Here is a 56,170-nt window from a genome sequence, read left to right on the forward strand (position 1 = left end):
ATCGCCACGCTGAAGGCCTGGGATTATCGCACCGGCGCGGCTTCCACTGCCACCAGCCTGGCCGTGTTCTGGGGCGACGAGATGGTGAAGCGCTTCGGCAAGTTCGCCCGCGATGATGAAGAGGCGGTGGTGCCCTATATCGCCAGCGACAAGGTGGCGAACAGCGATCGGCTGGCGGCGCTGGATGCCGCGGTGGCGCGGCTGGCCGGTGATTTCGGCGGCTGGGATGTGCCCTGGGGCCATATCAACCGCTTCCAGCGCCTCACCGCCAATATCGCCCAAAGCTATGACGACAAGTTGCCGTCGGTCGCCGTGCCGTTCGCCAGCGGCAACTGGGGCAGCCTCGCCAGCTTTGGCGCGCGCCAGCGTGAGGGCACGAAGCGCTGGTATGGCGATTATGGCAACAGTTTCGTTGCCGTGGTGCGTTTTGGCAAGGATGGGCCCGAAGCCCGCGCCGTCCACGCCGGCGGCCAGCGCGGCGATGCCGCCAGCCCGCATTTCCGCGACCAGGCCGAACGCTATGCGGCCCATGCCCTGCGCCCGGTCTATTTCACCGATGCCCAGTTGCAGGGCCATGTCGAACGCAGCTACCGCCCAGGGCAATAAGGTCGGGGCCTACTCCCCCATCAGCCCATGCCGTTTCAGGGCATGGCGCAACTGGTCGTAACTCAGGCCCAGGGCCGCCGCGGTGCGGCGCTGGTTGTGGCGGTTGCGCTCCAGCGCCGCCTCCAGCAGTTGCTTTTCATACGCCAGCACGGCCCCGCGCAGATCGCTCACCGGCTCCGCCGCCACGGGCGCTGGTGCTGCCGCGACGGGGGCCGCCACCGGCGTTGGCGCCACCGCCGCGCTGCCTGGCATCGGCTGCGGCCGCCACGGCGATTCGAACGGATCCACCACCAGCTGCCCCACCGGTCGCTCGGCGTCGCCCCAGCGGTACAGCGCCCGCTCCACCACATTCTTCAGCTCGCGCACATTGCCCGGCCAGTGCCAGCTCTGCAGTTGCTCCAGCACGCGCGGCGAAAAGCCGGGAAAGCGCGGCCAGCCCAGTTCGGCGGCCATGCGCCGGGCAAAATGGGTGGCCAGCAGCTCGATATCCTCCGCCCGCTCGCGCAACGGGGGCAGGGTGATCACCTCGAAACTCAGCCGGTCCAGCAGATCGGCCCGGAACCGCCCGCGCATCACCAGTGCCGGCAGATCCTCGTTGGTGGCGCCCACCAGCCGCACATCCACCTTCACCGTCTTGTTCGATCCCAGCCGCGACAGCTCGCCATATTCGACCACGCGCAGCAGCCGCTCCTGTGCCTGGGATGACAAGGTGCCGATCTCGTCCAGGAACAACGTGCCGCCATCGGCATCCTCGAACCGCCCGGCCCGCGCCCGCTGCGCCCCGGTGAAGGCGCCAGGCTCATAACCGAACAATTCGGCATCGATCAGATTTTCCGGCAACGCCGCGCAGTTCAGCGACACCAGCGGCTGCGACCAGCGTGGGCTGAGGCGGTGCAGACGGTCGGCGATCAACTCCTTGCCGGTGCCGCGCTCGCCAATCACCAGCACCGGCCGGTTCAGCGCAGCCGCTGCCGAAGCCTGCTCGACCGCGTCGAGGAAGCTGAAACTGGAACCGATCATCTGGGCGGGAGCAGCCATGCGATGAGTTGGGCATTTTTCCCAAGTTTTGGCAAGTCTTTCGCTTTGCCTTGCAAAAGCAAAAATCAAAACCAGCCTATTTCAATGGCTTAAGTCGCATCATGCACTTGGCACGCCCCATGCAATACATCTGGCATGAGCGGCACCCCCCGCCGCCCAGCAGATCGAAGGAGACCAAAGATGACCACCAACTTCACCCAGATCGGCCGCACTGTCACGGCCCTGTTTGCCGCCCTGCTGATCGGCACCACCTTCATCGCCGCCGCCACTGGCCCGGCCATGGTGACGCCGACCGCGAACAGCGATATCGTGGCGTGAGCCTCGATACGGTGGCTGGGAGCCTGGTTCCGATGATTCGCCCCCTCAACCCGGAACCAGCCCCAGCCACCCTTACCGCTGCCAAGTTCGAATTTCTGGAGATCAAGCCGATGGGCATTTTTTCGCGAACCCGCGACATCATCGCCGCCAACGTGACCGACCTTCTCGACCGGGCCGAAGACCCGGCCAAGATGATCCGCATGATCATCATGGAGATGGAAGAAACGCTGGTTGAGGTGCGCGCGTCCGCGGCCCGGACCATCGCTGATCAGAAGGAGATGAAGCGCGCCATCATCAAGGCCGAACAGGCCGTGCAGGATTGGCAGGACAAGGCCGAGCTCGCCCTGTCGAAGGGCCGCGAGGATCTCGCCAAGGCCGCGCTCGTCGAAAAGAACAAGGCCAAGTCCTTCATCGACACCACCCAGGCCGAGGTTGATCTGCTCAACGAAACGCTCGCCCTGAACGAGGCCGACATCGCCAAGCTGGAGAGCAAGCTGCGCGAAGCCCGCAGCCGCCAGAACGCGCTCCTGAACCGCATCGAAAGCGCCACCCAGCGCTCCAAGCTGCGCGACATGATCCGCGGCCCCCGCGTGGAGGAAGCCTTCAGCCGCTTCGAGGTGCTGGAACGCCGTGCCGACATGGCCGAAGGCCGCGCCGATGCGCTGGGCCTCGCCGGCCCCGGCGGCACCCGCAGCCTGGCCGATGAATTCGCCGCCCTCCAGGGCAATGATGAAGTGGATGCCGAGCTGGAAGCCATGAAGGCCCGCCTCGGCAAGTCGGAAGGTTGAGACGATGGAAGATGTGTTCGTTCCCGTTGCCATCGTCGGCATGCTGTTCATCGGCCTGCCCGGCCTGATCCTCCATTATGTCACCAAGTGGAAAAGCCAGACCGGCATCAGCCGCCAGGATGAAGCCCTGCTCGACGAACTCCACGAACTCGCCCGCCGGCTCGACCAGCGCATCGAAACCGTTGAACGCATTGTCGCCGCCGAAAACCCCAACTGGAAAGACAGCCGCATCGCTGATCTGTCCGAACAGCGCCGCCAGCTGCGCTGAACCCGGCCCAAAGGAGGCCAAGAGATGAGCCGCCAGTTTCTCGTCAACAAGTCCGAAGGCAAGGTGATGGGCGTCTGCGCCGGCATCGCCAACTACATGGGCTGGGATGTCAGCCTGGTGCGCATCGCCTTCGTCGCCGCCGCCGTGTTTGGCGTGGGTTCGCCGGTCATCCTCTATCTGCTGATCGGCCTGATCGCGCCCTCCACCTATTGAATCCAACCGCCGGCCTCGTCTCCGGCCAACAGGGATCACCACCATGTCTGAAAGCCGCACCCGCTTCTATCTCGACAAGCGTAACGGCAAGTTTCTGGGCGTCTGCGCTGGCATCGCCGATTTCTTCGGCTGGGATGTCACGCTGGTCCGCGCCGCGCTCGCCGTCGGCATTGTCATGGGTGGCGGCGCCCTCATCCCCGCCTATTTCGTGGTGGCCTGGATCGCCAACGCCAAGCCCAGCGCGCTGTATGACGAAGCCCCCGAACGGGTGGAATTCTGGCGCGATGTGCGCGTGGCCCCCAAGCGCACGCTGCGCGATGTGAACGCCCAGTTCCGTGATGCCGATCGCCGCCTGCGCGATCTGGAATATCACCTGACCAGCGAGAGCCGCCAGCTCGCCGACGAAATCGAAAAGCTGCGCTGAGGACAGCATGAGCGACACCCAGATCTTCATTTCCGTCCTGGTGGCGATCAGCACGGTCGGCTGGGTGGTCACCAGCTGGATCCGCGCCCGCCACGGCTATCCCCTCACCGATGACCTGGGCAAAACGGTCAACCGTCTGCCCGACGCGACGGCTGAAATGACAGCGTTGGTCAGTGAAAACGCCGCCTTGCAGGATCGCGTGATCCGCCTGGAACAACGGCTGCAGGTCCTGGAACGCATCGCCACCGACGCGCCGGTCCGCCTGACCGCCGAAATCGAACAGTTGCGCTGAGGGAGTCGACATCATGTGGAGTTACATGGTTCCGATCCTGGTCTTCATGATCCCGATCGCGGGCATCTTCGCCGGCGTTGCCAAGCGGTGGATCAAGCTGAAGGAGAAGCAGTTGGAGATCACCGCCCGCTTCACCGCCGAAAACGCCGCCCAATATGCCAACCGCATCGCACTGCTGGAAGAACGGGTGGCCGTGCTGAACCGCATTGTCACTGATCGCAACGAAGGCCTCGCCGTCCAGATCGAAGCGTTGCGCGATGAACCCAAGCAATTGAACTGAAAGCACGACCAATGGCTGTAAACCCGGAAAATCTGGCGATTATCGCCAATCAGATCGGGCCGCTGATCGCCACCGTCACCGTTGCTGGTGTCGTTGGCTGGGTGGTCACCACCTGGATGAAGATCAAGAACGGCTATCCGCTGGAAAACAGCTGGGGCAAACCGCTCTATCCCAACGGTGGCGGCGAAGCGATGGAACGCATCAAGCTCTTGTCCCAGGAAAACGCCCAGCTGCGGGCCGAACTGGGCAGCCTGAAAGACCGCATGGCCGTGCTGGAACGCATCGCCACCGATCAACCCAGCCGGCTGGCCGCCGAAATCGACGCGCTCGCTACCAAACAGCTCAACTGATGACCACCGGCCAGCCCCCGGCCGGTGATGGGAGGGACCGACGATGAATCCGTTCGAGATGGTGGTGATGATCGTGTTGATCGTCACCATTGGCCGGGTGCTGTCCGGCCGCATGGGCAACCGCCGGATCCGCCTGCGCGGTCTGGAAGAGGTGGCGCCGCCGGCCGATAGCCAGGAAAACCAGCGCCTGCAGGCCGAGGTTGCCCGCCTGAACGACCGCATCCGCGTGCTGGAACGCCTGGCCACCGATCCGGCCAAGCGCCTGGCCGACGAAATCGAATCCCTCAAAGACAAGTAAGCCAAGACAAGGAGACTGAAGATGCCCCCGTCAGTGCCTCCCGCTGAAAGCCTGATGATCCTGTCGACCGCATCCCTCATCGGGCTGGCCATGATCGGCAGCCTGGCCGCCTGGGCCTGGTCCGGCTGGCTGAAGCTGAAAACCCGCGAGATCGAAGCCCGCCCGGCCGCCAGCAACCCCGATCTGCCGGCCATCGGCCAGCGCATCGACCTGGCCGACCTGAAGGAACGCATCCGCAAGCTGGAAGCCATCGCCGCGGGTGTTGATATCTGACTTGACCGCAGCCCTTCCCAGCCCCCAAGGGCTGCGGTCATGGCCATCACCACTTTCGATGACGTCGAAGCCGAATTCGAAGCCTTCGACGATTGGGACGACAAATATCGCCTGATCATCGCGCTGGGCGCCGCCCTGCCGCCGATGGATCCGGCCCTGAAAACCGACGCCAACAAGGTGCGCGGCTGCGCATCCCAGGTCTGGCTGCACCCCACCCGCGCTGGCGATGTGCTGCATTTCGCGGCCGACAGTGATGCCGCGATCGTCAAGGGCCTCGTCGCCCTCGTGCTCATGCTCGCCGATGGCCAGCCGGCCAGCGCGATCGATGGCGCCAGCATCAAGGCCCGGCTTGATGGCCTCGGCCTGTCGAAACATCTGTCCTCCAACCGCACGCAGGGGCTGGCGTCGATGATCGCCCGCATCGATGCGCTGGCACGGGAAGGCGCATGACCAGCTTTGCCGATCAGGTGGGGGCGTTCATGGGGCCCTTCGTGGGCCGCGTGCCGCACAACAAGCAACTGGGCTTGCGCTTCATCCAGGCCGGCGACCGCTGGGTGGAGCTGCAGCTGCCGTTCAAGCCCGAATTCCTGGTTGATCCCGATCATGGCATCTGGGCATCCGGCCCGATCATCACCCTGATGGATACCTGTGTCGGCATGGCCTCCATGCTGGCCCGCGGCGCCTTCGAACCCCATGCCACGCTTGATCTCAGAACCGATTATGTCCGCAGCCCCAAGCCGCAGGCCACGGTGACGGCGCGCGGCGAATGTTATCGGATGACGCGCCAGATCGCCTTCGTGCGCGGCCTCGCCCATGATGGCGATCCGGCCGATCCCATCGCCCATGTCGCCGGCACCTTCATGTTTGCCGCGTCCAAACTGGCGGGAGGCTGGCAATGACCAACCCTGCGCTCGCTACCCTGCTGCGCCAGCCGTCGGGCCGGCTCGATCTCCTGCCCTATGCGGCCCTGCTTGATCTTTCGTTCGAACGGGTTGGCGGCGAACTTCAGCTGATCATGCCCTTTGCCGACACGCTGATCGGCTCGCCCGGCCGGCTGCACGGCGGCTCCATCTCCGGCCTGCTCGAACTCGCCGGCCTGCTCACCGTCATCGCCGCCCAGCCGGAAGGGGAGGCGCTGCCGCGCGTCCGCCCCGTCACCGTCACGGTGGATTTCATGCGCGAAGGTGCCCCGGTGGAAACCCGCGCCGCCGCCAGCATCGCCAAGCTCGGCCGCCGCGTCGTCAACGTCCATGCCAGCGCCTGGCAGGGTGACCGCGCCAAACCGATCACCGCAGCGCACATCAACTTCGTGCTGGACTGGCCGGATCGGTAAGCGCGGCTGCGTTTTGGTCCAAAAGCCCGTCGTCCGGGACAATGTGAAGTTGGGCCCATCAGGCCCTTGAAGAAAGGCAAGAGAGCCTCCGGCGGGCAGGGGCGAGGCCCCTGCACCCGTTCGTTTTCGGGTGCGCTGTTGGCAGGTGAGTCCGGTTACGCCCCCATTGAGGTCATTCTACTGTTGTGCATACTCCAAGATATTCAGATGAGTCGGGTGAGGTAGAAAGTTGGGATTCCAACCCTTCGGGTTTCGTTTCGAAATGTCGTCGAGCCTGCCCCCGGCGAAAGCGAAGGCGACAATTCGGTCCAAGAAGACAAATATATTTGACGCGCAGAACGGCGCGCGCGGCTGGATTGCAGGGCCATTCATCTGTCTTTGGTTTAGCGCTTTCGACCGCCATGGGCCGATGCTGTTCGGTCTGATTTCTGCCGACAACTCTGGAACGCGGGTGCGAGGCAGGGCGGGGTCAGACCTAAACGGAGTTCTGACGTTCACGTTGCTGATTCCGTTGATGGCTTGGGTTGTCTTCAAGGCGATCTCCGAAGGTCAGGCGACTGGTCGAGAACTTGTCGTCATCGGGCTGTTGTTCTTGGTCGGCGGTCCCTTAATCTATTGGTCGGCCCATAAGGAACGGAAGGACGCCGAACCGCTGGTTCGGTTCCTTCACAAAACGCTGGCCCAACCGGAGGCCCGCTCCAAACCGGCAACAGGTGCTCGCAACATTCAGCAGGGCTTGGGACTAATCGTGAACGGCACCTGCTTTGACGGCCCGGTTACGGCCGAAGCGATCCAAAACGCGTTCATGCGGGTAGGCAAAGGAGACTTCTTGATTATAGAGGCGGGGCCGAAAGATTACCTGCAAACCGCTCTCCAGGATGGCGGATACATTTTGGAGGTTCGAGGAGGCGGTCCCAGCAAGCATTATCAAGCCATCCGAAATGAACTTGCGATTGGCGATCACGGGAAGACGACCGGCACCCTTACTTACGATGAGGTACTGACCGCCATGGAACGATACGCCTTCGGTGATGCTCTTCCGAGCTTTCTGCGATTGGAGCCGATGAAGCTGGGCAAGTGAATGGCAGCTAACAACCCCAAATCCGCCATCAAGTGCTGCCCAAAAACCAACGGGTGCAGGGGCCTCGCCCCTGCCCGCCGGAGGCCGGCGTTTGCCTTACTTCCCAGGCTGTGCCAATGCCCGGGCCGCCGTGGCGGTTGAATCGCTGAACAGGCCGTCGATGCCGGTTGCCAGATAGGCGCGGATTTCGGCTTCGCCGTCGCCGATGGCCTTGGGGTCTTCGCCGCGCTTGAACTCGGTGGGCAGGAAGAAATTCTCCGGTCGGAAGGTCCAGGGATGCACCTCCAGCCCGGCAGCATGGGCATCGGCCACAAAGCCTGTCGGCGTGCCCAGCCGGCCGTCGGCCCCGCGCGGGATGATCAGCGCCTTCTCCGGCCCCACGCCAAAGGCATAGGCCGCCACCGCCTTCAGCCCGGCGGCCGTGGCCATCTCGGCATAATCATGGCCATCCCCGGATGTGCCGCTGGCGCCCATCAACTGGATCAGCCGCACCCCGGTCTGCCGCTTCAGCGCTTTCAGATTGTCCACCTCGAAACTCTGGATGAACACCGGCGCCGCCGCCGTCGTCCAGCCGGCCTTGGCCAGTTCGGCCAGCAGCACCGGCTCGATGGCCAGGCCCAGCCCCTTGAAATAGCTGGGATGCTTGGTTTCCGGGTAGATGCCGATGGTCCGCCCGGTTCGGGCCGATGCGGCCTTGGCCAGCGCGATGATCTCGGCCAGCGTCGGGATCGCATATTGCCCGTCAAAGGCGGCGTTGGCCGGGCGCAGTTGCGGCAGCCGTTCGCGGGCCCGCAGCGTCTTCAACTCGGCCAGGGTGAAATCCTCGGTGAACCAGCCCGTCATGGCCTGGCCGTCGATGGTCTTCGTCGTCTTGCGGCTGGCAAATTCCGGGTGGTCCGCCACATCGGTGGTGCCGCCAATCTCGTTCTCGTGCCGCGCCACCAGCTGATGGTCCTTTGTCGGCACCAGATCAGGCTCGATATAGTCGGCGCCCTGTTCGATGGCCCGTTCATAGGCTGCAAGCGTGTGTTCGGGCCGCTCCGCACTGGCGCCGCGATGCGCGATGATGATTGGCGGGGCCGGTGGCGGCGCCGGCGGTGGGGCAGGGGAAAGCGGAGCAGCAGCCATCAGCAGCACCATCAGGGGAAGGATCACAGCCATATTCTGTGTATAGGCCGGCAAGGTGACGGGAAGAAGGCGGTCAGCAGCGCAGGATCAACCGCTGCGCCGCCTTGTCCACCACCAGCGCGCTGCAGCCGGCGGCATCCAGCTGGCTGCGCGACAGGGTGAGGGTGCGCACCACCTGCCGCTTCTTGCCGGTGTCGGCGCTCACCACGATTTCGGCGGGATCATCGTTGGCATCCGGCGGCGCGGTCTGGCCATTGGCCAGCTGGGCGGTGCCATCGCGCCGGTCGTTCACCCGCACCGCCACCGCATCGAACCGGAACGGACCCAGCAGCAGCGGCTTGTCCAGCACCAGCCGCCGCACCGGCCGGCGCACGCCCAGGAAAATCTCTTCTTCCCAGGCCTCGCCCTCCAGCCGGCCGCCCAGCGCCGCCGCCAGATCGGCACCCACCGCCGCGCTGGCCAGCGGCAGGCGCAAATCCCCGCGCACATCGACGCTGAGGCCAAAGCCATAGCCCTGGCCTGACACCCCGCCATAACTGCCCGAATTGATGTCGCCAAACAGCGGCCAGGCAAAGTCGCGCGCGCCGCCATCAGGCTTCAGCGTCACTGTCACCCGCGCATGGGGCAGCGCCATCGGCCCGATGCTGCCATCCCGCGCGATGGGGCCGGCGCCTTCGAACCAGAAGATGCGCTGGCTGAACTGCGCCTCGGCCAGCGTCACCTTGGCCGGCGTGTTGCGCCCGGTCAGCACCCTGGTGCGGCCGATGCGGACTGTGGCCTTGCCCATCAGCCCGGCCGGCTTCAGCCCAAGCCGCGCCACCGTGTCCATGTTCAGCGTGATCCGATCGACATCGCCGGTCGCCAGCGCCAGCGTCACCGGCTGGCCATTGATGCTGGCGGCGATCGGCGCATCGGCGGGCAGGGTGATGGCGGCCGGTGGTGCAGCCGCCAGCAACAGCAGGGTGGCGGGCAGCAGGGCAATTCGCATTGGGCAGGCTCCGTATTGTTCCTGCAATACAGGCGGGATTAAATGCCGGCAACCGCTTGTTGCGTCGCGATGTTCACGGCAGTCTTGCGGCTGTGAGGATATTGCTGCCCCGCCTTCCCATTGCAGCCGCGGCCGTGGTGCTGGCGGCGGCGCCGCTGATCGGCCAGGCGCGGCCCGGGGTCACCGGCTTTTCGCCCAGCGGCACGGTCGCTGCGCCCGCACAGATTGTCGTGCGCTTTGCCACGCCGATGGTGGCCATGGGCGCTGCCGCCCCGGCACCGATCAGCGGCGATTGCGGCAAGGGCGGTCAGGGTCGCTGGCTTGATCCGCAGCGCTTCGTCATCGATCTGCCCACGCCCATCCCCGGCGGCCGCGCCTGCCAGTTCCGCCTTGCCGCCGGCCTGGCCGATCTCGCCGGCCGTCCCTTGCCGGCGGCGGGCCCGTTCCGCTTCACCACGCCCGGCCCGGCGATCCGCGCCGTGCTGCCCGATGGCGGTGACGTGGCGGAAGACCAGATTTTCCTGATCGCCACCGAAGCCCAGCCCACCGCCGCCAGCCTGAACGCCGGTGCCGCCTGCCTGATCGACGGGGTGGGCGAACGCGTGCCGCTGGACGTGCTGCCAAACGCCAGCCGCGATGCCATATTGAAATCCACGCGCGGGGATTGGAGCCTCAACTATTTCCTCGAACGCGCCGGCTGGCGGGCGGATTATGACGGCAACCGCGCCGCGCCGGCCCATCTGATCGCCGCGCGTTGCCGCCGGCCGCTGCCCCCCGGCGGCCAGCTGACCCTCAGTTGGCGTGGCAGCATCGCCGCCCCCAACGGCCTGAAGGCCGGCACCGATTGGCAACAGCGCTTCCGCGTGCGCCAGCCGTTCACCGCCACCATGGCCTGCACCCGCACCAATGCCGGTGCCGCCTGTTCGCCGCTCGATTCGATCCGGGTGGATTTCACCGCCCCGGTGCCGCGCAGCGCAGCGCTGGCCGCCCGCCTGCGCCTGCCCGATGGCCGCAGCATCGCCCCCGAACTGCCGGCTGACCGGGCGAACACCACCGGCGATATCCGCTTCAGGGGCCCATGGCCGGCCCGCTCCCGCCTCACCCTCAGCCTGCCGGCTGGCCTCAAGGATGATGCCGGCCGCAGCCTCGCCAACGCCGCCCGCTTCCCGCTCACCATCCCCACCGGCGATTTCCCGCCGCTGGCCAAATTCGCCGGCCGCTTCGGCATATTGGAGGCGCAGGAAGGCGGCATCCTGCCCGTCACGCTGCGCGGGGTGGAAAACCCGCTGCCGGCCGCCACCCTCACCTTGCCGGTTCGCAGCCTGCGGATCGATGATGATGCCCAGGTCGCCAAATGGCTGCGCCGGGTCGAACGCGCCGGCGAACGCCGCTTCCGCGACGAACCGCTGGCCGGCGGCGGCTATAACAGCGTTGAAACCACCGGCAGCCAGTCGCTGCTGGCCGATGAACGGGGCAGCAACCGCCTCACCATCACCCGGCCGCGTGACGGCGCCATGCAGGTGGTCGGCATCCCGCTGAAAACCCGCGGGCTCCACATTGTCGAACTCGCCTCCCCGGCGCTGGGCAATGCACTCACCGGGCCGGGCCAGACCTACCATGTCAGCACCGCCGCGCTGGTCACCAATATGGCCGTGCATTTCCAGTGGGGTGACGGTGCCTCGCTGGTGTGGGTCACCCGGCTGGCCGATGCCGCCCCCGTGCCGGGCGCCCGCATCAGCATCAGCAACAGCTGCACCGGCGAGCAGCTGTGGCAGGGCCGAACCGATGCCAGCGGCCGCGCCCTGGTGCCCGCCGGCGAATTGCCCAAACCCGCAACCTGGACCGCGTGCGACGCCGAAACCCCCACGCTGATGGCCAGCGCCCGCACCGCCGATGATTACAGCTTTGCCCTCACCAGCTGGGGCGACGGCATCCAGGCCTTTGATTTCAACCTGCCCCATGGCGGCTGGAACTGGCGCCCGCTGGCCCACGCCGTGTTCGATCGCACCCTGGCGCGCCCGGGTGAGCGCATCAATTTCAAGCTGTTCCGCCGCCTGCCCAATGATCGCGGCTTCACCCGGCCCAAGCCCGCCCCCTTCACCCTCACCGCCCGCCACTGGCAGAGCGACACCATCCTACCCGTCACCCTCGGCCCCGGTGCCGATCCCGCAGGCCAGATCATCCTGCCCGCCAGTGCGCCCACCGGTGATTGGGAACTGCGTCTCGCAACGCCGGATGGCGATGAAACCGGCGTCGGCAATTTCCAGGTGGAAGAATTCCGCCTGCCCACCCTGCGCGCCGCCATCTCCGGGCCCAAGGCGATGCCGGTCGCCCCCGCCAGCCTGCCGCTCGATCTGGCGCTCACCTATTTCTCCGGCGGCTCTGCGGCCGGCGCCCCCGTCACCCTGCGCACCCGCGTGGTGCCGCGCAGCGTCGAGGTGCCCGGCCTGGATGGCTTCACCTTCGATGCCGAAGCCATCACGCCCGGTCTTTCCCGGCTTGAGGAGGGCGAGGCTGCCGCCGCTCCAATCCGCGCCCGCGAAACCCCGCTCAACCTGGGCCGCACCGGCACTGCCCGTGTTGCAGCAGGCGGCTGGGCGCCGATCACCCGCCCGGCCACGCTGGTGGCCGAAATGGATTATCCCGATGCCAATGGCGAGATCGCCACCCGCATCGCCCGCCTGCCGCTGGAGCCCGCCGCCCTGCGCGTCGGCATCGCCCGCGACGGCTGGCTGATGAAGGCCGATGACGCCCGGCTCAAGCTCATCGTCCTCGGCCTCGACAACAAGCCGCTCGCCGGCCGCGCCATCCGCGTCCGCCTGTTTGCGCGTGAAATCATCTCCACCCGCAAACGCCTCGTCGGCGGCTTCTATGCCTATGACAATATGGTCGAAACCCGCGAGCTCAAGGCCGGCTGCACCGCCCGCAGCGATGCCCGCGGCCGCGCCATTTGCCAGCTGGATGCCGGCATGTCCGGCGAGATCATGGCGCTCGCCGAAGTACAGGATGATGCCGGCCGCACCGCCCGCGCCAGCCAGAGCCTGTGGCTGGCCGGTGATGATGAGTGGTGGTTCGGCGGCGACAATGGCGACCGCATGGACCTGGTGCCCGAGGTGCCCGAAGTGGCCGTCGGCGCCACCGCCCGGCTTGCCGTGCGCATGCCCTTCCGCGAGGCGACCGCGCTCGTCACCATCATGCGCAGCGGCGTCATCGAAAGCTTCGTCACCACCCTGTCGGGCAAGGAACCGGTGGTCGAGGTGAAGATCAAGGGCAACCACGCCCCCAATGTCTATGTCTCGGTGCTCGCCGTGCGCGGGCGCGTGGCGGGCTGGCGGCTGTGGCTGGCCGATCTCGCCCGGCGCTGGAATCTCCCCTGGCTCAGCCGCGATGGCGCCGCCCCCACCGCGCTCGTCGATCTCGCCCGCCCATCGTGGCGCATCGGCATGGCGCAACTCAAGGTCGGCCATGATGCCCACCGCCTCGCCGTCACCGTCACGCCCGACCGGCCCACCCACGCGGTGCGGGAGGCCGCCAGCGCCCGCATCCGCGTCACCCCGCCCAGGGGCACGGCCTTGCCCGCCGACGCCGAAGTGGCCTTCGCCGTGGTGGACGAAGCCCTGCTGGCGCTGAAATCCAACGACAGCTGGAACCTGCTCAATGCCATGATGGAACCCCGGCCGCTGGGCGTCGTCATGGCCAGCGCGCAGGGCCAGGTGGTGGGCAAGCGCCATTATGGCGCCAAGGCGGTGGCAGCCGGCGGCGGCGGCGGCGCCACGGCCGGCATGGCCCGGCGCGATTTCACGCCCGTCATCGCCTGGGCCGGCCGCGTGAAGCTCAACCCACGTGGCGAAGCGCTGGTGCCCTTCCGCCTGAACGACAGCCTGTCCGGCTTCCGCCTCGTCGCCATCGCCAGCGCCGGCCCCGGCCTGTTCGGCACCGGCAGCGCATCCTTGCGCACCACCCAGGATCTGCAGATCCTGCCCGGCATCCCGCCACTGGTGCGCCAGGGGGATGAATTTGTCGCCACCGCCACGCTGCGCAACACCAGCGCCGCCGCGATGACCGCGAATGTCACACTCACCAACGGCACCGTCAGCCTGCCAGCCCAGCGGGTTGCGCTGCCCGCAGGTGGTGCCGCCAGCCTGCGCTGGCCGCTGGTCGCCGGCCCGCCCGGCAGCCAGCGCATCGCCATCAGCGCCCGCGCCGGCACCGCCAGGGATGCCGTGACCATCGCCCAGACCATCGAGCCGGCCATCCCCGAACAGGTGGTCGCCGCCAGTCTGATCCGCCCCGGCCAGCCGCTGATGCTGCAGCTGCCGCCGGGGGCCCAGGCTGGCGCGCCGTCCGGGCATGTCGATGTCGCCCTGCTCCGCAGCCTGGCCAGCTTGCCCGGCGTGCGCGCCTATATGGCGGCCTATCCCCATGATTGCATCGAACAGCGCCTGTCGCGCGCCGTCGCGATGGGAGACCGCGCCCGCTGGGATGCCGAAGCGGCCGGCATCCTCACCTATGCCGACAGCACCGGCCTGCTGCGCTATTTCCCCACCACCAGCCTGCCCGGCAACGAAGACCTCACCGCCTATGTGCTGCGCCTGTCGCGGCTGGCTGGCTGGCCGCTGCCCGATGCCGCCCGCGCCCGCCTGATTTCCGGCCTCACCCCAATTGCCGATGGCCGCCGCCCCGTTGCCGATACCACAAGGCTGGCCGCGCTGGCCGCCCTGGCCGGGGAAAGGATGCCGGTGGCCCGCATGCTCGCCGGCCTCAACATTGCGCCCGATCGCTGGGGCCCGGCGGCCCTGATGGACTGGCTGGCGATCGCCCGGGCCAGCGGCAACGCCCGTGACACCGCCGCCACCTTCACCCGGTTGCGCGCCCGGCTCGATGATCGCGGCACCGTCATGCGCTTCGCCGGCGTCGCCGATGATTGGTCGCTGATGGCCGATCCCGATGCGGCACTCGCCCGGCTGCTGCTGATCGCCAGCGCCGATGCCAATTGGGCGGCCGATGCCCCGCGCCTCGCCCGCGCCCTCACCCAGGCGCAGCAGCGCGGCCATTGGCGCTCCACCCCGGCCAACGCGCTGGGCACGCTGGCGCTCCAGGGCTTTGCCGGCCGTTTCGAAGGCGGCGCGGTTTCCGGTATCAGCCGTATCGCCCTCGCCGATCAGGCCGCCAGCATCGCCTGGCCGGCCAGCGGCGATCCGGCGCCGGCGCGGCTGCGGCTGGCGGCCGGCCAACTGGCGATCACCCACCAGGGAGGCGGCACGCCATGGGCGCAGGTGACCATGGCTGCCACCGTGCCGCAAACCCGCAGCCTCGCTGCCGGCCTCACCCTCTCCCGCACGGTCCGGCCAGTGGCGCAGGCCGTGCCTGGCCGTTGGAGCCGCGGCGATGTCATCGCCGTGCGCCTCACCCTCAAGGCCGCCGCGCCCACGCCCTGGGTGGCGCTGATCGATCCGGTTCCGGCCGGGGCCACCATCCTCGGCAACGGGCTCGCCAATTTTTCAGAACTGCTCGATGCCGGCAGCGCGGGCAGCGGCACGGCGCCCGACTGGATTGACCGCCGCGCCGGCGCCGTCCAGGCCTATTGGCGGGCGCTCAGCGGCACGGCCAGCTTTGAATATCGCCTGCGGCTGGGCAGCGAAGGCCGCTTCACCCTGCCGCCGGCCCGGGCCGAGGCCATGTACGCCCCCGATATCCGCGCCGCCCTGCCCGCCACCCGCCTGACCGTCGCCGCCGGGAAATGAGGCGTCGCGCCAGACCCAATTGTGTTTTGCTGGAATCCCAAGCCCGCTCATGCCGAGCTTGTCGAGGCACCGACCGCACTTGGAGCGTGCCTCGACAAGCTCGGCATGAGCGGTTCAATCAAACAGCAGTCGAGTCTCACCGCAAATTCCCGTCATGCCCGCGCCCCTGAAACAGGCCCGCACCCTGCCGCTGCTGCTGCTCGCCCTGCTGGCCGTCTTGCTCTGGCGCACCCAGCCCGCACCGGTGCCGGCCTTCCGCAGCCTCGCCGGCCAGCCCGGCAGCATCGCCATCCTCACCGACCGGCAGGGCCGCGAACTGGCCCGCCGCCGCACCGATGCCGCCGCCGATCGTGGGGACTGGCTGCCGCTGGCCGCGATCAGCCCCGATCTGGTGCGCCGGCTGGTGGCCGCCGAAGATCGGCGCTTCTGGCAGCATCATGGCATCGATTGGCGCAGCGTTGGCGGCGCGGCGCTCGGCCGGCTGCGGGGGGAACGGCTGCGCGGGGCCTCCACCATCACCATGCAGGTCGCCGCCCTGATCGATCCCAGCCTTGCCCGCGCCGGCCAGCGCGACTGGCGCGCCAAGCTGCAACAGGCCCGCGCCGCCCGCGCCATTGAGGCGCAATGGACCAAGCGCCAGATCCTCGAAGCCTGGCTCAACCTCTTGCCGCTGCGCGGTGACATCATCGGCATTGGCGCCGCCGCTGCCCGTATGGCCGGTCGCCCGGCGGCAGCGCTGGCCCCAGACGACAATGCGGTGCTGGTGGCGCTGGCCCGCCGCCCGTCTGCCCCGCCCGCCGCCGTGCTGGCCCGCGCCTGCCGCGCCGCCCCCGATCTGGAGTGCAGTGCCATCGCCATGGCCGCCGCCCGGCTGTTGGGGCCGCGTCAGGCGGTGGCCAACCGCGACGCGGCCCCGCACCTGGCCAGCCGGCTGCTGGGGCCCTGCGTGCGCGGCAGGGTGGCCACCAGCCTTGATGCCGATGTGCAGGCCCTGGTGCAGGCCGCGCTTGATCGCCAGCTCAGCGCGCTGGCCAGCCGCAATGTTCGCGACGGCGCCGCGATCGTGGTGGAAAATGACAGCGGGCGCATCCTGGCCTGGGTGGGGGCCGCCGGCAGCGCCAGCCGGGCCGGGCAGGTGGATGGCGTCATCGCGCCCCGCCAGGCCGGATCGACGCTGAAGCCGCAGCTTTATGCGCTGGCCATCGAACGCCGGCTCCTCACCGCCGCCTCGCTGCTCAATGATGCGCCGGTTGATCTGGAAACCGCCACCGGGCTTTACATCCCGCAAAATTATGACCGCAGCTTTCGCGGCCCGGTGTCGGTGCGCAGCGCGCTCGGCAACAGCCTGAATGTGCCGGCGGTGCGCACGCTGCTGCTCACCGGGCTGGAACCCTTCCGCCAGCGCCTGTTTGATGTTGGCTATCGCGGCATCAACCGGCCGGGGGACCATTATGGCTATGCGCTGGCGTTGGGCTCGGCCGAAGTGACATTGCTGGAACAGGCCGCCGCCTATCGCAGCCTGGCGCTGGGCGGGCGCAGCGGCCCGCTCACGCTGAAACCGGATGAGCGGCCGGCGACGCGCCCGGTGATCGATCCCGGCGCGGCGGCCATCATCACCGCCCTGATGGCCGATCCCGCCGCCCGCGCCGCCAGCTTTGGCGAGGCTTCGGGCCTGTCCTTGCCCTTCGCCGCGGCGGTAAAAACCGGCACCTCAAAGGCCATGCGCGACAATTGGGCGGTGGGCTTCTCGCGGGCCTACACGGTGGCGGTGTGGGTCGGCAATTTCGAAGGCGATGCCATGATCGGCGTGTCGGGCACCAGTGGCGCCGCGCCGGCCTGGGCAGCGATCATGCTGGCGCTGCATGATGATGGGCGGGCGAGGCCGCCGCCGGGCTTTGCCCTGCCAGCCGGGGTGGAACGCCGGCCGGTGGCCTTCCTGCCGGCGGTGGAGCCACCCCGCACGGAATTGTTCCTGGCCGGCACCTGGCAGCCGGTCTTCGCGCTGGCCGAGACGGCTGAAATCGCCCCACGGCTGACCGCTCCCAGCGATGGCACCATCCTGGCGCTTGATCCCGATATTCCCGCCAGCCGCCAGCTGCTGGTGATCCGCAGCCAGGGCAGCCGCCCCGGTCTGTTCATCAGCGTCGATGGCCGCCGCCTGCCCGGCCTGCCCTCCCGCTGGCCCCCGGTGCCCGGCCGCCACGAGATCGCACTCAGCGACGGCCGCACCACCTATGACCGCGTGCGGGTGACGGTGCGCTGACCCCAACATCCTCCCCCTCTGGGGGAGGTGGCACGCGCAGCGTGACGGAGGGGGCGGCGAGGACCGCGCTGGCAAGCCCCCTCCGCCCTGCGGGCACCTCCCCCAAGGGGGGAGGATTTTACAGCCTCACGGATGCCAGTGGATATCGATGTCCATGTCCAGCTCGGCCAGCAGCCGGCCGATCGGCAGCTTGCTTGACGAACCCTGCTTCAGCGCCTGTTCCACCACCTTGCGCTTGGCCTTGCCCGACACGGTCAGCGTGACAGTGCGCGCCGAAACCAGGGTCGGCCCGGTCAGCGTCACGCGCGGCACCGGGGCATTTTCGGGCAGCGGATCGGGGCGCACGCCGATGGCACGGCGCGCCTTGGGGCCAGCAATGGCAGCTTCAAAATCCGGGCCTGGGAAGATGGAGGCGGTGTGGCCATCCTCCCCCACGCCCAGCCAGGCCACGTCCAGCGGCCAGTCGAGATCGGCGATGCGCTCATCGGCAGCGCGGCCGGCCGCCACGGGGTCGCTCTCGCCGGCGGTCAACGGCAGCACCCGGGCCTTTTTCGGCAGGAACAGCCGCGCCAGCATGCCGGCGTTGGACAATTTGTCGGTCACCGGCACCAGCCGGTCATCGGTGGGCAATATGGTGACATCGGCCCATTCCAGCTTGGTCTCGGCCAGCAGCTTCAGCGCCGGCAGCGGGGTGGAACCGCCGGGAAAGGCCACCAGCGCCCGGCCGCGTGCTTCCAGCGCCTGGCCGATGATATAGGCAATGTCGCCCGCCACCGCCTCGGCCATCTCCTCGGCGCTGTCATACTCCCACCACTCGGCATCAATCACGCATCATCTCCAACCGGCACGGTGTAGTTGAGGCCCAGCCGGCCACCGTCCGCATAAAGTGTCTCGCCGGTAATGTAACTGGCGTCATCGCTCAACAGAAAGGCGGCGATTGCGGCAATTTCCTCCGGCGCGCCGGCCCGGCCCAGCGGCGTGCGCGACAGGATCTGCCGCCGCGCCGCCTCGTCGGCCATCACGGCGTTTCGTGCCAGCTCGGTCAGGATCGTGCCCGGCCCGATGCCCACCACCCGGATGTTGTGCGGTGCCAGCGCCACCGCCGTGTTGCGCGTGAGCTGGTTCAACCCGCCCTTGGCGACATTATAGGCCAGCAGCGACGGAATGGTGAGCAGCGCGTTGACGCTCGACATGTTGATGATCACCCCGCCACCGGCGGCCATCAGGTGCGGCACCGCCAGCTGGGTGGCGTGAAAGGCGGCGGTGAGATTGGTGGCAATGACCCGGTCGAACTGTTCCGGCGTCTCGTCAAAAATGTCGCCACGCGGCGCGATGCCGGCATTGTTGACCAATCCGTCAAGGCCGCCGAACGCGGTCACCGCCGCGTCAACTGCGGCCACCAGATCGGCGCGCGCGGCCACGTCGCAGCGGATTGCGGCCACGGCGGGGCCCAGTTCGGCCACGATATCGGGCAAAATTTCGGCCACATCGGCCATCATCACCCGGGCGCCTTCGGCCACCAGCCGGCGGGTGATCGCCAGCCCCAGGCCGCGCGCAGCACCGGTGACAAGATAGCGGCGGTTGGCCAAGCGTTGCATGACGCCACCCTAGCCGACAGGGCCGCCGCGCCGCCAGCGCTATTCGGTCAATTCGTTCCAGGCGTCCTTGATCCGGTCGAAAAAGCTCTGGCTTTTCGGGGTGTTGCGGCCGCCTTCGGTTTGTTCGATGGCCCGGAACTCCTCCAGCAACTCGCGCTGGCGTGCCGTCAGCTTCACCGGGGTTTCCACCTCGACCTGGATGACCAGATCACCCGCACCTCCACCATTGAGGCTGGGCATGCCCTTGCCGCGCACTCGGAACTGCTTGGAGGTCTGGGTCCCGGCCGGAATCTTGATGACGGTCTTCTCCCCATCCAGGCTGGGGACATCAATCTCACCACCAAGCGCCGCCAGCGTGATCGACAGCGGCGCTTCGGCATAGAGGGTAGTGCCGTCCCGCTTGAAAACCGGGTGCGATTTCAAGTGGATGAAGATGTAGAGATCGCCCGCAGGGCCGCCCCTTGCGCCGGCCTCGCCTTCACCGGCAACGCGGATACGGGTGCCGTCATCGACGCCCTTGGGGATGTTGACGTTCAGATCCTTGCGCTTTTCCACCCGGCCAGCGCCACCGCAACTGTTGCAGGGATCAGCGATGATCTGGCCCTGGCCATGGCAGGCCGGGCAAGTGCGCTCCACCATGAACAGGCCCTGGCGCATGGCCACGCGCCCACTGCCGTTGCAGGTGGTGCAGGTGCGGGCCGATGTGCCGGGTTTGGCCCCGCTGCCACCGCAGGGGTCGCAGGCGGCCGCCACTTCAATGCTGATCGTCGCCTGGCGTCCGGCAAACGCCTCTTCCAACGACATTTCAAGATCATAGCGCAAATCGGAGCCACGCGCAGGTCCGCCGCGGCGCTGGCCACGGCCGCCACCGCCCATGAATTCGCCGAACACGCTTTCAAAAATGTCGGCGAACCCGCCGAAATCCTGCGCGCCACCGCCAAAGCCGCCGCCACCGCCGCCCTGCCGGAAAGCGGCATGGCCAAAGCGGTCATAGGCGGCCCGCTTCTGCGGGTCCTTCAGCACGTCATAGGCTTCGTTGATCGCCTTGAACTTCTGCTCCGCCGCCGCATCACCGGGATTGCGATCGGGATGGAATTTCATCGCCAGCCGGCGATAGGCGGATTTCAGCGCGGCCTCATCGGCCCCGCGCTCCACCTCCAGCAGTTCGTAATAATCGATCTCGGTCGCCATAGTTCGGCCGCCCCATATTCAACAGGCAAAGGCGCGCCGCATGCCAGCGGCGCGCCTTGCGCGACGGCTTACTTCTTGCTGTCGTCGACGTCGGTGAACTCGGCGTCCACCACATCATCGCTCTTGGGCGAATCAGCGGCCGACGGTTCGGCGGCAGCCTGTTCGGCCTGATAAATGGCCTCACCCAGCTTCATGGCAACCTGGCCCAGCGCCTGCACCTTGGCGTTGATGGCATCGGCGTCGCCCGAATCCAGCACCGCCTTCACGTCGGCGATGGCGGTTTCGATGCTGGCCTTCACCTCCGGCGTCACCTTGTCACCATGCTCGGCCAGCTGGCGCTCGGTCGAATGCACCAGGCTGTCGGCCTGGTTGCGGGCCTCGGCGGCGGCGCGGCGCTTCTTGTCTTCCTCGGCAAAGGCTTCGGCGTCCTTCACCATCTTTTCGATATCATCCTTCGACAGGCCACCCGACGGCTGGATGCGGATCTGCTGTTCCTTGCCGGTGCCCTTGTCCTTGGCGTTGACCGAAACCAGGCCGTTGGCATCGATATCAAACGTCACTTCGATCTGCGGCACGCCGCGCGGCGCCGGCGGGATGCCAACCAGATCAAACTGGCCCAGGATCTTGTTGTCGGCCGCCATCTCGCGCTCACCCTGGAACACCCGGATGGTCACCGCCGACTGATTGTCATCGGCCGTGGAGAACACTTGGCTCTTCTTGGTGGGGATGGTGGTGTTGCGGTCGATCATGCGGGTGAACACGCCGCCCAGCGTCTCGATGCCCAAGCTCAGCGGGGTCACGTCGAGCAGCAGCACATCCTTCACATCGCCCTGCAGCACGCCGGCCTGGATGGCGGCGCCCATGGCCACCACTTCGTCCGGGTTCACGCTGGTGTTCGGCTCCTTGCCAAACAGATCCTTCACGAACTGGCGCACGCGCGGCATGCGGGTCATGCCGCCGACCAGGATCACTTCCGACAGGTCGCCCGGCTTCACACCGGCTTCTTTCAGCGCATCCAGGCACGGCTGGCGGGTGCGTTCGATCAGATCGAGCACCAGCTTTTCCAGATCGGCGCGGGTGATGGTCTTGACGAGGTGCTTCGGCCCGTTGGCGTCGGCGGTGATGAAGGGCAGGTTCACTTCCGTCGCAGCCGAGGACGACAGTTCGATCTTGGCCTTTTCGGCGGCTTCCTTCAGGCGCTGCAGGGCCAGCTTGTCCTTGGTCAGGTCAATGCCTTCGGCCTTCTTGAAATCACCCGACAGGAACTCCACCAGCTTGGCATCGAAATCTTCACCGCCCAGGAAGGTGTCGCCGCTGGTCGACTTCACTTCGAACACGCCATCGCCCAGTTCTAGGATGGAAATGTCGAAGGTGCCGCCGCCAAGGTCATAGACGGCCACGGTCTTGGCATCATTCTTCTTGTCGAGACCATAGGCCAGCGCGGCAGCGGTCGGCTCGTTGATGATGCGCAGCACTTCCAGGCCGGCGATTTTGCCGGCATCCTTGGTGGCCTGGCGCTGGGCGTCGTTGAAATAGGCCGGAACGGTGATCACCGCCTGGGTCACGGTTTCGCCCAGATAGGCTTCGGCCGTTTCCTTCATCTTCTGCAGGATGAAGGCGGAAATCTGCGACGGGCTGTAATCCTGGCCGCCGGCATTGACCCAGGCATCGCCGTTGGGGCCGCGGGCAATGGCATAGGGCACCAGGCCGGCATCCTTGCTGGTCAACGGATCATCAAAGCGGCGGCCGATCAGGCGCTTCACGGCAAACACCGTGTTGGCCGGGTTGGTCACGGCCTGGCGCTTGGCCGGCTGGCCGACCAGACGTTCGCCATCCTTGGTGAAGGCGACCTGGCTGGGGGTGGTGCGTGCGCCTTCGGCGTTTTCGATTACGCGGGGCGCGCTGCCTTCCATCACGGCCACACAGCTGTTGGTGGTGCCAAGATCGATCCCGATAACCTTTGCCATGACGGCCCTGTTCCCTTGCCTCTGGATCCAGCCCCTGGCGCCCCATCAAGGCAGCGCGGCACGGCCGATCCTGGTTGTGATAACGGCCGGTGCCCCGGCCAAACGAGCTTGCACGGGCGATATAGGGAGGGATTCCCGGGCTGCAAGGGCGCGCCGGTTTCCTTGATGCACAGCGGGGCGATCCGCCCCTTGCGGTGACGGCCGCCCTGCGCCACCGTCTGGCCATGACGAACCCCGCCCCGCGCCGCATATTGGGCCCGTTCGCCGCGGCTTCCGTGGTGGTGGGCATGGTGGTGGGTGCCGGCATCTTCCGCTCTGCCAGCCTGGTTGCGGCAACATTGCACAATGATGTGCTGGTGCTGCTGGCCTGGGGGCTGGGCGGGGTGTTCGCACTGGCCGGCGCGCTCGTCTATGCCGAGTTGGCGAGCGCCTTTCCGCATCCGGGTGGCGATTATCGTTTCCTGAAGCTGGCCTATGGTCCGCTGGTGGCCTTTCTCTTTGCCTGGTCACGCTTTTCGGTGATTTTTTCGGCATCGGCTGCAATGCTGGCCTTTGTTGCGGCGGATTATGCGGCCGAACTTGTGCCGTTGTCTGCCAGTGCCCGTGGCGGGGTTGCAGCGCTGGCGGTGGTGGCGTTGACCGCGCTCAACCTCGCCGGGGTGAAGCGCTCCACCGGCGGCCAGCTTGTGCTGGTGGCGGGCGATGTCGTCGCCCTGCTCGCCCTGGGCGGCGCAGCGGCCAGCCTCATCGCCAGCGGCACCCCCGTGGTGGCAGCCACCGCGCAGCCGCAGCCCTTTGCCGCAGCCGCCCTCGGCCAGGCCATGGTGTTCGTCATGCTGGCCTTTGGCGGGTTCAACGATGCGGCCACACTTTCGGCCGAGGTGCGGCGGCCGCGGGACATGACCCTGGCGCTGGTCGGCGGCATGGGGTTGGTCACAGCCCTCTATCTGCTTGCCAATTGGGCCTATCTCGCCGGGTTGGGGGGCGAAGGCCTGGCCGCCAGCGCCGCACCGGCCGCCCAATTGATGGCGCGCGCCTTTGGGCCGGCCGGACAGCTGGTGATGGTGGTCTTCGTCGGCCTGGCGGCGTTGGCCATCGTCAATGCGCTGGTGATCGTGGGGGGGCGCACGCTTTATGCCGTGGCCAGCGAGGAGCCGGCGCTGGGCCGGCTGGCGGTGTGGGATGCAGCCGCGGGGGTGCCGCGAGGCGCCATCTGGGTGCAGTGCGCCCTGTCCCTGCTGCTGATCGCCTGGGGGTCTGTCTCCACCGGTTTTGCCCAGATGGTGGATTTCCTGTCGCCGGTGTTCTGGCTGTTCCTGTCTCTCACCGGCCCGGCGCTGATCATCCTGCGCCGTCGCTTGCCGGCGGCAGAACGGCCGTTCCAGGTGCCACTTTATCCGCTGGTGCCATTGGCCTTCACGGCCGGCTGTCTGTTCGTGCTGCAGTCCAGCCTGGCCTATGTGGGGTGGCGCGGCGCGGGCATCAGCTTTGGTGTGCTGGCCTTTGGGCTGATCGTTCGCCTTGCACTCAAAGCCCGGCCGCAACCGCCAGGTGATAGGTGAGGCCGGCCGCGACATAGGCGGCAGCGAACAGATAGGAGAACATGAAGATCGGCCAGCGCCAGCTGGCGGTTTCGCGCCGGGTGATGGCCAGGGTGGAAATGCACTGCGGGGCAAACACGAACCAGGCCAGGAACGCCAGCGCCGTGGGCAGCGGCCAGGCGGCGCGCAGCTGGGCGATCAGGCCGTCGGCATGCTCCTCATCCACGCCCTGCAGGGCATAGACCGTGCCGAGCGCCGACACCGCAACCTCGCGAGCCGCCATGCCCGGCACCAGCGCGATGGCGATTTCCTTGTTGAAGCCGATGGGCGCAAAAATGGGCTCCAAAGCCTCGCCGATCTTCCTGGCCAGGCTATATTCGATGGCCGGACGGTGGCCATCGGCGGGTGGCTGCGGCCAGCTGGCCAGACCCCACAAGACAATGGTGGATGCCAGGATGATGGTGCCGGCGCGCTGCAGGAAAGCGGTGGCACGGCCATAAAGGCCGAGCGCCATGTCGCGGCCGGCTGGCCATTGATATTTCGGCATTTCCATCAGGAAGGGCGGGGCAGCGCCCTTGGTAACGGTGCGGCGCAGGGCAAAGGCGGCCACCAGCGCCCCCAGGATGCCGGCCAGATACAGCGCGAACAGCACCAGACCTTGCAGACCAAATGGTCCGACATCGCGGGCAGGAATGAAGGCACCAATCACAACGGCATAGACCGGCAGACGGGCCGAACAGGTCATCAGCGGGGCAATCAGGATAGTGGTGAGCCGATCGCGCGGGGAATCAATCGTGCGGGTGGCCATGATACCGGGAATGGCGCAGGCGAAGCTGGACAGGAGCGGAATGAAGGCGCGCCCGTTGAGGCCAACCCGCGCCATCAGCCGGTCCATCAGGAAGGCGGCGCGAGTCATGTAACCCGATTGTTCGAGCGCGATGATGAAGGCGAACAGGATCAGAATCTGCGGCAGGAAGACCACCACGGCGCCGACACCTGCCAGCACGCCATCGTTGATCAACGACAGCAGCACACCATCGGGCAGGCGCTGGCCCAGATCCGCTTGCAGGGCGGCGATGCCGGCCTCGATCCAGCCCATCGGCGCTTCGGCCCAGCTGAACACCGCCTGGAACATGAAGAACAGGATGGCGGCGAGCAACAACGGCCCTGCCACGGGGTGCAGTGCCACCGCATCGATGCGCTGCGACCAACGGCGGGCCGTGCCGGTGCTGGTTTCCACCGCGGCGCAGATCTGGCGGGCCTGTTTCTGCAAGGCCTTGAAATCACTCGCAGCCGCCATGGGCAAAGCCGGCGGCGTATCGCCGATGTCGGCGGCCAGCGCGCTGCCCAACGTGTCCAGCCCGCGCTTGCGCACCGCAACGGTTTCCACCACCGGCAGGCCAATCAGGGCAGACAGGTGAGCGGCATCGATGACGATGCCATCGCGCGCCGCCAGATCGACCATGTTCAGGGCCACCACCAACGGCAGGCCCAGCGGCTTCAGTTCCAGCACGAAGCGCAGATGGTTCCTGAGGTTGGTGGCATCGATCACCGCGACGATGGCATCCAGCGGCTTTTCGCCGGCGATGCGGCCGAAAATGGCATCGCGGGTCACCGCTTCGTCGGGAGAGCGCGGCGTCAGGCTGTAGGTGCCGGGCAGGTCGATCAGATCGCAGACCCGGCCATCGGGCAGCGCCAGGCGGCCGGCCTTGCGCTCCACGGTGACGCCCGGATAGTTGCCGACCTTCTGGCGGCTGCCGGTCAAGGCATTGAACAGGCTGGTCTTGCCGGCGTTGGGATTGCCAACCAGGGCCACCACCGGCGTCCGCGACAGCAACACTGGGGCGTTCATGCCGCCACCTCGATCAGCGCGGCCATGTCACGCCGCAGCGCCACCACCATGTTGCCAACCCTGACGGCGATGGGATCACCGCCGAACGGTGCGCGATGAAGGATTTCCACATCCACGCCCTCGTCAAAGCCCAGCTCGCACAGGCGCTGGGCGGTTTCCGGCGCCAGGCCAGCCCGATCGATGGCAGCGATCAGTGCCACCTCGCCAGCGGCAAGCGCGTTGATGGTGCGGGGGGTGGCGGGTGATGACAAGCTGATGGTCCGCAGGATGCGAGAAGTTGCGAACCGTTATCAAGATTGACCGGACGGCGCCACCCGAAAAGCGTCACACCGCCGGATAGCGCAAACGGCCGAGGATGCGGGCCGGATTGGGCAGGCGGGACGACAGGCCCGTCACCCGGGCCTTGGCCTTTTCAAAGCGCATCACGCCATCGATGCGGCGATCGATGAAAGCGCGGGTGGCGGCGAAATCCGCGCTGTCATCCTGGGTCCAGTGCAGCAGCGTGGCGGAATAGATGGCCGACAGGATGGCCCGTTTTGTGTAATGATTATAATCGGTCGCGCTATCGCCGGCCGCGCGCCACATGGCATCGGCCGCCTGCCACAACAGCCTGGCCGACAAGGCGGCGTGCTGCGGCTGGGCCAGCAGCGCCAGCGCGCGGCGCGTCACCTCACGGTCACCCTGCTCCAGCCTTGTGACAAGCGCGGTGCGGATACGATCCCGCACCTTCATGTTGTGGGTGGCGGCCATCGCTTCGGCCAGTTGCGCATTGGCGTGGGCGACCCACAGGCTGAGCATGGTGGCGACATCGGGCACCGCCAGGGCCGCGATATCGGGATCGGTGCCGGTGTCGCGTGCGGCGGCGGCCAGTGCGGTGGCAGACCAGCCATCGAAGGGCACGTGCGGCAGCATGGCGGCCACCAGGCGCGGGGCGAGTTCGGCAAGCGGGATATCTTCGGCCATGGCCATGGCTTTACCCGTTTGCCGCCCGGCTTCCCAGTCGCTTTTGCGTCGCGGGGGTTGGGGCGGGGGATAGGTCTTGTTTGGCCTCGGGGCTTCTGCTAATGCGCAGCGCTCTTCCACCGGGGCGACTCGGGGGGTGTCAGTTATTGCAGACAACCGGATTTCGGGGCCATCGCCCCATCAACGAATGGAGTGACGGCAGCTCATGCAAATCGTGGTTCGCGACAACAATGTTGATCAGGCCCTGCGCGCTCTCAAGAAGAAGCTGCAGCGCGAAGGCGTCTATCGCGAGATGAAGCTGCGTCGCCATTATGAAAAGCCCAGCGAGAAGCGCGCCCGTGAAAAGGCCGCCGCCGTGCGCCGCGCCCGCAAGATGGAGCGCAAGCGCATGGAGCGTGACGGCATCAAGTAAGCCGTTGATGGGGTTGGGAAACTGGCCCCAGACTGCATGCACCGGGGCCGGGCGGGGTTGACCCTCTTCCCGGCTCTCGTCATGTTTGCCTCGCATCGATCATCGGGCCGCGGCGCGGCCATCAGGGAATGGAATCAGGCTATGTCAGGTCAGGCAACGGGCAACGCAGGAGTCGGGGCGGGCGGGGTTGGCATCGGCAAGTGGCTGGCCGCCGCTGCGGTGGTGATCGGTGTGGTGGGCGTGCTGGTCTATACCGGCACCCAGGGCCAGGTGGCGGCGGTGCGCCAGGCCGACATGGATTACATGAAGGCCAACAAGGCCAAGGCCGGCGTCGTCACCACCAGCTCCGGCCTGCAATATCAGGTGATTCGCGCCGGCAACGGCCCGCGCCCGGCCGCCAAGGACACGGTGCTGGTGCATTATGAGGGCAAGCTGGTGGACGGCACCGTGTTTGATTCGTCCTACAGCCGGGGCCAGCCGGCGGCGTTTCCGCTGGACCAGGTGATCCCGGGCTGGACCGAAGGCGTGCAGCTGATGCCGGTCGGATCGAAATATCATTTCGTCGTGCCGCCCCAGCTGGCCTATGGCGCGCAAGGGGCTGGCGGCGTGATCCCGCCGGGCGCCGTGCTGGAATTTGATATCGAGCTGCTGGCGGTGAAGCCGGCGGCGTAACGACCAGCCTCACCACTATGCCATTTTGCGGCGCTGTAGGACAGGTGGCACCGCAAATAGCTGACTATTAATGATATTTTGATGCCGAGGCGCGGCTGAACCGGCCGAATGCTGGATTCGCGGTGGGTTTGGCGTGCCCAAAGCGTGGCAAAGTCCGGCCCCCGGTGTCCGCCCGGTGTCCGCGTTTCGCGCTGTGGTGACCGCAGGCCGCGCGCCGGTGACCGCAGGCATGGCGGCGGTGGCCGCGCTTAGACCCGATTGCGTTTTGCTGGAATCCCAAACCCGCTCATGCCGAGCTTGTCGAGGCACCGGCCGCGCTTGGAGCGTGCCTCGACAAGCTCGGCATGAGCGGTTCAATCAAACTGCAATCGAGCCTGGAGCGTTTCCCGATCAATCCCGGAGCGAGATGAACCAGCGGTTGCGCAGGGCGGTCACCCAGGTCACCGGGTTGAAGCTGGTGCTGCCATCCAGGCTGAAGGTGGTGAACTCTGCGCGGCCGACGATATTTTCCACTGGCAACAGGCCCAGCCCGCCCAGTTCCGGGGCAAAGCGGCTGTCTTCCGAATTGTCGCGATTGTCGCCCATCAGGAAGACATGGCCTTCCGGCACGATCACCGCTTCGGTGTTGTCCTGCGGGGTGTTGGCCAGATCATGGACGAGATAGGAGCGCCCGCCCGGCAGGGTTTCGCGATAGGTGGGCAGATGGCATTCGGCGCCGCCATCGGGGCGGATCACGCGATATTGCGCATCGATCATGGTGGCGCAGTCGCTGTTGGGCGTCACCTGCATCACCGTATCGGCCAGCTTCACCTTGGGCACCGGCTGCCCGTTCAGGATCAGCTGGCCATTCACCATCTGCACCGTGTCGCCGGGCAGGCCGATCACCCGCTTGATCCAGTCATCCTTGGCGATCGGCGATTTGATCACCACGATGTCGCCGCGTTCCGGCAGGCTGCCGAACAGCCGGCCCGGCATTTCGGGCAGCACGTTGAACGACGGCGACAGATAGGAATAGCCATAGGGGAATTTCGACACGATCAGCCGGTCGCCAACCAGCAGGCCGGGCAGCATCGACCCCGACGGGATATAGAAGGGCTTGGCAACCAGCGTGTGCACGGCCAGCACGGCCAGCGCGAGCAGGAACAGCTGCCAGGCCTCCTCGGCCAGGTTCAATTTCTTCTTGGGTGTGGTTGCCACGGCTTCGGTCATTCCATGCTCGCAGTGATCAGCACGATGGCCTGCGCCCACGGATGGTCGTCGGTCATCGTCAGATGGATGGCGGCCTTATGCCCCGGCGGGGTGATTTGCGCCAGCCTTGCCGCGGCCCCGCCAGACAGCGTCAGGGTGGGTTGGCCGCTGGGCAGGTTGACGACAGCCATGTCACGCCAGAACACGCCCTGGCGAAAGCCGGTGCCCAGCGCCTTGGCGCAGGCTTCCTTGGCGGCGAAGCGCTTGGCATAGGTGGCGGCGCGGGTGAGCTGGCGGCGGTTGGCCTTGGCCTGTTCCACATCGGTGAAGATGCGGTTGATGAAGCGGTCGCCAAAACGCTCGATGCTGCTGGCGATGCGATCGATGTTGCACAGATCGGAACCCAACCCGATGATTCCGAGGCCGGCAGGAAGGTTCATGCCCGCGCCGCATCCATCAGGCGGCGCATCTCGCGGATGGCGGCGTCGAGGCCGACGAACAGCGCTTCACCGATCAGGAAATGGCCGATGTTGAGCTCCGCCAACTGGGGCAGCGCCGCCACCGGGCCGACATTGGCATAGGAGAGGCCGTGGCCGGCGTGGAGTTCAAGGCCCAATGCCGCGCCATGTTCGGCAGCGCGCACCAGCCGGGCCAGTTCGGCGGCGGCATCGCCATCGTCAAAGGCATGGGCATAGGGGCCGGTGTGCAGTTCCACCACCGGCGCGCCCAGCCGGGCTGCGGCCTCCAGCTGGCGTTCTTCGGGTGCCACGAACAGGGACACACGGATGCCGGCATCGCGCAGGGCGGCCACGATGGGTTGCAGGCTGTTGTGCTGGCCGGCCGCGTCCAGCCCGCCTTCGGTGGTGCGTTCGGCCCGGCGTTCGGGCACGATGCAGGCCGCGTGCGGCCGGAATTTCAATGCGATGGCCAGCATTTCATCGGTGGCGGCCATTTCCAGGTTGATCGGCAACTGGATGGCGCCCGACAATGTGGCGAGATCGGCATCGGTGATGTGGCGGCGATCCTCGCGCAGGTGGATGGTGATGCCATCGGCCCCGGCCGCCGCCGCCATCTCGGCCGCGCGCAGCGGGCAGGGGTGCAGGCCGCCGCGCGCGTTGCGGATGGTGGCGACATGATCGATGTTGACGCCGAGCCGCAGATGGGGCGGCTGCAGGTGGGATGGTTGCATCAGGCGTCCACTTTGCACACGGCGGCGCTGAGCAGCTCATGGCCAAGGCCGGCCCCCTGCCAGAGTTCGCCGAATTCGATGGTGTCACGGTTGGTCATGGCGATCAGCACGATGTTGCGTTCCGGCAGGATATAGTTGCGCACCTGCACGTTTCCAACATTGCCCCGCCGTTCAATCAGCAGTTGATCGGCCTTGCAGCCGCGCAAGCTGACGCGGAAGGCCCATTGGCCGAGCGCGGCAAAGCCCTTGGCCGGCTTGCCATCCCACATCAGGTCGCGTTGCGCCTTGGGCAGCAGCTTGCCGTCGATCAGCGCCTGATCGAAGCGCCACAGATCGCGGATGGTGCCGGTGATCGCGGCGGCGGCACCATAGGCGGCGAGATTGACCGGCTCCTCGCCGGCGCCAGGCACATGTGGTCCGGCCCAGGTGACGCTGGTCATGCCCAGTGGCCGGGTGATGCGGCTGGCAAGCAATTGCGCCAGCGGCTGGCGGTTCACCGCCTCGAGCAGGCGGCCGGCGACGATGTAATCGCAATTGTCATAGTAGAAGCTGGCACCCGGTTGATCACGCACCGGGCCGGCGCACAGGCCGGTGAGCGCATCGAGGCTGCCGCGCCAGCCGGGGCGGAAGGCGGCGCCATCGTTGGCGTTGCTGTCGGGCAGGCCCGATTCATGGCCGAGCAGCATGGCGACCGTGACGCGGTTGCCGGTGGGGCCGCGAAAGCCGGGCAGATAGCGGGTGATCGGCGCATCCAGCGCCAGCCGGCCGGCGGCGACATCCTGCATCGCCATGGTGGCGACGACCTGTTTGGTGACCGATGCCCAGCGCCAGCGATCTGTGGGCAGGAAATCCGATGGCTCACGCGCCCGGCGCTGGGCCTTCGGGTTTTTGAGGCCAAAGCCCTGTTCCAGCGTGACCTTGCCGTCTTCGGCCAGCAGCAACATGCCGGCGAAGCCCTGGCCATCGGCCACCGTGGCGACACGGCCGGCGCTGCCGGGCGGGGTGACGGCGGCGATGAGGGCGATGAGCGGGATCACGCCGCCCGGCTGCCGGGCTTGACCGCGGGGATGGCGGCCAGTTCCGGCGGCAGCGCATCGGCGCTGTAGCTGGGCACGTCCAACCGGATCAGCGGAGTGAACGGCACGCCCAGATCGGCGGTGCCGTTGGAACGATCCACCAGCGAGGCGGCGTGGATGACGGTGCCGCCGGCCGCCGCGATGGCGGCGATGGCTTCGCGCGACGACAGCCCGGTGGTGACCACATCCTCCATCAGCAGCACCTGCTGGCCGGGCGTGAGGCGGAAGCCCCGGCGCAGTTCGAAAATGCCGGTTGGGCGTTCGACGAACATCGAATCGACGCCCAGCGCGCGGGCGAGTTCATAGCCGCAGATGAGGCCGCCCATGGCGGGCGCGATGACGGCCGTGATGTTGGCCTTCACCGCCGCCGGGATTTTCGTGGCCAGCGCGCGCGCCAGCCGCTCCGCCCGGGCCGGGCTCATCAGCACGCGGGCGCATTGCAGATAACGGGGGCTGCGCAAGCCCGATGACAGGATGAAATGGCCTTCCAGCAGGGCTTCTGCCGCGCGGAATTCGGCCAGCACGTCGTCATCAGTCATTTGCCACTCCTGCTTTTGGCCAAGCGCCTAATGGGGCTTGGCCATAGCGGCAAGTGTCACGGTGTCACTTCGGTGAAGACATATTCGTGCTGGGAATCGCGCACGATCAGGCTGCGTTTGCCGGCGGCGCTGCCCACCACCATTTCCGCGCCGATGAGGCCAGGCGCGGCGGTGACGAAGCTGAGGCTGCCATCGGTGTTGCGGTGGGTGCCCATTTCGCTTTCCCAGGCGGCAAAGCGGAAGATGAGGCGGTCACCGCTGCGGACCACGGAGAGTGGGCCGAGTTCGGCATTGGTATAGCGGCTGGCCAGCGCGGCCACGGCGGCCGGTTCGGCCGGCAGGGTGATGCGGCTGCGGATGTTGATGGTTTCGGCCTTGCTGCGCGCGGCAGCGGCCTTGATTTCGGCCTCCGCCTCCGGCGTGCCGTCGTAGAGCAGCTCCAGCAGCCGGCGCATGAGCGGGCCGCGCAGATACACGCCATCATCACTGTTGGTGAGGATGACTGCACCGGCCCCGGCCGACGGCACCCACATCATGTCGCTGTGGAAGCCCAGCAGATCGCCGCCGTGGTGGATGACCGACACGCCCGTGCGCGCATCTTCTGACAAGCCCATGCCATACCATTGGTTTTCGCCAGTGGGCACGCCACGGGCGCGGCGGGCGAACAGGGCGTCTTTCGACACGAGTTGCTGGCCGTTCGGCAATTTGCCTTCGGCCAGTTCCAGCCCGACATAGCGGATCATGTCGTGCGGTGACGACCAGGCCCCGCCGGCTGGCCGGAACGGCGCGATGGTGCGGTTGATGGCGCTGCCGATCGGGCTCTGCACGGTTTGGCCATCCAACGCGGTGGCGTGCGGCGCGGCGTGGTTGCCGGCTTCGGCGGCGGCGAAGCTGAAGGTCGAATCGGCCATGCCGATCGGGTTCCAGATGCGTTCGGCCACCGCCTTGTCGAAGGCGGCGCCCAGTTCCATGCCAGGGTTGAAGACATGGCCAGCGACAAAGCCGGCGGCCGATGCCATCAGATTGCTGTACTGGAAGGCCTCACCAAATTTGCTGGTGGGCTGGGTGGCGGCAAGCTGGCGGAAGGTGTCGGACGCCGGGGTTTGGGCGGTGGTGGCGAACAGCCATTCCAGATCCTTGCGCGGCAGGCCGGTGCAGGCGCAGACCAGATGGCGGATTTCCACTTGGGCGGTGGTGGCATCATTGCCCAGCCGAAACGCCGGATAGAGGCTGGTGACCTTCTGGTCCCACTTGAGCTTGCCGGCATCGACCAGTTCGGCCAGCAGCATGGTGGCCATCGATTTGGTGTTGGATGCGATCATGAAGCGCGTGTGGGCATCAACCGGCGTGGGATCGCCGAGTTTGCGCACGCCCAGCCCGCCTTCCCACACCACCTGGCCATCCTGGATGAAGGCCAGGCCAACGCCCGGCACATCCAGCGCCTTCATGCCATCGGCAATGAACTGGCGCAGCAGGGCGACGCGTTCGGGGGTGAGCTTGTGGGGCGTGCGGCCGGCAAAGCTTTCGGGGGCATAGCCGGCAGGGCGCTGGCTTTGCATGACAAGGTTGATGGCGGCGCCGCGCTTGTCGGCAATGGCTTCGGGCATGTCGAACAGGGTGACCGTCCAGGCGGTGCCCCGGCGGAAGGCCCAGGCCCCCACCCAGCGCTTGGCATTGGGCGGGGTGTCATAGGTGAAATTGACCCGTTCTTCCCAGCCGAAGCGCGGTGTGGCCGGCACGCTGAGGCGCAGCGGTGGCACGTCGTGGCCGGACCATTGCGCCCAGGCCTGTTTCACGGCGGCGGCGGCATCCGCGGCGGCACCGACATCGACAAGCGCCAGCCGCGCATCGGTTTCGGGCGCGATCAGTTCGGTGAGGGCACCGGTGCCGGCCCGGTCAAAGCCGGTGGGCTGGGTGAAGGCGGTGCCGGCCGCGGTCTTGCCCGGCGTGTCGCTGGCCACGGGCGCGGCAAGTGCACTGGTGGCCAGTGTGGCGGCGATGATGGTGGCAAAGATGCGGCGCATTGCAGGTCCCCCCCGGGAATGGAGGAGGGAGCGTAACCGCCGGGCCGGCGGCTGCAAGCCTATAATCGCACGCGTTCGGCCGAGACCACGGACTTCACCTGGCGCAGCGCGGTGAGGATGGTGCCGAGGTGGGCAACGCTTTCCACTTCGATATCGACGATGTCGGTGTGGAATTCGCGGTCGCGGTGCTTCAGCGCCAGGCCGACGATGTTGGCATTGTGGGCGGCGATGCTGGCGGCGAGGCTGGCCAAGGCGCCGGGCTGGTTGTGCACCACCACCGATATGCGCGCGGCCGCGCCGGCGGTTTCGGCGCCCCAGCGAACGTCCAGCCACTCGCCGCTTTCGTCCGCCAGATGGTCGCAATCGATGACATGCACGCTGATGGGGCCATCGGGGTGGCGCACGCCGACGATGCGATCGCCCGGCACCGGGCGGCAGTGATCGCAGAGCAGGAAGCCGACACCGGGGGTGAGGCCTTCGATGGAGATGGCGGCGGCGGCCTTGGCCTTGGCCGAGCGCGGGCGGCGGGCGGCGCTGGCGCCGGGGACGAGGGCTTCGGCGACCTGATCATCGGACAGGCGGTTTTCCGCCATGGCCAGTTCCAGTGCAGCCCGGTCGTGGATCTTGAGCCGGCCCAGCGCGGGCCCGAGGATTTCATCGTCCAGTGTCACGCGCAGCCGGGCGGCGAGCGCATCGAGCAATTTCAGGCCCATGGCCTGCAATTCCTCGCGGCGCTTGTGGCGGACATGGCGGCGGATGGCGGCGCGGGCCTTGGCGCTGGCGACAAAGGCCTCCCAGGCCGGATCGGGGGATTTGACCTTGCCCTTCAAGATCTCGACCTGATCGCCGTTCACCAGCCGGGTGCGCAGCGGCACGACGCGGCCGTTGACCTTGGCGCCGACGCAGGTATCGCCCAGATCGGAGTGGACGGCATAGGCGAAATCCACCGGGGTCGCGTCGCGCGGCAGCTGATAGAGCTCGCCCTTGGGGGTGAAGGCGAAGACCTGATCCTGGAACATCGCCAGGCGGGCGTTTTCCAGCAGTTCCTCCGGGCTGGCGGCATCCTGCAGCACGTCGAGCAGATCCTCGAGCCAGGGATAGGCCTCCCGCGCCGGGGCGCCTTCGGCCCCCTGCTTGTAGGCCCAGTGGGCGGCGAGGCCATATTCGGCTTCCTCGTGCATCAATTTCGTGCGGATCTGCACCTCGATGCGGGCCTGTTCGCCGCCGAGCAGCACCGACGTGTGCAGCGAGCGATAACCGTTGGGCTTGGGCGTGGAGATGAAATCCTTGAAGCGGCCGGGCACCATCGGCCAGCGGCCATGGACGATGCCGAGCGCGCGGTAGCATTCGGAGACATCCTCGACGGTGACACGGAAGGCCATCACGTCGGACAATTGCTCGAAGCTCATCTGGCGCGCCTGCATCTTGCGCCAGATGCTGTAGGGGCGCTTTTCGCGGCCGGTGACCTTGGCGGCCAGGCCCTTCGAACGCAGCAGCGATTCCAGCGCGCCGGTGATGCGATGGACATTGGCACCGGTGGTGTCGCGCAGGCGGGCCATGCGCTGGGCGATCATGTCGCTGGCTTCGGGTTCGAGATGCCTGAAGGCCAGCTCCTGCATCTCCTCCATGAAGCCATACATGCCGATCCGCTCTGCGAGCGGGGCATAGATGTCCATGGTTTCGCGGGCGATGCGGCGGCGCTTCTCCTCCTTGCCGATATGGTGGAGGGTGCGCATGTTGTGCAGCCGGTCGGCCAGCTTGACCAGCAGCACGCGGATGTCGTTCGACATCGCCAGCAGGAATTTCCTGAGATTTTCGGCCTGGCGCTCGCTTTCGGTCTGGGTTTCGATCTTGGACAGCTTGGTGACGCCATCGACCAGCCGACCGACATCGGGCCCGAACAGCTTCTCGATCTGCTCCTGCGTGGCCACCGTGTCCTCGATGGTGTCGTGCAGGATGGCGGTGGCGATGGTCTTGTCGTCCAGTTGCAGGTCGGTCAGGATGCCGGCGACTTCGATCGGGTGGCTGAAATAGGGGTCACCGCTGGCGCGCAGCTGGCTGCCGTGGGCCTTCACCGAAAACACATAGGCGCGGTTGAGCAGATCCTCGTCCGCTTCCGGGTCATAGGCCTTGACCCGCTCGACCAATTCATACTGGCGCAACATAGCCGACTATCTTGGGGGGGATTGGCCCCTGCCGCAACCCAAAAGGGGGGGTATGCAGCGCCGCGGCAAAGCCGCAGAGCCTGCCCCGGACCTGATCGGGAATGATATACATGACAAAGCCGATTGATCCTGCTGTAGCGGTGGCCAATCTGCAATCAGCGGTTGGCGGCTATCAACCTTTCAAAGGCGTTGATGGTTTCCGAAACGATATCTCTAATCTGAAAGAGCGTTGGGACAACCGGCTCGTCTTTGAAAGGATGCTTTCCCTCTCCGAACCGTACCTCGACGGTCGTTTGGAAATCCTTGTCTACGGTGATTGGGCCGTTAGAGGAAATCAATACGTATGGCTTTGTCGCATCGCCGCCGCCTCCGCAATCGGTAAACGTGTTTGTTCCCAAACGGAAGGATCCGATTATTTGCGTTACGGCGATACTGGGAATGATAAGGTTGTGCTTGTCGAGGTTGCTGAGATCGTTGAAACCCCACAGCGTTTCGTTCGCTCCATTTGCCGGCCGTATCTCTTCGAGAAGCGTTTTTTTGGAGCCGGGGAGGGCTTGCTCTATCGCCGCCAACGATCTGTCGGTTTCGAGGTGTTCCCACTTAGGATGCATTGGAAAGTAGGGCCTGAGGTCTTTGGGTGGGTCGTTAAGGGTTCGGATGATGCCGCCCGCAAGATGATCCAATGCAGATCGCAGATTGTGGATCGCGTCACCAACAATGATTGCGAGCAACTCTGGGATTGGCTCTTTGGGCCTGTAGGTAAGCTCAAAACGGCTAGGCTTTGCCTCAATGGCATGCGCGCGAACCTTGTTGACGCTAAGGGTGTACCAGTCGCTGCACAGAGGGTCGGTTCGGAGCCTAAATTCGTCGATGTGGCTCTCGGCCCGTTTAACCTTTAAACGAGGTCCTGCGAGAATTGAGGGACTAAGCATGACCGACACCACTCAACAGCAAGAAGATGACGTGTTGCGCAGGATGCTCAACACGCCACCTAAGCCGCACAAACCAGCCAAAAAGTCGAGTCCGAAAGAGAAAAAGCCCAAGGGTTAAGCGGGCCGTCCCGGCGCTGACTCGACTCAACAGCGCGGTGCAATCATGATGTGCGCGTATAAGCCGAATCGGAGGCGCGCATGGCCCACAATCTGTTCATTGCTTATGATTTAAATTCGCCGGGACAAAACTACGACGCGGTACGCGATGCGATCAAAGGCTTAGGCCAATGGCATCAATTTCAGTTTTCACTGTTTTATGTGAATACGCCCCACGATCCCGCCACTGCCTTTGCATTGGTTAGAGCCGCCCAAGATTTCAACGACAAGCTTGTTGTCATTGACGCAGTGGGCGGGGTGGTTAGCACTTGGGATAATCCGCCCATCGACGCGATAAATGCCGTCTGGACCAAGGCATAAAGCGTAGCGATCAGGCGCGGGTGCAATTTGCATGGTATCTAAATACCACAGGCATCAAGATACCGCAACGGCTAACGGCGCTTCCTGTCTGGCATAAACTCGAATGTCAGTTGAGGCGGCCCGACCTTTTTAGGCAGCGAGTTGACCAGCCCGCCGATAGGTGAGGCGCTTGCCCGCAATCCCCTTCAAGGCCAGTTCGCAACGCTCAAAATCGTTGCCCTTGCGGGTGTTGTAGCGGAAGTCGAACTCAACACAGTAGCGATGCAGATGCTTAGCGCTCATGTGGTAGTAGGTGCCGATCACACCGCGCTTGAAGATGCTGAAATAGCCTTCAACCGTGTTAGTGTGTGCCGTGCCGCGCACATACTCACCCGCGCCATGGTTGACGATCTCATGCTTGAAGGCGCGGTGCATGTAACGATACTGGCCAGCGTCATCGGTCATGAGCGTGCTGGCGGCGTCGATCTGGGCAACCATGATGGGCTTGAGGTTGGCGGCGGTGACGCTGACAACATGGGTGGAGCGCACAGAACCGTCACGCTCCACCAACGAGAAGACGGTTTCCTTGCCCCAGCTACCGCCCAGGCGGCGGGTGGCGCGCTTGGACTTGTGACGGTTCTTTTCCTTGCCACCGACAAAGGTTTCATCGGCTTCCACAACCTTGCCTTCGCCGCCCAACGGCCCTTGGTCATCGTTGGGCTTCATGGCTTCGCGGATGCGGTGCGACATGAACCACGCCGTCTTTTGGGTGACGCCAAGCATGCGGGCAAGCTGGTGGCCAGACATGCCGCGCTTTGACGAGCAAAGCAGGAACGTCGCCAGCACCCACTTGTGAAGGCCGATCTTGCTGCTTTCAAACACAGTGCCAACGGTGACGGTGTATTGTTCGCGGCAATCGTTGCACTGGATCACACCGCAGCGCAGCGCGCCTTCCGGGTGAGCCTTGGTCTTGCGGCCACGCTGGGCAGGCAAGCGCTTGGCATTGAACGAACCGCAGTGCGGGCAATACGGGCCTTCCGGCCAGCGCAGGCTTTCCAGATGCTCGCGGGCGGCGTTTTCATCGGTGAAGCGGGGAGCGGTGATGTCCATGCATCATCACTACGGCGTCAACGCTGCTTTGTCAAGTATATCATTCCCGACCTGATCCGGGGTCAGACGAATCAAAAAGGGCGGCTGGAGAGCCGCCCTTTTCGTTCGCTGGCCGTGCCAATGCGAGTCGGTGGACAACGCTGCGCGTTGCCCACACGCCGCATTAACGGCTGTAGAATTCGACGACCAGGTTCGGTTCCATCTTCACCGGGTACGGCACTTCGTCCAGCGTCGGCACGCGGACATAGGTGGCCTTGTTGCCGTCGACCGAGACATATTCCGGCACGTCACGCTCCGACAGGCTCTGGGCTTCGAGCACCAGCGCCATTTCGCGGGCCTTCGGGCCAAGCTCGACCACGTCGCCCGGCTTCACGCGGGCCGAACCGATGTTGCAGCGCACGCCGTTCACCCAGATGTGGCCATGGTTGACGATCTGGCGGGCGGCGAACACGGTCGGCGCCCACTTGGCGCGATAGACCACGATGTCCAGGCGCTGTTCGAGCAGGCCGATCAGGTTCTGCGAGGTGTCACCCTTCATGCGCACCGCTTCGGCATAGACCTTGCGGAACTGCTTTTCGGTGACGTCACCATAATAGCCCTTCAGCTTCTGCTTGGCGCGCAGCTGCAGGCCGAAATCGCTCATCTTGCCCTTGCGGCGCTGGCCGTGCTGGCCGGGGCCATATTCGCGCTTGTTCACCGGGCTCTTGGGGCGGCCCCAGATGTTCTCGCCCATGCGGCGGTCAAGCTTGTACTTCGCGTTGGAGCGCTTCGACATGTGATATCCTTGGCTTCTGCTATCAACGTTGGTCCCGGTCTCGCCGCGCACACCTGTTGTCTGCGTGGGCCACCGCTTCACCGGGGTGCGGGGCCAGATGCGAAGCGGGTGCGTTAGGGGGGTGTGTCGCGCGAGTCAAGCGGTGGCACCGGCGTGGAGGGGCAATTTCCTTGACTTTGCCGGGGCGAATCGTCAGGGAGCGGCATTCCCACATCGGATTTTTCGGAGCCGCTTCATGGCACGCGTGACTGTTGAAGACTGCGTTGACAAGGTCCCCAACCGGTTTGACCTGGTGCTGCTGGCCGCGCATCGCGCCCGCAACATCTCGTCGGGTTCGGAGCTGACCATCGACCGCGACCGCGACAAGAACCCGGTGGTGGCGCTGCGTGAGATCGCCGAGCAGACGATCCGTCCGGTTGATCTGACGGAATCGATGGTGGTGGGCATGCAGAAGGTGCAGGCCGAGGATGACGACACGCCGGATGTGATCGGCTCGCTGTCGGCGTCGGCGGAAGCGCTGCGGATCACCGCCGCCCAGCCGCCCCGGAACCAGAACATGGGTGGGGATTACGAGTAAGGCGGCTGGAAATAGCGCAGCTATTTCCAGACTCGCCGCACTCCGGCCGGCGACCAAAAAAGGCGACCATGCAGGTCGCCTTTTTCGTGAGTCGTCCGACGGCGCGGCTTTGCCGCGCTCTTTCTTCTTTCTTCCTTGCACTTGAAGCGGACTCGGCGGCTCTGCCGCCGGCCGCACCGGCCGGGGCCTGGCTGTGGGTTTGTGGGGTGCTTCGACAAGCTCAGCATGAGCGGGTTTGGGCTTTGTCCACTGATGCGGCACAGCCCGGCCATGCCCACCCCCAACCCCTCCCGCAAGCGGGAGGGGAGCAGTGCCCCCTCAAAACCCGGTCGGCGCCACCGTCCGGCCGAGGAACTGCAGACGGGTGATCCACGTGTGCACCTCCAGCCCCGGGGTGGCGTGGGTGGCGCCGGGGTAGACCATCAGGTCGAACGGCGTTTTCGCGCGTTGCAGAGCGGTCATCATCGCCAGCGAGTTTTCGAAGACGACATTGTCGTCCGCCATGCCGTGGATCAGCAGCAGCGGGTCCTTGATCTTGCCGGCATCGCCGAGCGCGCCGGAGCGTTGGTAGGGCCCGGCATCGACGCTGGGGTTGCCCAGATAACGCTCGGTATAAGCGGTATCGTACAGTTCCCAGCGGGTGACGGGGGCGCCGGAGATGCCGGCGGCGAACTGGCCGGGGGCGGCTTCCAGCAGTTTCAGCACCATGTAGCCGCCGTAGGACCAGCCGTTGACGGCAATCTTGTCCGGCTTGGCCCAAGGTTGCTGCTTGATCCAGGCCAGGGCCTGCAGCTGGTCCTGCACCTCCACGCCGCCCAGCCGTAAGTGGATCGGGTCTTCAAAGGCCTTGCCGCGATCATTGCTGCCGCGGTTGTCGAGCTGGAACACCGCCCAGCCCTGCTGGACGAGATATTGTTCGATCACGGCCGGGAAACGCTTGTGGACATTGTGGGCGTGCGGCCCGCCATAGACCTGCACCAGCACCGGGAAGGGGCCGGGGCCCCTGGGCTTGAGCAGACGCCAATCCATGGCCTGGCCATCGGCGGCCTTCAGCGTGCCGAATTCGGGCACGACATGGTTGGCGAGATACGGCGCGTAAGGGTGAGCCGCGTCCAGCCGGTTTTCCTCGATCCAGGTCAGCCGCTTGCCCTGGCCATCGGCTAGCCAGACCTGCGCCGGCTGGCTGGGGGTGGTGCTGGTGATGATCAGGCGGCGGCCGGCCTTGTCCATGGTCGCCTCGTGCCAGCCGCCGGGCGCAGTCAGCCGCTGCGGGGCGGCGCCGGGCTTGCGGAAATCAAGAGCATAGACATTTTTTTCGAGGGTGGAATCGGCAAAGCCGGTGAACCACAGCCGGCCATCCTTTTCGTTGACGCCGACCAGTTCATCCACCGCCCAGCGGCCGCGGGTGAGCTGCACCGCCTTGCCGCCATTGAGGCGATAGAGGTGGCGAAAGCCATCGGCCTCGCTGGCCCACAGGATGCTGCCATCCTTCAACGGTTCGAAGCTGTTGTGCAGGTTGATCCAGGTCTTCGCGGTTTCGCTGTGCAACACGCGGGCGGCGCCGGTGGTGGCATCGACGGCCATGATGTCGAGCCGGGTCTGATCGCGGGTCAGCCGCTGGACATAAAGCGTCTTGCCATCCTGGGCCCAGGCGACGCGGGCGATATAATGATCGGCCGGGTTGCCCAGATCGATGGCGGTGCGCCCCGAGCCATCGGGGTTGACCAGCCACAGCGTGACCAGCGCGTTGGCGGTGCCGGCGGCCGGATAGGCCTGGGTGAACAGCCTTGTGCCATCGGCGCCGATGGCGGCGCGGGTGACCTGCTTGACCGGGGTTTCGTCGACCCGGGCGACCGCGATGCGGGCATCATCGGGCGACCACCAATGGCCATCGAAGCGATTCAGTTCCTCCTGCGCGATGAATTCGGCGACGCCCCAGGCGACCTTTGCTGTGGCTTCACCGGCGATGTCGCGGGCGGCACCGCCCGCCAGCGGCTGCACGAACAGATGGCCGTCGCGCACGAAGCTGGCGAACTGGCCCCTGGGGGACAGGCGGGCGTCGGTTTCGGTTTCGGGCGTCTGCGTCAGCCGCTGCACGCTGCCATCCACGCCGGCCACCCACAGATCGCCATCCACCGGCACCAGCAGGCGCTGGCCATCGGGGGCCCAGCCATATTGGGTGATGCCCTTCACATCGGCGATGCGCTGGCGCTCGCGGTTCATGCGCTCGGCCTCCGACAAGGGGCCGGCGCTGGCGAGTTTTGCGGAATCGACCAGCATGCGGCTTTGCCCGGTGGCGGTATCGACGGCCCACAGATCGAAGCGGTCGCGATCCTGCGGCCGGCTTTTCAACAGCGTCGCCAGCCGGCCATCCGGGGAGAGTTTGAGCACGCGCGGGCGTGGGCCGGTGAGGGCGGGCGAGGCGAAGACGCGTTCGAGGCTGAGGGGTTCGGCAACCGCCGCGCCGGCCGGAATCAGGGCCAGCGCGGCCAGCCCGGTCAACAAGATGCGCTTCATGTGCCCGTGTCCTCTTGTGAAATTCGGATGCCATATGACGACAATGCGTCAATGCCGCACCCTTGCCGCTCCGCCAAGTGCCTGCTACCACTGCGACAACAACGGTGAGAACCGTTGCCATTGTCGGCATTTCTGCGCTGCCGCCGCCCAATTGCCATGTTGATGGCGGGCAGGCCGGTGTTTGGCAGGATGGCGCCGACAATCCGGGCCGGCGCGCTGCCGGCCAACGATTTGATGGGACGCGGATGAACAGCTTGCACGCCATGGCCGAAGGGATGCCCGCATTGCGGCATCCGGCCCATGCGGCTGCCGCCCCGGCGATTTTCGTTTCACATCCCTTCGGCTGGCCTTGCGCCGGCCTTTTCTATTCGCGCCGACCGCCTTGTGCTCAACCGAGCCGGCGGCCCCGCGCCACGGAGCATATTCATGTCACACCGCATGCTGATCGACGCCCGCCACCCGGAAGAAACACGGGTGGCCGTGGTGAATGGCCAACGCATCGAGGAATTTGATTTCGAATCGGCTGACAAGCGTCAGCTGAAAGGCAATATCTATCTGGCCAAGGTGACGCGGGTTGAGCCCTCGTTGCAGGCGGCCTTTGTGGAATATGGCGGCAACCGCCATGGCTTCCTGGCCTTCAGCGAAATCCACCCGGATTATTATCAGATCCCCAAGGAGGATCGCGACGCCCTGCTGCGCGAGGAGGCCGAGCTGGCCGCCGAAGAGCATGGCCATGACGATGACAATGATGATGGCGACGAGGTGCAGGAAGCCGGCGGCCATCATGACGAGCCGTCGGAATCGCTGCGCCGCAAGCGCATGGCGCTGCGCCGCCGCTACAAGATCCAGGAAGTCATCCGTCGCCGCCAGGTGATGCTGATCCAGGTGGTGAAGGAAGAGCGTGGATCGAAGGGCGCGGCGCTGACCACCTATCTCAGCCTTGCCGGCCGTTATTGCGTGCTGATGCCCAACACGGCGCACGGCGGCGGCATCAGCCGCAAGATTTCCAACCCGGCCGATCGCAAGCGGCTGAAGCAGATCATGGCCGATCTGCACCTGCCGAACGGCATGGGCGCCATCGTGCGCACCGCCGGCCTGAAGCGCAGCGCCGCCGATATCCGCCGCGATTTCGATTATCTGACCCGGCTGTGGGACGAGATCCGCGAGAAGACGCTGGCCAGCCAGGCCCCGGCGCTGATCCACGAGGATTCCAGCCTGATCAAGCGGGCGATCCGCGACATCTACAACCGCGATATCGAGCAGGTGCTGGTGGAAGGCCGCGACGGCTTTGAGGCGGCGCACCGCTTCATGTCGATGCTGATGCCCACCCATGCGCCCAAGGTGGTGGAATATGAAGGCACGGTGCCGCTGTTCCAGCGCTTTGGCGTGGAGGGCCAGCTGGAGAATATGTACCAGCCGGTGGTGCAGCTGAAATCGGGTGGTTATCTGGTGATCAACCCGACGGAAGCGCTGGTGTCGATCGACATCAACTCGGGCCGCTCGACGCGCGAATATGGCATCGAGGAAACCGCGACCAAGACCAACCTGGAAGCCGCCGAGGAAATCGCCCGCCAGCTGCGGCTGCGCGACATGGCCGGCCTGGTGGTGATCGACTTCATCGACATGGAGAACAGCTCCAACACCCGCAAGGTGGAAAAGGCGATGAAGGAGGCGCTGAAGAACGACCGCGCCCGCGTGCAGATCGGCCGGATTTCCAGCTTTGGCCTGATGGAGATGAGCCGGCAGCGGCTGCGCACCGGCATCCTGGAAGCCTCCACCCATGTCTGCCCGATGTGCGAAGGCACCGGCATGGTGCGTTCGGTGGCCTCTGCCGCGCTGGCGGCGCTGCGAGCACTGGAAGCCGAGGCGCTGCGCGGGCGGCACAGCGACCTGGGCTTGCGCGCCGGCGAAGAGGTGGCGGTGTATCTGCTGAACCGCAAGCGCATCGAGCTGGCCGAGCTGGAAGAGCTGTATGGCGTGTCGATCGTGACGCGGCCGGATGACAGCCTGATCGGGCCGAATTTCGAGATTGATGCCGGTGGCCCGCCGCCGTCGAAGCGGGTGGACATGGGGCCGCTGCCGCCGGTGGTGAAGGTGGTGGACGAGGAGCCGGAGGCAGCCGACGCGCCCGAGGATGGCGAGGGCCAGGACGATGGCGAGGAGCGCGGGGAGGGCCGGGATGGCCGCCGGGGCCGTGGCCGGGGCCGCCGCCGCCGGGGCCGTGACCGCCGCGAGGAGGGCGATGAGCAGGCCAGCGACGCCGCTGCCGTGGCCGAGGGTGACGATGGCGCCGCCGAGGGCGAGGACGGCGATGAGGGCGCCGGCGATGGTGCCGAAGCCGATGGTGGTGAGGCAGGTGGCGGCAAGCGCAAGCGCCGTCGCCGTGGCCGCCGCGGCCGCCGTGGTGGCGCTGACCGCGCCGCCGAGACCGTGAACGACGACGCCGCACCGGTGGAGGCTGAAGCCCCGGCCGCGCCGGAGGCAGAAGCGCCGGCCAAACCGAAGCGCAGCCGCCGCAAGAAGGCGGATGCTGAGGTGGCAGCCGAGGCTGCGGCGGAGACGCCGGTTGAAGCCGCGCCGGAGCCGGTGGTTGCAGCCCCGGCCGAAAAGCCGAAGCGCAGCCGCAAGAAGAAGGTGGAGGCCGAGGCCCCGGTGAAGGCTCCGGTGGAAGCCGAGCCTGAAGCGCCGGTGGCAGCAGAGCCGGTGGCCGAGCCCGCCAAGCCGAAGCGCAGCCGCAAGAAGAAGGTGGAGGCCGTGGCCGACCCCGAGGCTGTGGCCGCGCCGGAAGCGGAGCCGGTGGTGGCCGCCGCCCCGGAAGCACCGGTTGCCGAGGCTCCAGCCGAGCCGACGCCCGAGCCGGCACCGCCGCCGCGCAAGGGCTGGTGGCAGCGCACCTTCGGCGCCAACTGAGTTCAAAGCTGGGCTAGGCCCTGCCAAAGAAAGCCTTGCTCCACCCGTGACGCCGATTGGCGCATGGGTGGAGCATGGATTTTCAGCCCAACTCCGCACAGGTGATTCTGGTGGGCGCCGGCCCCGGCGCGGCCGATCTGTTGACCGTGCGTGCCGTGCGCGCGCTGGCGGCCGCCGATGTGGTGGTGCTGGATGGGCTGGTCGGGGCCGATGTGCTCGATCTCATCCCGGCCCGCGCCCGCCGCATTTCGGTGGCCAAGCGCCGCGCCCGCCACACGCTGCCGCAGGAGCAGATTGGCGATCTGCTGGTGGCCGAAGCCCGCGCCGGCCACACGGTGGTGCGGCTGAAGGGCGGTGACCCGTTCATCTTTGGCCGTGGCGGCGAAGAGGTGGAGGCCTGTGTCGCGGCCGGCGTGCCAGTGCAGGTGATCCCCGGCATTTCCGCCGCCAATGGCGCGGCGGCGGCGACGCTGATGCCGCTCACGCACCGCGATCATGCGTCCATGGTCAGTTTCGTGGCCGGCGAATGCCGGGGCCTGGCGCAGCAGAACTGGGCCGGGCTGGCCGGCAAGGGCCGCACGCTGGTGATCTACATGGGCCTGGCCGGTGCCGGGCCGATTGCCGAGAAACTGATGGCCGATGGCCTGGCGCCGGATACGCCGGTCGCCGTGGTGGAACGCGCCACCCAGCCTGATCAACGCCTCGTCACCTCTCTGCTCGCCGATCTGGCCGGGCTGGTGGCGCGCGAGGCCATCGCTTCCCCCGCCCTCATCATCGTGGGCGATGTTGCCACCCTGCCGGGGCGCCTTGCTGCCCTGGCCCCGCACAAGGAAATCCCATGCCCCGCCTGTTGACTGGCAACCGGGTCGAGACCGGTGATGTGATCTGGTGGACCGGCGATGGCTGGTCCCTGCACCTGAAGGACGCGATCGCCGTGGACGACAGCGGCGAGGCGCTGATCGCGCAGTTCTCACCCCAGGAACGCATCAACGATCTGGCGCTGATCGATGCCGATCCCAGCGACGCCGGCTGGCGCCCGCGCACCACGCGTGAACGGGTGCGCGCCGTGGGGCCGAGCGTGCGGCCCGATTTTGCCCTTCCCTCCCTCCCGGTCGAGTCCATCTGATGTATCGTTACGACGAATTTGATCAGGCCATAGTCGATGCCCGTGTCGCCGAATTCCGCGACCAGGTTGCCCGGCGCCTGAACAACGAGATTTCCGAAGAAGCCTTCAAGCCGCTGCGGCTGATGAACGGCATCTATCTGCAATTGCACGCCTATATGCTGCGCGTTGCCATTCCCTATGGCACGCTGGACAGCCGGCAGCTGCACATGCTGGCCCACATCGCCCGCCGCTATGACCGCGGCTATGGCCATTTCACCACGCGCCAGAACATCCAGTACAACTGGATGAAGCTGGAGGAGATGCCCGACCTGCTCGCCGATCTGGCCAGTGTGGAGATGCATGCCTTCCAGACCAGCGGCAACTGCATCCGCAACATCAGTTCCGACCAGTTTGCAGCGGCGGCGGCCGACGAGATTGCCGATCCGCGCCCCTATGCCGAGCTGCTGCGGCAATGGTCGACGCTGCATCCGGAATTTTCCTTCCTGCCTCGCAAGTTCAAGATCGCCGTGACCGGCAGCAAGATCGACCGCGCCGCCATCCAGCTGCACGATATCGGGCTGGAGCTGGTGCACGGCCCCGAGGGCGAAATTGGCCTGAAGGTGCTGGTCGGCGGCGGCATGGGGCGCACGCCGATGCTGGCGCACGTGATCCGTGAATTTCTGCCTGTCGCTGACTATCTCAGCTACATGGAAGCCATCCTGCGCGTGTACAACCGCCACGGCCGGCGCGACAATATCTACAAGGCGCGCATCAAGATCCTGGTCAATGATCTGGGCCCGACCGAATTCGCGCGGCAGGTGGAGGCGGAATGGGCGGCACTGAAGCCGCTGGGCCTTGATCCGCCGCCATCAGAACTGGCGCGCATCGCGGCGCATTTCGCGGCCCCGGTACTGGATGAAGATGCGCCGGTGGACATTGATCTTTCCAACCCGGAATTTGCCAACTGGGTGGCGGTGAACACCCACCCGCACAAGGTGCCGGGCCATGCCATCGTCACCATCAGCCTGAAGGCACCGGGCGAAATCCCCGGCGATGCCAGCGCCGATCAGATGGACCTGATCGCCGATCTGGCCAAGGCCCACGCGCAGGACGAGATCCGCGTGACCCATGCCCAGAATCTGGTGCTGCCGCATGTGCGCCGCGATGCGCTGTTCACCATCTGGCAGGCGCTGAAGGACGCGGGCCTGGCGACCGCCAATCTGGACCGGGCGAGCGACATCATTTCCTGCCCCGGCCTTGACTATTGCACGCTGGCCAATGCCCGTTCGATCCCGATCGCGCAGAAGCTGGCGGTTCGCCTCGCCCCGCAGGAAGCCGATCTGGGCGAGCTGAAGATCAAGATTTCGGGCTGCATCAACGGCTGCGGCCATCACCATGCCGGCCACATCGGCATCCTGGGTGTCGATCGCAAGGGCGAGGAAAATTACCAGCTGCTGCTCGGCGGTTCTGGGGCGGAGGATGCCAGCCTGGCCAAGATCCTGGGCCCCGGCTTTGACGAGAATGGCATCGTGACGGCGGTCGAGAAGGTGATCGGCCGTTATCAGAGCCTGCGCAGCGGCCCGGACGAGCGCTTCCTCGACACCTATCGCCGCGTTGGCGCCGAGCCCTTCAAGGAGGCCGTTTATGGCTGATTCCACCCTGTTTCGCCTGCGCTCCGACCCGGCGTGTGGCGACCCGGCCGTGCCGCTGGATGCGTATCAGGCCGGCGGCACGGCTGTGTGGCTGGAGCCCGGCGATGATGCGCGGGCGCTGATCCCGCATCTGGCCAGCCTCCGCCGCATCGACATCGCCTTCCCGAAATTCCGCGAAGGCCGCGGCTTTTCGGCGGCGCGCATCCTGCGGGAAGCCGGTTTTGCCGGCGAAATCCGCGCCGTCGGCGTGCTCTATGTCGATCAGCTGGGCTTTCTGGTCCGCGCCGGCTTTGATGCGGTGCTGCCGGAAAAACCCTTTGATGCCGATGTGGCGCGGGCGACGCTGGCGCGCTTCCCGCATGTCTATATGAAGGCGGCCGATACCGCGCGGCCGGTGTGGCTGTTGCGCGAGGAACGGGCGCTGGCGGCCCGATGAGCAGCGCCGCCCGCCTGCCTGACCGGATCGAGACCGCGCCGGCCTTCACCGCCGCTGATGTGGCGGCGATGACGGAGCGGCTGGCCGGGCAGGACACAGCGGCGATGCTGGCCGACCTGTTGCTGGGCGATCTGAAGAACCGGGTGGCGCTGGTCAGCTCGTTCGGCACCGAATCGGCGGTGCTGCTCGATCTGGTGGCCAGCATCGACAAATCGGTGCCGCTGATCTTCATCAACACCCAGAAGATGTTTGGCGAAACCCTGGCCTATGGCGACGCGCTGGTGGAACAGTTCGGCTTCACCGATTTGCGCGTGTTCCGCCCCGATCCGCACCAGATTGCGGCCCGCGATGCCAAGGGCATGCGCTGGGGCTATGATCCGGATGGCTGCTGCGGTCTCAGGAAGGTGGAGCCGCTGGCGCGGGCGCTGGCGCCGTTCGATGCCTGGATTTCCGGCCGCAAGGGCTTTCAGGCTGGCCGTGCCGGGCTGCCACGGTTCGAGCTGGATGGCGGCCGGCTGAAGATCAACCCGCTCGCCGATTGGGACAAGGCCCGCATCGACGCGCATTTTGCGCTGCGCGAGCTGCCGCGCCACCCGTTGGAAGCCCAAGGCTATGCCAGCATCGGCTGCCAGCCCTGCACATCCCAGGTCCAACCCGGCGAAGACCCCCGGGCCGGCCGCTGGCGCCACTGGGACAAGACCGAGTGCGGCATCCACAATCAGCCGGTGTTTTGAGGGGTCAGGCCAGTGCGGGCACACCACAGGCGGCCAGCCAATCAGCGATGGCATCATATTCGGCCGGTGGGCGGGTGGCATCTGCGGCATCACCGCGCGGCACGAAGATCACCATGCCCTGGCGCGCGCGGGTGAGCAGCACGCGATAGGCGTTTTTGACATAGTCAGCGCGGCCAAGCCCGGATTCGGTGCTGCTGGTCTGCTGCCATTTGGTGCCCTTGAACTGGCGGGCCTGCCAGCCGGTGGCGGTACGGCGGAAATTGAGGTCCCAGGCGACCCCTGTCCAATCCAGCTCCAGCCCCTGCACGTCAAATTCGGTGGCAGCATCCTCCAGTGCGTTGGACGCGCGGACATCGTCATTGCCGTTCAGGAACCAGTGGCAGACATCGATCGGCGCCTTCACGTGCAGGCCCTCGGGCTTCAGCCGCATGGCGTTGGAACTGGCGAGCAGGCCGGCGCGTTCGCCGGCGCGGCGCTGGCGGCGCAGCCAGTGACGGGCGGCGGCGAGATTGCGGGTGAAGAGGATGGGAAACTGGCCAGAGTCGGGCCGCAGTGACCGTGCGGCGGCGGGGTCTTCGGCCAGCAGCGCGGCAACAAAGGCGGACACGCGGTCTGCGCGGAAGGAGCGCACGGAGACGGCAAGGTGAAGGCCGGCATCGACCACGGCACCGCGCTGTTGCAGATGCCAGCGCAAGGCGCCGTCGAGCGGGCCATTCTCTGCCACCAGATGCGGCGGCAGGAACAGCTGCCAATGGCGCAGATCGGCTTGCAGGGCGCGCAACCATTCGGCCACGCCAGCTTCGCCGCGGTTGATTTCCTGGCCTTCGCCAATCAGGCAGACCACGACACACCAATCCGGCCGCCGGTCCATCACCGACAGCAGGAAGGCGGGCTCGGACTGGTCAAAACCCGGCTGGCCCTTCTTGCGGCGCATGAAGTCGCTGGTCATCGCGCGGTCCCAGGCGCGCTGGGCTTCGTCGAAGATCACCACGTGCTCGGACGGCACACGATCGGCCGGCAGATATTCATCGCGGAAATGATGGACATTCTGGATGAAGGCGTTGGGCTCGCGCGCCTGCAAAAGGCGGGCTTCTGGCAGATCGGGTGTGCCGTGCGCGCGCTTGCCATCGCGGCGCAGCGCTTCTTGCAGCACCTGCACCAATGGGCCGTTGCCGGAGAGGAAGACAGCATGCTCGTCTGGGTGATCGGGATGGCGCTGGCAGGCGAGGTTGAGGCCGGCCAGCGTCTTGCCGGCGCCTGGCACGCCGGTGACGAAGCAAATGGCCTTGCCGCCCTGGCGGCGCATACGGGCCACTACGGCGGCGATGGCAATGGCGGTGCGCGACAGATTTTCGGCACCGGCTTCGGATCGGGAAATGGCCGCCACATCATGCCCGGCATAGAGCGCCTCGGCGGCTTCGATGATGCTGGGGGTGGGGCGATAGGCGCCATCGGCCCAGGCATTGGCATCGATGGCCGGGCCATCGCCGCTGGCGAGCAGCCGCTGGATGGTGGGCAGCACATCGCCGGGGCTGAGGCAGATCGGATCATGCACCGTGTCTGCCGCCCAGAAGCCCAGGCCCAATTGTTGCGGCGGCGCGTCGCTGGCGATCAGGATGGGAACAATCGCCTTGTCGTGGCTGGTGACGTGGAAATTCTTGAGATCAAGCGCATAGCCATGCACCTGCTCGATGGCGTGGCGGGCGAAGCTGCGTTCGCCGACCTTGTATTCGAGCACGAGGATCAATGGGCCAATCACCAGCACGGCATCGGCCCGCCGGCCCATGCGCGGAATGGCGAATTCCATGAAGACATGAGCGCTGGGGAGGGCGGCGGCAAGTTGCTGCAGATGGGTGATGGTGAAACGCCAGGCGGCGATTTGGGACAGTTCGGTCGGGAATTGGGTTGCATCGGCCAAGTCGCCTAGGATGCGATTGGGTTCCAGTTCGGCCATGATTTCGCCGTCTGCATCAAACCAGGCGCGTTTCATGCCGCCAGGCTGCCAGGCCTGGCCGGGCGCCGCAACGAAAAAGGGCGGCCCGGTGGGGCCGCCCTTTCGCGTTTGGGTTGGGGATCGCGTCAGAGTTTGGCGCGGATGCCCATGAAGTAGAAGCGGCCCATGCCCGAGACCGGATAGGCCGAGGACGACAGGTAGGGCGCGGCGTTGGTGAGGTTGTTGACGCCGCCATAGAGGCTGAAGCGGTCGTCGATGATGTCCACGTTGAAGCTGATGTTGTGGATCCAGTAATCGGGCGCAAAGCCGGCCGGGCCGAATTCGGTGGCGATGCGTTCGATCTGGATGGCGCTGGCCACCGCCGTGGACTGCACATATTGCACATTGTAGCCGACGGTGACGGCGCCGCGGTTGACGGTGACCGAGCCGACGCCCGACCATTCCGGCACCGACAGTTCGCGCAGCGCCGGGTTGACCAGGTTGGGATCACGCGGATCGAAGAAGCGGTTCACCTTCTCCGTCCAGTTGCCGTTGAGGCCGAGGCTGATGTTGTTCTTGTCCCACAAGGTGAAGCGGTAGCTGGCCGAGAAATCGATGCCCGAGGTTTCGATGCGGCCGAAGTTCAGCACGCGCTGGTTGAGTGTGCGGAAGCCGAACAGATTGGGCTGGGTGGCCGAGGTGGCGCCCGATGCGGTGGGCCCGATGCGTTCGAACAGGCCGCAGAACTGGTTGGGGAAGGTGGTGTTGTCATAGCAGGTGTTGACGATGTCCTGCGCGGTGACGGTGCTGATCGCGTCGCGGATCTTGATCGAATAATAATCCGCGCTGAGCGTCAGGCCGGGCACGAAGCTGGGCTGCAGCACGGCGCCCACTGTCCAGGTCGTGGCCTTTTCTTCCGTCAGGTTCGGGTTGCCGCCAATGGTGCCGCCGAAACGGCCGGTGAGCGGATCGGCATAGTTGGCGATGAACGTCGCCGGGTTGGCGATGCCCAGTGCGGTGGCCGCCGCGATGCAGTTGGCCTTGCGGTTGGACGTGGCGTTCTGGTTGATCACGTCGCACGGATCGGCCGGGCGGAAGGTGGCCCCCTGCGCCGGATCGAACAGTTCGGCGATGTTGGGGGCGCGGATGGCGCGGGAATAGGTGCCGCGCAGCTTGATGTCCTTGATCGGCGCCCAGGTGCCGTTGACGTTCCAGGTGAAGGCACCGCCGACGGTGGAATAATCGGCATAGCGGCCGGCTGCACCAAGGCTCAGCTCGTGGAAGAAGGGCGCGTCCTTCAGGATCGGCAGCTTGATTTCGCCGAACACTTCCTTGACGTTGAACTTGCCGCCGGCGTTGTTGGTGCGGTTGGTCGGATCGAAGACCAGCGACTGGTTGGTGGGTTCAACGTCGCCGATGAACTTGCCAACCAGATTGGCCGGGCCGGTTTGCGGGATGATGCCCAGCACCAGCGGATCGAAGATGGAGCGGGAGATTTCCTCGCGATATTCGCCGCCGAAGGCGAACTGCACGGCGCCGCCGGGCAGGTTGAGGAAGCCGCCGGTGTCGCCGGTGAACAGGGCGGTAAACACCGTCTGTTCCAGGCGGGAGCGGTTGGTGGTCGGGGTGGTGATCCACTTGGCAGCAGCCGGGCTGATGCTGTTGGCGCCGGCCAGGATGTTCGCGGGCACGCAGGTGCCGTCACCCGGGCGGAAAGTGAAGAAGCCCGGCGCGATCAGCGGGAAGCTTTCGGAGCCCGGGTGCGGGGTGGTGTTGCCGGTGGAGACGCGGCAGACCGGCTGGCCGTTGGGGCCGCGCACCACATCGAGCGCGGCAAACAGGCGATCATAGAGCACCGAGTTTTCGAAGGTGTTGGCGCTGTCGGTCTTGCCCCAGTTGCCGACGACTTCGTAGTTGAGGTGCGGGGTGATCTCCCCGCGCACGCCGGCGACGATGCGATAGGTCTGGCGCTGCGCACGGCTGATGCCGTCGCCGAGATCGGTCATGTCGCGGGAGACGCGCAGGCCGCCGGCGGCATCGGATTCGGCCTTGAGCGCGGCCGGGATGAACGGGTTATCGGGCAGGATCAGCAGCGAATCGTAGAAGCTGTTGTAGGCGCTGCGGCTGATGGCGCTGTTGCGGGTGTATTTGGCATCGATGAACACCTCTGCCGCCGGCGACAGTTCATAATTGCCGCGGAAATTGGCGTAGATGCGCTGCGAACCGGGGATCAGCGACTGGGCGTTGACGCGTTCCGGGGCGCCATCGCCGCCGAACTGGTTCTGGCTGGTGGAGATGATGCCATCCTGGAAGATGCGCACGCCGCCGCCGGGGGTGGAGACATAGCAGCCGCCGCCGCCAAAGCCGGTCCAGCCGACATAGGATTCGTTGCAATCGGCGATGCCGTTGCCGTTGATGTCGGTGGAGAAGCGGGCGAAATCGGCGCGGAAGATGAGGCCGGCGTTGGACGAGATGCCGAAGGCCGGTTGCGGCGCGATCACGAAGGAGGGCGCACCGGCGGCGCGGGCGATGAGCGCCTGTTCGGCGGCGGTGAGGGTGACGCCGGGGAACAGCGTGGCGGCCTGGGCGGCCGTGGGGATCAGCGGGCCGAAGCTGATGCGGCTGGTGCGCGGGCCGGGGCCGCCAACCCGGTAATAGTTGGCGAAGTTCGGCATGGTGGCCGGGTTGATGTCACCCTTCTGGAACCGCTTGAACGGGTTGGAATAGGTGGTGCTGTTGTTGCCGCGGCCGTTGTTGGCGGTGGCCGGCCGGTCGGCAAACAGGATTTCCGTATCCTTGGTGTAGCCGGCCGAGAAGGTGATGTTGCCCTTGCCGTCGGCGAAGTTGGTGCCCCAGGTGCCTTCGATGCGATAGGTCTGGCCGTCGCCATAATCGGAAATGCCGAACTGGCCATCCAGCGCGAGGCCGGTGAAATTCTTCTTCAGCACATAGTTGACGACCCCGGTGACGGCGTCGGCGCCATAGACGGCCGAGGCGCCGCCGGTGAGCACGTCCACACGCTCGATGAGGGCGTTGGGGATGGTGGCGACGTCAACCGTCTGGCTGCCGGCCACACCGGAGACGTGGCGATAGCCATCGACCAGCACCAGGGTGCGGTTGGCGCCCAATTGGCGCAGGTTCAGCGTGGCCTGGCCGACACCGCCGGCGCCGCGCTCGATGGAATCGGCCACGGTGCCCGAGGCGAGCAGCGCCGGGATCTGGCGCAGGGTGGCGGTGGGATCACTGTTGCCCAGCGCGCGCAGGGCGGCGGCATCGACCGTGGTGATCGGCAGCGGCGCAGTTTCGTTGGGGCTGCCCTTCAGGCGCGAACCGGTGACGACCAGTTCCTCTGCGGCGGTTTCGGCGGCGGCGGCCTTTTCCTGGGCCTGCACCGCGCTGGCCAGAGAGCCGGCCAGCACGGAGCTGGCAAGCAGAAGCATCGTCTTGTTGAACACTGGTAGCCCCCCAGATTGAAAATTGGACGTCCGTGTTGTTGCCGGGCGTCAGGGGCTTTTCAACGAGGCAAATGCCGCAGGCGCGTTATTTTTCGAACAAATCAGCCATCATGTGGCCCATCGGCCACATGATGGTGATTCAAACTTGTCTGGTTCAGGCCGCTTTGGGAGCCGATTCGCGCACGCCCTGATCGACATGGGCTTCGAACTGGGCGAAATTGGCGATGAACATGCCGACCAGCTTTTTCGCCTGCGCGTCATAGGCGGCGGTGTCGGCCCAGGTGTCACGCGGGTTGAGGATGGTGGGATCAACGCCCGGCACGCTGACCGGCACGGCAAAGCCGAAATTTTCATCGATGCGGAATTCTGACGTGTTGAGACTGCCATCCAGCGCGGCGTTGAGCAGGGCGCGGGTGGCCTTGATCGGCATGCGGTGGCCACCGGCCGTCGCGCTGCCGCCGGTCCAGCCGGTGTTGACCAGCCACACATCGACATTGCCCTTGCCGATGCGTTCCTTCAGCAGATTGCCATAGACCGACGGGTGGCGCGGCATGAACGGCGCGCCAAAGCAGGTGGAGAAGGTGGCATCGGGTTCGGTGACGCCGATTTCGGTGCCGGCGACGCGGGCGGTGTAGCCCGACAGGAAATGGTACATGGCCTGATCCGCCGTGAGCTTGGCAATCGGCGGCAGGATGCCGAACGCGTCGGCGGTGAGCATGATGATGTTGCGCGGCACCGGGCCCATATTGTCGGCCGAGGCGTTGGGAATGAACTCGATCGGATAGGAGCCGCGGCTGTTTTCCGCGAGGCTGTTGTCATCCAGGTCGATCTTCCGGGTGACCGGATCGATGACGACATTTTCCAGCACCGTGCCAAAGCGGCGGGTGGTGGCGTAAATCTCCGGCTCGGCTTCGGCCGAAAGACGGATCATCTTGGCATAGCAGCCGCCTTCGAAGTTGAAGACCGCCGTGTCGGACCAGCCATGTTCATCATCGCCGATCAGCGTGCGGCTGGCATCGGCAGACAGGGTGGTCTTGCCGGTGCCGGACAGGCCGAAGAAGATGGCGGTGTCGCCGTTGGGGCCGATGTTGGCGGAGCAGTGCATCGGCATCACGCCGGTTTGCGGCAGCAGATAGTTGAGGATGGAGAAGACCGACTTCTTCATTTCGCCGGCATAGGCGGTGCCGCCGATCAGCACGGTCTTGCCTTCGAAATCGACCGCCACCACGGTTTCGCTGCGGCAGCCATGGCGGGCCGGATCGGCCGTGAAGCTGGGCAGGTCGATGATGGTATATTCCGGCAGGAAGTCGGCCAGATCGGCGAGTTCCGGGCGCACCAGCAGGGTGCGGATGAACAGGCTGTGCCAGGCATATTCGGTGATCACCCGCACCTTGACCCGGTGTTCGGGTTGGCTGCCGCCATAAAGATCCTGCACGAACAGATCGGCCTTGCCCTTCAGCGCCGTCTGGAAATCGGCCTTGATGGCGGCAAACTGTTCGGGCGTGATGCTCTTGTT

The 56,170-nt window shown here is 66.3% G+C and carries 52 protein-coding genes (2 of these 52 cut by a window edge); 29 read left to right on the top strand and 23 right to left on the bottom strand.

Features of this window, described 5'->3' with window-relative positions:
- On the top strand, nt 1-606 hold the final stretch of the coding sequence (locus AC6BOR_RS10585) for a penicillin acylase family protein (RefSeq protein ID WP_498058413.1). 1,563 nt of this gene lie to the left of the window's left edge; the window shows 606 of its 2,169 coding nt (coding positions 1,564-2,169); its start codon lies beyond the left edge, outside the window; the stop codon is at nt 604-606.
- 9 nt (nt 607-615) lie between these two features.
- On the opposite strand, the gene pspF is transcribed toward AC6BOR_RS10585, so the two are convergent.
- Nucleotides 616-1,644 carry a phage shock protein operon transcriptional activator gene (gene pspF, locus AC6BOR_RS10590; protein ID WP_498058414.1) on the bottom strand — a complete coding sequence of 343 codons (1,029 nt, stop codon included), beginning with the start codon at nt 1,642-1,644 and terminating at the stop codon, nt 616-618.
- A gap of 180 nt (nt 1,645-1,824) precedes the next feature.
- Here pspF and AC6BOR_RS10595 point away from each other — a divergent pair, with 180 nt between their 5' ends.
- From AC6BOR_RS10595 to AC6BOR_RS10660, 14 genes are all read left to right on the top strand, one after another.
- Nucleotides 1,825-1,962: a hypothetical protein gene (locus AC6BOR_RS10595; protein WP_498058415.1), complete on the top strand. Its 138-nt coding sequence runs from the start codon at nt 1,825-1,827 to the stop codon at nt 1,960-1,962.
- 110 nt (nt 1,963-2,072) lie between these two features.
- Nucleotides 2,073-2,750 carry a phage shock protein PspA gene (gene pspA / locus AC6BOR_RS10600; protein ID WP_498060650.1) on the top strand — a complete coding sequence of 226 codons (678 nt, stop codon included), beginning with the start codon at nt 2,073-2,075 and terminating at the stop codon, nt 2,748-2,750.
- 4 nt (nt 2,751-2,754) lie between these two features.
- Entirely contained in the window at nt 2,755-3,018 is a 264-nt protein-coding gene (gene pspB / locus AC6BOR_RS10605) for an envelope stress response membrane protein PspB (protein ID WP_498058416.1), read from the top strand.
- A gap of 24 nt (nt 3,019-3,042) precedes the next feature.
- Nucleotides 3,043-3,231, top strand: coding sequence for a PspC domain-containing protein (locus AC6BOR_RS10610; protein ID WP_498058417.1), 189 nt, complete (start codon nt 3,043-3,045; stop codon nt 3,229-3,231).
- A gap of 43 nt (nt 3,232-3,274) precedes the next feature.
- Nucleotides 3,275-3,655: an envelope stress response membrane protein PspC gene (gene pspC, locus AC6BOR_RS10615; RefSeq protein ID WP_498058418.1), complete on the top strand. Its 381-nt coding sequence runs from the start codon at nt 3,275-3,277 to the stop codon at nt 3,653-3,655.
- A gap of 7 nt (nt 3,656-3,662) precedes the next feature.
- Nucleotides 3,663-3,947, top strand: coding sequence for a hypothetical protein (locus AC6BOR_RS10620; protein ID WP_498058419.1), 285 nt, complete (start codon nt 3,663-3,665; stop codon nt 3,945-3,947).
- A gap of 13 nt (nt 3,948-3,960) precedes the next feature.
- Nucleotides 3,961-4,227 (top strand): hypothetical protein, encoded by a 267-nt coding sequence (locus AC6BOR_RS10625; RefSeq protein WP_498058420.1) that lies wholly within the window; start codon nt 3,961-3,963, stop codon nt 4,225-4,227.
- Nucleotides 4,228-4,238: 11 nt separating this feature from the next.
- On the top strand, nt 4,239-4,577 hold the full coding sequence (locus AC6BOR_RS10630) for a hypothetical protein (RefSeq protein ID WP_498058421.1): 339 nt from the start codon (nt 4,239-4,241) through the stop codon (nt 4,575-4,577).
- Between the two features lie 43 nt (nt 4,578-4,620).
- Nucleotides 4,621-4,875, top strand: coding sequence for a hypothetical protein (locus AC6BOR_RS10635; RefSeq protein ID WP_498058422.1), 255 nt, complete (start codon nt 4,621-4,623; stop codon nt 4,873-4,875).
- 21 nt (nt 4,876-4,896) lie between these two features.
- Nucleotides 4,897-5,148 carry a hypothetical protein gene (locus tag AC6BOR_RS10640; RefSeq protein ID WP_498058423.1) on the top strand — a complete coding sequence of 84 codons (252 nt, stop codon included), beginning with the start codon at nt 4,897-4,899 and terminating at the stop codon, nt 5,146-5,148.
- A 39-nt stretch (nt 5,149-5,187) separates the two neighbouring features.
- Complete coding sequence (locus AC6BOR_RS10645; RefSeq protein WP_094473305.1) at nt 5,188-5,598, top strand: SufE family protein; 411 nt, start codon at nt 5,188-5,190, stop codon at nt 5,596-5,598.
- Nucleotides 5,595-6,047 carry a PaaI family thioesterase gene (locus AC6BOR_RS10650; protein WP_086115606.1) on the top strand — a complete coding sequence of 151 codons (453 nt, stop codon included), beginning with the start codon at nt 5,595-5,597 and terminating at the stop codon, nt 6,045-6,047. The genes AC6BOR_RS10645 and AC6BOR_RS10650 overlap by 4 nt, the downstream gene beginning before the upstream one ends.
- Nucleotides 6,044-6,481 (top strand): PaaI family thioesterase, encoded by a 438-nt coding sequence (locus AC6BOR_RS10655; RefSeq protein ID WP_086115605.1) that lies wholly within the window; start codon nt 6,044-6,046, stop codon nt 6,479-6,481. The genes AC6BOR_RS10650 and AC6BOR_RS10655 overlap by 4 nt, the downstream gene beginning before the upstream one ends.
- 229 nt (nt 6,482-6,710) lie before the next feature.
- The gene (locus AC6BOR_RS10660) at nt 6,711-7,562 is read left to right on the top strand and encodes a hypothetical protein (protein WP_498058424.1); all 852 of its coding nucleotides are present in this window, start codon (nt 6,711-6,713) and stop codon (nt 7,560-7,562) included.
- A 96-nt stretch (nt 7,563-7,658) separates the two neighbouring features.
- Here AC6BOR_RS10660 and AC6BOR_RS10665 read toward each other — a convergent pair whose 3' ends face one another.
- Both AC6BOR_RS10665 and AC6BOR_RS10670 read right to left on the bottom strand, forming a co-directional pair.
- On the bottom strand, nt 7,659-8,723 hold the full coding sequence (locus AC6BOR_RS10665; RefSeq protein WP_498058425.1) for a glycerophosphodiester phosphodiesterase: 1,065 nt from the start codon (nt 8,721-8,723) through the stop codon (nt 7,659-7,661).
- Nucleotides 8,724-8,763: 40 nt separating this feature from the next.
- Nucleotides 8,764-9,678, bottom strand: coding sequence for a hypothetical protein (locus AC6BOR_RS10670; protein ID WP_498058426.1), 915 nt, complete (start codon nt 9,676-9,678; stop codon nt 8,764-8,766).
- 101 nt (nt 9,679-9,779) lie between these two features.
- On the opposite strand from AC6BOR_RS10670, the gene AC6BOR_RS10675 reads away from it, so the two are divergent.
- Both AC6BOR_RS10675 and AC6BOR_RS10680 read left to right on the top strand, forming a co-directional pair.
- Nucleotides 9,780-15,422, top strand: coding sequence for an alpha-2-macroglobulin family protein (locus AC6BOR_RS10675; RefSeq protein ID WP_498058427.1), 5,643 nt, complete (start codon nt 9,780-9,782; stop codon nt 15,420-15,422).
- 154 nt (nt 15,423-15,576) lie between these two features.
- Nucleotides 15,577-17,685 (top strand): transglycosylase domain-containing protein, encoded by a 2,109-nt coding sequence (locus tag AC6BOR_RS10680; protein ID WP_498058428.1) that lies wholly within the window; start codon nt 15,577-15,579, stop codon nt 17,683-17,685.
- A gap of 126 nt (nt 17,686-17,811) precedes the next feature.
- Here AC6BOR_RS10680 and pgl read toward each other — a convergent pair whose 3' ends face one another.
- From pgl to dnaK, 4 genes are all read right to left on the bottom strand, one after another.
- Nucleotides 17,812-18,513 (bottom strand): 6-phosphogluconolactonase, encoded by a 702-nt coding sequence (gene pgl / locus AC6BOR_RS10685; protein WP_498058429.1) that lies wholly within the window; start codon nt 18,511-18,513, stop codon nt 17,812-17,814.
- Nucleotides 18,510-19,283 carry an SDR family NAD(P)-dependent oxidoreductase gene (locus AC6BOR_RS10690; protein ID WP_498058430.1) on the bottom strand — a complete coding sequence of 258 codons (774 nt, stop codon included), beginning with the start codon at nt 19,281-19,283 and terminating at the stop codon, nt 18,510-18,512. Before AC6BOR_RS10690 ends, pgl begins: the two co-directional genes overlap by 4 nt.
- Before the next feature lie 39 nt (nt 19,284-19,322).
- The gene (dnaJ, locus tag AC6BOR_RS10695; RefSeq protein ID WP_086115598.1) at nt 19,323-20,474 is read right to left on the bottom strand and encodes a molecular chaperone DnaJ; all 1,152 of its coding nucleotides are present in this window, start codon (nt 20,472-20,474) and stop codon (nt 19,323-19,325) included.
- A 68-nt stretch (nt 20,475-20,542) separates the two neighbouring features.
- Entirely contained in the window at nt 20,543-22,441 is a 1,899-nt protein-coding gene (gene dnaK, locus AC6BOR_RS10700; RefSeq protein WP_086115597.1) for a molecular chaperone DnaK, read from the bottom strand.
- 224 nt (nt 22,442-22,665) lie between these two features.
- Here dnaK and AC6BOR_RS10705 point away from each other — a divergent pair, with 224 nt between their 5' ends.
- On the top strand, nt 22,666-24,003 hold the full coding sequence (locus AC6BOR_RS10705) for an APC family permease (protein ID WP_498058431.1): 1,338 nt from the start codon (nt 22,666-22,668) through the stop codon (nt 24,001-24,003).
- Here AC6BOR_RS10705 and feoB read toward each other — a convergent pair.
- The 3 genes from feoB to AC6BOR_RS10720 form a co-directional block, all read right to left on the bottom strand.
- Nucleotides 23,969-25,834 carry a ferrous iron transporter B gene (gene feoB / locus AC6BOR_RS10710; protein ID WP_498058432.1) on the bottom strand — a complete coding sequence of 622 codons (1,866 nt, stop codon included), beginning with the start codon at nt 25,832-25,834 and terminating at the stop codon, nt 23,969-23,971. The two genes, AC6BOR_RS10705 and feoB, sit on opposite strands and share 35 nt — an antisense overlap.
- The gene (locus AC6BOR_RS10715; protein ID WP_094473418.1) at nt 25,831-26,085 is read right to left on the bottom strand and encodes a FeoA family protein; all 255 of its coding nucleotides are present in this window, start codon (nt 26,083-26,085) and stop codon (nt 25,831-25,833) included. The genes feoB and AC6BOR_RS10715 overlap by 4 nt, the downstream gene beginning before the upstream one ends.
- A gap of 73 nt (nt 26,086-26,158) precedes the next feature.
- Entirely contained in the window at nt 26,159-26,797 is a 639-nt protein-coding gene (locus AC6BOR_RS10720; RefSeq protein ID WP_498058433.1) for a COQ9 family protein, read from the bottom strand.
- Nucleotides 26,798-27,002: 205 nt separating this feature from the next.
- Between AC6BOR_RS10720 and rpsU the strand changes: the two genes are divergently transcribed.
- Nucleotides 27,003-27,209 carry a 30S ribosomal protein S21 gene (gene rpsU, locus AC6BOR_RS10725; protein ID WP_086115593.1) on the top strand — a complete coding sequence of 69 codons (207 nt, stop codon included), beginning with the start codon at nt 27,003-27,005 and terminating at the stop codon, nt 27,207-27,209.
- A gap of 141 nt (nt 27,210-27,350) precedes the next feature.
- Nucleotides 27,351-27,881 (top strand): FKBP-type peptidyl-prolyl cis-trans isomerase, encoded by a 531-nt coding sequence (locus tag AC6BOR_RS10730; RefSeq protein ID WP_498058434.1) that lies wholly within the window; start codon nt 27,351-27,353, stop codon nt 27,879-27,881.
- Between the two features lie 390 nt (nt 27,882-28,271).
- Here AC6BOR_RS10730 and lepB read toward each other — a convergent pair whose 3' ends face one another.
- The 7 genes from lepB to AC6BOR_RS10765 are packed head-to-tail and all read right to left on the bottom strand — an operon-like array spanning nt 28,272 to nt 36,062.
- Nucleotides 28,272-29,078 (bottom strand): signal peptidase I, encoded by an 807-nt coding sequence (gene lepB, locus AC6BOR_RS10735; RefSeq protein ID WP_498058435.1) that lies wholly within the window; start codon nt 29,076-29,078, stop codon nt 28,272-28,274.
- Nucleotides 29,079-29,086: 8 nt separating this feature from the next.
- A complete protein-coding gene (acpS, locus tag AC6BOR_RS10740) occupies nt 29,087-29,509 on the bottom strand; it encodes a holo-ACP synthase (RefSeq protein ID WP_498058436.1) in 423 nt (140 codons plus the stop codon).
- Nucleotides 29,506-30,258 (bottom strand): pyridoxine 5'-phosphate synthase, encoded by a 753-nt coding sequence (locus AC6BOR_RS10745; RefSeq protein ID WP_498058437.1) that lies wholly within the window; start codon nt 30,256-30,258, stop codon nt 29,506-29,508. The genes acpS and AC6BOR_RS10745 overlap by 4 nt, the downstream gene beginning before the upstream one ends.
- Nucleotides 30,258-31,295 (bottom strand): serine hydrolase domain-containing protein, encoded by a 1,038-nt coding sequence (locus AC6BOR_RS10750; protein WP_498058438.1) that lies wholly within the window; start codon nt 31,293-31,295, stop codon nt 30,258-30,260. The genes AC6BOR_RS10745 and AC6BOR_RS10750 overlap by 1 nt, the downstream gene beginning before the upstream one ends.
- A complete protein-coding gene (pyrE, locus tag AC6BOR_RS10755) occupies nt 31,292-31,873 on the bottom strand; it encodes an orotate phosphoribosyltransferase (protein ID WP_498058439.1) in 582 nt (193 codons plus the stop codon). The genes AC6BOR_RS10750 and pyrE overlap by 4 nt, the downstream gene beginning before the upstream one ends.
- Before the next feature lie 56 nt (nt 31,874-31,929).
- The gene (locus tag AC6BOR_RS10760; protein WP_498058440.1) at nt 31,930-33,897 is read right to left on the bottom strand and encodes a serine hydrolase domain-containing protein; all 1,968 of its coding nucleotides are present in this window, start codon (nt 33,895-33,897) and stop codon (nt 31,930-31,932) included.
- A gap of 59 nt (nt 33,898-33,956) precedes the next feature.
- Entirely contained in the window at nt 33,957-36,062 is a 2,106-nt protein-coding gene (locus tag AC6BOR_RS10765) for a RelA/SpoT family protein (RefSeq protein ID WP_498058441.1), read from the bottom strand.
- Between the two features lie 110 nt (nt 36,063-36,172).
- Here AC6BOR_RS10765 and AC6BOR_RS10770 point away from each other — a divergent pair, with 110 nt between their 5' ends.
- Nucleotides 36,173-36,961 carry a hypothetical protein gene (locus tag AC6BOR_RS10770; protein ID WP_498058442.1) on the top strand — a complete coding sequence of 263 codons (789 nt, stop codon included), beginning with the start codon at nt 36,173-36,175 and terminating at the stop codon, nt 36,959-36,961.
- A gap of 231 nt (nt 36,962-37,192) precedes the next feature.
- Nucleotides 37,193-37,471, top strand: coding sequence for a hypothetical protein (locus AC6BOR_RS10775; protein ID WP_498058443.1), 279 nt, complete (start codon nt 37,193-37,195; stop codon nt 37,469-37,471).
- A 129-nt stretch (nt 37,472-37,600) separates the two neighbouring features.
- Here the strand turns inward: AC6BOR_RS10775 and AC6BOR_RS10780 are convergent, their stop codons facing one another.
- Both AC6BOR_RS10780 and rpsD read right to left on the bottom strand, forming a co-directional pair.
- Entirely contained in the window at nt 37,601-38,560 is a 960-nt protein-coding gene (locus tag AC6BOR_RS10780) for an IS1595 family transposase (protein ID WP_498058444.1), read from the bottom strand.
- A 163-nt stretch (nt 38,561-38,723) separates the two neighbouring features.
- Nucleotides 38,724-39,335, bottom strand: coding sequence for a 30S ribosomal protein S4 (rpsD, locus tag AC6BOR_RS10785; protein WP_086115585.1), 612 nt, complete (start codon nt 39,333-39,335; stop codon nt 38,724-38,726).
- 235 nt (nt 39,336-39,570) lie between these two features.
- Between rpsD and rpoZ the strand changes: the two genes are divergently transcribed.
- A complete protein-coding gene (gene rpoZ, locus AC6BOR_RS10790; RefSeq protein WP_094473408.1) occupies nt 39,571-39,912 on the top strand; it encodes a DNA-directed RNA polymerase subunit omega in 342 nt (113 codons plus the stop codon).
- 318 nt (nt 39,913-40,230) lie between these two features.
- Here the strand turns inward: rpoZ and AC6BOR_RS10795 are convergent, their stop codons facing one another.
- A complete protein-coding gene (locus AC6BOR_RS10795) occupies nt 40,231-42,429 on the bottom strand; it encodes a S9 family peptidase (RefSeq protein WP_498058445.1) in 2,199 nt (732 codons plus the stop codon).
- Nucleotides 42,430-42,855: 426 nt separating this feature from the next.
- On the opposite strand from AC6BOR_RS10795, the gene AC6BOR_RS10800 reads away from it, so the two are divergent.
- From AC6BOR_RS10800 to AC6BOR_RS10825, 6 genes are all read left to right on the top strand, one after another.
- Nucleotides 42,856-45,339, top strand: coding sequence for an Rne/Rng family ribonuclease (locus tag AC6BOR_RS10800; RefSeq protein WP_498058446.1), 2,484 nt, complete (start codon nt 42,856-42,858; stop codon nt 45,337-45,339).
- 74 nt (nt 45,340-45,413) lie between these two features.
- Nucleotides 45,414-46,193, top strand: a complete 780-nt coding sequence (cobA, locus tag AC6BOR_RS10805; protein ID WP_498058447.1) for a uroporphyrinogen-III C-methyltransferase — start codon at nt 45,414-45,416, stop codon at nt 46,191-46,193.
- Nucleotides 46,178-46,465 carry a DUF2849 domain-containing protein gene (locus AC6BOR_RS10810; RefSeq protein WP_498058448.1) on the top strand — a complete coding sequence of 96 codons (288 nt, stop codon included), beginning with the start codon at nt 46,178-46,180 and terminating at the stop codon, nt 46,463-46,465. The genes cobA and AC6BOR_RS10810 overlap by 16 nt, the downstream gene beginning before the upstream one ends.
- Nucleotides 46,465-48,096, top strand: a complete 1,632-nt coding sequence (locus AC6BOR_RS10815; protein ID WP_498058449.1) for a nitrite/sulfite reductase — start codon at nt 46,465-46,467, stop codon at nt 48,094-48,096. The genes AC6BOR_RS10810 and AC6BOR_RS10815 overlap by 1 nt, the downstream gene beginning before the upstream one ends.
- A complete protein-coding gene (locus tag AC6BOR_RS10820) occupies nt 48,089-48,532 on the top strand; it encodes a DUF934 domain-containing protein (RefSeq protein WP_498058450.1) in 444 nt (147 codons plus the stop codon). Before AC6BOR_RS10815 ends, AC6BOR_RS10820 begins: the two co-directional genes overlap by 8 nt.
- Entirely contained in the window at nt 48,529-49,266 is a 738-nt protein-coding gene (locus AC6BOR_RS10825; RefSeq protein WP_498058451.1) for a phosphoadenylyl-sulfate reductase, read from the top strand. Before AC6BOR_RS10820 ends, AC6BOR_RS10825 begins: the two co-directional genes overlap by 4 nt.
- A 4-nt stretch (nt 49,267-49,270) precedes the next feature.
- Here the strand turns inward: AC6BOR_RS10825 and AC6BOR_RS10830 are convergent, their stop codons facing one another.
- The 3 genes from AC6BOR_RS10830 to AC6BOR_RS10840 form a co-directional block, all read right to left on the bottom strand.
- Entirely contained in the window at nt 49,271-51,256 is a 1,986-nt protein-coding gene (locus AC6BOR_RS10830; protein WP_498058452.1) for a DUF2075 domain-containing protein, read from the bottom strand.
- Nucleotides 51,257-51,345: 89 nt separating this feature from the next.
- Nucleotides 51,346-54,639 (bottom strand): TonB-dependent receptor domain-containing protein, encoded by a 3,294-nt coding sequence (locus AC6BOR_RS10835; protein WP_498058453.1) that lies wholly within the window; start codon nt 54,637-54,639, stop codon nt 51,346-51,348.
- A 169-nt stretch (nt 54,640-54,808) separates the two neighbouring features.
- On the bottom strand, nt 54,809-56,170 hold the 3' portion of the coding sequence (locus AC6BOR_RS10840; protein WP_498058454.1) for a phosphoenolpyruvate carboxykinase. Its footprint extends 240 nt past the window's final position; only the last 1,362 of its 1,602 coding nucleotides appear in the window; the start codon falls outside the window, past its right edge; its stop codon occupies nt 54,809-54,811.

The sequence above is a fragment of the Sandarakinorhabdus sp. FBCC-B8862 genome, from assembly GCF_059745315.1.

What these genes read in the sequence shown, in the direction of transcription:
- AC6BOR_RS10815 (WP_498058449.1), top strand. Translation starts at nt 46,465, where the DNA reads ATGTATCGTTACGACGAATTTGATCAGGCCATAGTCGATGCCCGTGTC.
- AC6BOR_RS10610 (WP_498058417.1), top strand. Translation starts at nt 3,043, where the DNA reads ATGAGCCGCCAGTTTCTCGTCAACAAGTCCGAAGGCAAGGTGATGGGC.
- AC6BOR_RS10830 (WP_498058452.1), bottom strand. Translation starts at nt 51,256, where the DNA reads ATGAAACGCGCCTGGTTTGATGCAGACGGCGAAATCATGGCCGAACTG.
- rpsU (WP_086115593.1), top strand. Translation starts at nt 27,003, where the DNA reads ATGCAAATCGTGGTTCGCGACAACAATGTTGATCAGGCCCTGCGCGCT.
- AC6BOR_RS10720 (WP_498058433.1), bottom strand. Translation starts at nt 26,797, where the DNA reads ATGGCCGAAGATATCCCGCTTGCCGAACTCGCCCCGCGCCTGGTGGCC.
- AC6BOR_RS10770 (WP_498058442.1), top strand. Translation starts at nt 36,173, where the DNA reads ATGACAAAGCCGATTGATCCTGCTGTAGCGGTGGCCAATCTGCAATCA.
- AC6BOR_RS10620 (WP_498058419.1), top strand. Translation starts at nt 3,663, where the DNA reads ATGAGCGACACCCAGATCTTCATTTCCGTCCTGGTGGCGATCAGCACG.
- rpsD (WP_086115585.1), bottom strand. Translation starts at nt 39,335, where the DNA reads ATGTCGAAGCGCTCCAACGCGAAGTACAAGCTTGACCGCCGCATGGGC.
- AC6BOR_RS10775 (WP_498058443.1), top strand. Translation starts at nt 37,193, where the DNA reads ATGGCCCACAATCTGTTCATTGCTTATGATTTAAATTCGCCGGGACAA.
- AC6BOR_RS10765 (WP_498058441.1), bottom strand. Translation starts at nt 36,062, where the DNA reads ATGTTGCGCCAGTATGAATTGGTCGAGCGGGTCAAGGCCTATGACCCG.
- AC6BOR_RS10680 (WP_498058428.1), top strand. Translation starts at nt 15,577, where the DNA reads ATGCCCGCGCCCCTGAAACAGGCCCGCACCCTGCCGCTGCTGCTGCTC.
- AC6BOR_RS10780 (WP_498058444.1), bottom strand. Translation starts at nt 38,560, where the DNA reads ATGGACATCACCGCTCCCCGCTTCACCGATGAAAACGCCGCCCGCGAG.
- AC6BOR_RS10595 (WP_498058415.1), top strand. Translation starts at nt 1,825, where the DNA reads ATGACCACCAACTTCACCCAGATCGGCCGCACTGTCACGGCCCTGTTT.
- AC6BOR_RS10670 (WP_498058426.1), bottom strand. Translation starts at nt 9,678, where the DNA reads ATGCGAATTGCCCTGCTGCCCGCCACCCTGCTGTTGCTGGCGGCTGCA.
- AC6BOR_RS10650 (WP_086115606.1), top strand. Translation starts at nt 5,595, where the DNA reads ATGACCAGCTTTGCCGATCAGGTGGGGGCGTTCATGGGGCCCTTCGTG.
- AC6BOR_RS10760 (WP_498058440.1), bottom strand. Translation starts at nt 33,897, where the DNA reads ATGCGCCGCATCTTTGCCACCATCATCGCCGCCACACTGGCCACCAGT.
- dnaK (WP_086115597.1), bottom strand. Translation starts at nt 22,441, where the DNA reads ATGGCAAAGGTTATCGGGATCGATCTTGGCACCACCAACAGCTGTGTG.
- pspA (WP_498060650.1), top strand. Translation starts at nt 2,073, where the DNA reads ATGGGCATTTTTTCGCGAACCCGCGACATCATCGCCGCCAACGTGACC.
- AC6BOR_RS10640 (WP_498058423.1), top strand. Translation starts at nt 4,897, where the DNA reads ATGCCCCCGTCAGTGCCTCCCGCTGAAAGCCTGATGATCCTGTCGACC.
- AC6BOR_RS10810 (WP_498058448.1), top strand. Translation starts at nt 46,178, where the DNA reads ATGCCCCGCCTGTTGACTGGCAACCGGGTCGAGACCGGTGATGTGATC.
- acpS (WP_498058436.1), bottom strand. Translation starts at nt 29,509, where the DNA reads ATGAACCTTCCTGCCGGCCTCGGAATCATCGGGTTGGGTTCCGATCTG.
- rpoZ (WP_094473408.1), top strand. Translation starts at nt 39,571, where the DNA reads ATGGCACGCGTGACTGTTGAAGACTGCGTTGACAAGGTCCCCAACCGG.
- AC6BOR_RS10835 (WP_498058453.1), bottom strand. Translation starts at nt 54,639, where the DNA reads ATGCTTCTGCTTGCCAGCTCCGTGCTGGCCGGCTCTCTGGCCAGCGCG.
- AC6BOR_RS10665 (WP_498058425.1), bottom strand. Translation starts at nt 8,723, where the DNA reads ATGGCTGTGATCCTTCCCCTGATGGTGCTGCTGATGGCTGCTGCTCCG.
- AC6BOR_RS10635 (WP_498058422.1), top strand. Translation starts at nt 4,621, where the DNA reads ATGAATCCGTTCGAGATGGTGGTGATGATCGTGTTGATCGTCACCATT.
- cobA (WP_498058447.1), top strand. Translation starts at nt 45,414, where the DNA reads ATGGATTTTCAGCCCAACTCCGCACAGGTGATTCTGGTGGGCGCCGGC.
- AC6BOR_RS10645 (WP_094473305.1), top strand. Translation starts at nt 5,188, where the DNA reads ATGGCCATCACCACTTTCGATGACGTCGAAGCCGAATTCGAAGCCTTC.
- AC6BOR_RS10690 (WP_498058430.1), bottom strand. Translation starts at nt 19,283, where the DNA reads ATGCAACGCTTGGCCAACCGCCGCTATCTTGTCACCGGTGCTGCGCGC.
- AC6BOR_RS10820 (WP_498058450.1), top strand. Translation starts at nt 48,089, where the DNA reads ATGGCTGATTCCACCCTGTTTCGCCTGCGCTCCGACCCGGCGTGTGGC.
- dnaJ (WP_086115598.1), bottom strand. Translation starts at nt 20,474, where the DNA reads ATGGCGACCGAGATCGATTATTACGAACTGCTGGAGGTGGAGCGCGGG.
- AC6BOR_RS10655 (WP_086115605.1), top strand. Translation starts at nt 6,044, where the DNA reads ATGACCAACCCTGCGCTCGCTACCCTGCTGCGCCAGCCGTCGGGCCGG.
- AC6BOR_RS10795 (WP_498058445.1), bottom strand. Translation starts at nt 42,429, where the DNA reads ATGAAGCGCATCTTGTTGACCGGGCTGGCCGCGCTGGCCCTGATTCCG.
- AC6BOR_RS10800 (WP_498058446.1), top strand. Translation starts at nt 42,856, where the DNA reads ATGTCACACCGCATGCTGATCGACGCCCGCCACCCGGAAGAAACACGG.
- pyrE (WP_498058439.1), bottom strand. Translation starts at nt 31,873, where the DNA reads ATGACTGATGACGACGTGCTGGCCGAATTCCGCGCGGCAGAAGCCCTG.
- AC6BOR_RS10730 (WP_498058434.1), top strand. Translation starts at nt 27,351, where the DNA reads ATGTCAGGTCAGGCAACGGGCAACGCAGGAGTCGGGGCGGGCGGGGTT.
- feoB (WP_498058432.1), bottom strand. Translation starts at nt 25,834, where the DNA reads ATGAACGCCCCAGTGTTGCTGTCGCGGACGCCGGTGGTGGCCCTGGTT.
- AC6BOR_RS10630 (WP_498058421.1), top strand. Translation starts at nt 4,239, where the DNA reads ATGGCTGTAAACCCGGAAAATCTGGCGATTATCGCCAATCAGATCGGG.
- AC6BOR_RS10825 (WP_498058451.1), top strand. Translation starts at nt 48,529, where the DNA reads ATGAGCAGCGCCGCCCGCCTGCCTGACCGGATCGAGACCGCGCCGGCC.
- pspC (WP_498058418.1), top strand. Translation starts at nt 3,275, where the DNA reads ATGTCTGAAAGCCGCACCCGCTTCTATCTCGACAAGCGTAACGGCAAG.
- AC6BOR_RS10745 (WP_498058437.1), bottom strand. Translation starts at nt 30,258, where the DNA reads ATGCAACCATCCCACCTGCAGCCGCCCCATCTGCGGCTCGGCGTCAAC.
- pspF (WP_498058414.1), bottom strand. Translation starts at nt 1,644, where the DNA reads ATGGCTGCTCCCGCCCAGATGATCGGTTCCAGTTTCAGCTTCCTCGAC.
- AC6BOR_RS10625 (WP_498058420.1), top strand. Translation starts at nt 3,961, where the DNA reads ATGTGGAGTTACATGGTTCCGATCCTGGTCTTCATGATCCCGATCGCG.
- AC6BOR_RS10705 (WP_498058431.1), top strand. Translation starts at nt 22,666, where the DNA reads ATGACGAACCCCGCCCCGCGCCGCATATTGGGCCCGTTCGCCGCGGCT.
- pspB (WP_498058416.1), top strand. Translation starts at nt 2,755, where the DNA reads ATGGAAGATGTGTTCGTTCCCGTTGCCATCGTCGGCATGCTGTTCATC.